Origin of the sequence: Neobacillus sp. 204, from assembly GCF_046562815.1 — a bacterium.
In the GTDB taxonomy this organism is placed as follows: Bacteria; Bacillota; Bacilli; order Bacillales; family Cytobacillaceae; genus Neobacillus.
Map to the genome: position 1 here is coordinate 115344 of NZ_JBJORY010000010.1, position 57671 is coordinate 173014.

Genomic DNA, 57671 nt, shown 5'->3' on the forward strand with positions numbered 1-57671 from the left:
GGCTCTTCCACGCCCAATACGCGAATACGGCCGATAATATTCGTATCCATACCTGTCCCGCTGTAATTTTTGCCGATTTCATCGACTACTAAAATATCCATTTCATCAACTGGCAAGCTTGGCATTAACCCAAAGGCTTTTACCAGCAACTCTCTTTCTCGTTCTTCAATCCGTTCAGGCTCAATTGCTTCAATGATGGCGGTTTCCTCATGGGCATTTTCAACAATTGCTATCCCAAACAATGTATTTGATTTCCGGATCACCACTTTTCCAACCTCAGGCATCATATCTCGGATTCCCTCAATACCGTATGTGTGCAATGCAAGTGCCTGTTTATGTTTTCCCATCCCAATCGAGGCCATTTTTAAAACGCCACTTTCAATATCTTTCTTAAAATCCGTATGCGGCTTAACACGTCCCATAATGATAATTCCATCAGCCTTATAAGCGTGTTGATCAATATAAACAGGAATACCGGCAGACGTTTCACCGATTTCAACAACATCCATGGAAGAACGAATTTCACAACCAGTTGTATCTTCCGTTACCCCTAATCCTTCGAGAACCTCGATTTGGCCTTCAGCTGTAGCTCCTCCATGGCTTCCCATTGCCGGAATAATAAACGGTGTCGCGCCTCTCTTTTTGATTTCATCCGCAACATTTTTTACAATAAGTGGAATATTTGCAATTCCCCGGCTTCCTACCGTGATCGCAATCTCCATTCCAGGCTTAATTTTTTCATCTGCTTTAACGAAATTAAATTGTTCTGAAATCGTCCTAGAAATATTTTTTATACTTTCCACTACAAATTTTTGTTTTATTTTTGCGAATTTCGGAAGAGACATCCTTACATGCTCCTTTCAGTTTAAAATTGCTTTTTTTATGTACGAATAACGATGCCTCCATTAAAAAGAGGTGTTGCATTTTTATTATTTACTAAGATTATTGAATATTGTCCATCGATTAGTTCTTATTAAAAGGATAGCAAGAGATCCATATAACAACCTCTTGCTGCCTTTTTTAATCCAGCGCCCAGCGACTAGTGTACGTCGCGCAAAGGAAGCTTACGCCTTTTGTTCTCTAAATCGTCTTGACTATTTTCTCAGGAGCTAATTCAATGGCCATTCTGATCGCTTCCTTGAGTGATAATTCATCCGCAATATTCTTCCCTGCTATATCAAATGCGGTTCCATGATCGACACTCGTACGAATAATCGGCAGCCCAACCGTGATATTGACGCCGGATTCAAGGCCTAATACCTTAATTGGCCCGTGCCCCTGATCATGATATTGTGCTACAACGATATCAAAGTCGCCTCGTCTGGCCCTAAAAAATAACGTATCTGCTGGAAGAGGCCCTTGAACATTAATTCCCTCTGCCTGCGCTTTTTTCACAGCGGGGATGATTTTTTCTTCTTCTTCCCCATTTCCAAAAAGTCCGTTTTCTCCGGCATGTGGGTTAATGCCGCACACTGCGATTCGAGGGGATTTAATCCCTGCTTTTTGTAATGTATCATGGGCGAGTTTAATAACAGTATATTGCCGGTCAACGTTAATTTTATTGACTGCATCGATAATTCCGACATGTGTTGTTACATGGATTACTCTTAACCCGGGAGCAGATAACATCATCGCGAAATCTTTTGTATTTGTTAACTCGGCTAATATTTCTGTATGGCCAGGATAAATATGACCGGCTTTATGAAGCGCTTCTTTATTTAACGGTGCTGTACAAATCCCCTGGATTTTTTCTTCATTTGCCAGGGCAATTGCCTTTTCTAAATAACGGAAAGCCGCATTCCCGGCTACTGAGGAAACCGCACCCCACGGTAAATCTTCAGAAACCAAATCTAAATCAATAACATCAATTGTCCCATATTTAAACTTAGATTCTTCAGGTTGTGTAATCCCATTTAACTCAAGTTGGATATTTGTTACTTCGAGTGCCTTTTTCAGAATTTTAAGGTCGCCAATTACAAACGGGCGGCATTTTCCATAGATGGTCTCATCATTTAATGATTTTACAATAACTTCAGGACCTACTCCTGATGGGTCCCCCATTGTAATTGCAATACTTGGTTTATTGGCATCCATTTTACATTCCTCCCGTAATCATTCCTCGTTTCGCTTATCCAGGTTCTGTTTTTACATGAAATAATGCAAAACTTCCTCTTTATAAAAGATTTAGCGAAGACGATCTAATTATCCTGCTACCTATGATATTTGGTTTCTTTTTGCATTTGTTAAGATTGATTTAGATTCATTCTTACTTGTAATAAATCTTCCCAAAATGAGCGTCATCACAGCCGATAAAACGAGTGAAGCAGCTAAAAAGTAAAAGCCAGCATGATAATTGCCTGTCATGTCTTTTAATACACCGAAAAATTTCGGTCCATTATATCCTCCCAAATTGCCAATTGCATTTTGCAAACCAAGTGCTGCACCGACAACACCAGCGGGAATAATAGCAGTTGGAATCGCCCATAATGGGCCGTAAGGTGCATAAACACCTATAGCTGTTATCGACAACAAAATCATTTGCAGAGCTGGAGACGACACAAATTGTCCCACAACCATACTAGTGGCTGCAATCAACAGGGGAATAGCGACATGTTGTACACGGTTCATCCGCTTATCTGACCAATATGAATTAAGCAGCATGCCAATTAAAGCACAAGTAAACGGAATTGCTGTCAGCCAGCCAAGCATGACGGGATCTTTTGTTAATGTTCCGACTACACTTGGCACCCAAAGTGTATACCCATAAAACCCGGTCATCCAAAGAAAATACATGATAACAAGGCCCCAAACCGTCTTGTTCTTGAAAGCCGCCATATATCCTTCTGATTGGACTTTTTTGTTTTGTTCTGTTGCTAATTCCGCTAATAAATTCTTTCTTTCCTCTTTTTTCATCCAATTTGCCTCTGATGGTTGATCTTTGACTATTGCATACCATACAAATGCCCAAATAATTGGAGGTAAGCCCTGGATGAACAGAATCGTCTCCCATTCAAAGTACTTAAGCAGTATGCCAGATAACGGAGACATCAACATTGCTGAAACCGGCAGACATGCCATCCAGAAAGCATTGGCGCGCGCACGTTCTTTAGTCGTAAACCAATTTGCCAATAAAACAAGAACAGCCGGCCATACCCCGCCTTCAGCTACCCCTAGCGCAAACCTGGCAGCTTTAAGCTGTCCCTCTGTCTCAACAAAACCTGCAGCTGTTGCACATATTCCCCATAGCAGCATAAGAATAAAAATGGTTTTTTTGGCTGACCATTTAGCTGCTAAAATCCCCCCGGGAATTTGGAAAATCAAATACCCAACAAAGAAAATCCCTGCAATATCCCCAGCAGCCGAAGCGTTAATGTTTAAATCCTCTTGAATGTAAGGCATTAAAATACCAACATTGATACGGTCGATATAAGCGAGCATGTACATGACAAATGCAACAGGAATTATTCTAAGCCATTTTGATTTTCCCATATAAATATCCCCCAATAATCATAAATTTTAATCGTTCCCATTTGTTCGTATGAATATAGATAACTTCAAGTCTATTAGAATACGCTTTCATTCGAGTGTAAAATCGATAATTCCCAACGGAGAATGGCAATCAGAGTTGTTCAATCATGATCGAATACCATTTATAACATGTTTGCAAAACAATAGTAACTTATTAAATTTAAAAAAGCGTTTTCATAAAATATTAATCAGGGCGGTGATAAACAGGATTGATTTGCTGCCGCCGATTCATTTCCATTTTAAGCATTGCAGCTGTGTCTCCAATAAATAGATTCCTGCTCATCATGAATTTCATTTAATGTTTGCAGTGCTTTAACCAGTGCTTGCTCGGTACCAAATGCCCCCGCTTTCGTCACAAGCGGCAAACCGTCAAATAAGCCGCCGAACAACTTTCCGTATGGCAGGCCGTCTTCCACTTCACCGATGACCCGTATTCCTTTGCCATTTAATACTTTACAGGTAGCACCAGCAATATCTCCTCCCGTTAAAACGGCACCGGAAATGTCCCTGCTTTCAATTAATAGACCGGCGATCAACCCCATGGACTGGGCAATTGTACTGCCAGTTTCCAAGTTTGTTAAACCAAGTGAATGCTGAATAGCCCTTACCCGATCAATTGCTTCACTGCTGCGATTAGTAGCTATGACTAAATCGCCTTTTTGTAGTAATTCCTGTCCTTCCTTGACAACACGTTTAATTTCTTGCGTTCGCATATGTTCGTCGAGAAATTTCTCTGGAGAAATAACGATTTCTTCAATATTCTTTTGCTCTTTTAACTCTTGAACCTGCAGATAGGTTACAGACGTAACACTGCCTGCTACGACGAGCACAGGAAGCCGATTGCTATTCTGTCCTTTGCGAAATGGTTCTTTACGCTGCTCGGTACTGCAAAGATGGTAGGCTATGCCCGCTGATCCTACCCAAAGTACATTTTCTTTCAGAAATTGGGCTGCTTTGACAATCGTCTTAAGATCTTCCTCTGTTGTTGCATCTATCACAACAATTTTGGAAACTTCCCCCGAAGTCAACTGGTTCATTATTTCAGCTAGGCGTCTTTTTCCTTTTCTTACATTTTCAATGGTGATTAACTCGACTTTCCGCTTACTTTGCTCCTGTACCAATTTTGGCAGGTAACTTTCATTTACCGGGCAAGTGGGGTCATTTGCAATTTCAGTTTCCTCTAGCGGCACACCATAAACATAATGTTTCCCACAAACTGTAATTCTCTCACTCTTCGGAAAAGCCGGAACCAAGAACGAGGTCTTAAACTGAAATACATCCATCACAGCATCAATTTCCGTGCCGACATTCCCTCTCATCGTTGAGTCTATCTTCTTTAACACTTTTGTAATGCCATGCTTTTTTAATTGCGCTGATAGAGTACAGACTGCCTCGTAAGCCTTTTGAGAACCTAATGCGCGGCTATCTGAATTTAATACTATGATATCGCCAGTTAAATGTGACGCCTGCAATTGCGTTTCGGAAAATAACACAGTCGTATCCAAACATTTTTTTGCAAATTGTACGCCAGTATCGTTCGCACCCGTTAAATCATCTGCTATAACAGCCAGTTTCACCATTCTTCTCACCTCCCTTTGATTTATTTTCTACTATTCTGATAGTACGTCTGCTCTAGCTACTCTTCTTAAGAAGTTGGGTTCTTTCTAATCGATCGCTTCATTTTGCAACAGCTCGTTGTTTCGTTCCTAAATAATTTAAAACGTTTACATTTATTATTATAATCAACATGGTTGCATTTAGCAATATTGTTTTATTAAAATTTCAAAAAATCTGTTAGTGGAAATTCTTTTTAAGTAAAACTGTTGCATTTTTAATCACACCCAAACTTCTTTTACAAATGTCTGTTAATTAGCAATGTTGCTGAACAGCATTTTGCTCGCTTTAACGGCACCTTGCAAAAGAAAAATGCGCAAGCTTCCTTTGAAGCCCATTTTTATACTTTCTTTTCTGCAAAAAAAGACGCAAGCTCTTATTTAAGCTTGCGCCACAGTGTTGAACGGTTAATACCTAAACGTTTAGCCGCTCTGGATTGGTTCATCTCTTCTGCCTCAAGGACCCTCGTAATCACCTGTTTTTCAATCTCTTCCAACGTTCCACTTAAATCGATAGTGGTAATTGCAGCATTGTTATTGTTTGGCTGCTGTTTTAATTGATTAAGTACCGTTTCAACTTCTTTCTTTTCAATATAATAAGACTGTGATTGCGGTACTAGTTGTTCAATCACCTGTTTAAGCTGTTCTACATTTCCAGGCCAATCATAATTGGCTAGTTCCTCGAGCGCATCCAGTCTGATCCCTACTACTTCATTTCCATATTTAGGATGCAATTCAGAAATAAATATATGCACCAGCTTCTCAATATCTTCGCCGCGCTCTCTCAACGGAGGTATATGGATCTTTAATTGTGCCAATAAATTATATAAATCCTGTTTAAATGTGCCATTTTTAACTCTTTCCTCAATGGTATCCTCTGAAGACACAACCCATTTTGGCGTTTTTACATCTTCCTTTTTGAGAAAATGATACAACTCTTTTTGGGTAAATGGGTTAAGTCTCTCGATGCTTTTTAGGTAAACTACATTATTGGCGTACTTTCGAAAAAAGCCCTCGCTGATTAGGTCCTTCAGCAGTTCCTCGCTCAATAGGTCACAATGCAATGTGATAAATGGTTCATCATTGCTTTTACGTTTTAAATAAAGGGACTGGGCAATTAATTCTTTTCCATTTCCCTCTTCTCCCATGATCCACACAGGTTCATTCATACCACTGTATTTATCAATTTGCTGCAAAATCTTCTGGAGGGGCTCGCTTTTTCCAGCAATAGGGGTATAAGAAACAGATGGGTTAAATTCCAGTGCACTACGATTCCCATTAATCTTCTTGTCCGATACTTCGGTTTTAAAGGCTTTTTCGAAATATAATATAACGGTATCCTCATATGGACATGTCGTTAATTTCCACAATGTATAATCGAAGTGAAGCGTGTTCGTTTGCTTTTCTCTTGTTAAAACCGTTTGTTGTACCATCCTTTTAACAACAGACGAGTTATACAGTTTTATCCAATTGAATTCTTTATTAAAACGCTCGTTTCCATAAATGATTTGCTCTTCACGTATGATTCCAATTGCCTGCTCACTGCAATCCAGAATCGATTGATAAATAGAAACATCCTGCTGGAGCTTCGAAAATAATCGAATTGCCCTTCTCGCTTCTTCCAGTGAATCCATAATTGCTTCTTTACCGGATGTGATCAGCACTCCAGTCAGGCCTAATTGTTTCGCTGCTTGAATCGTTACTACATCTCCTATGATCACTTCATATCCAAGTTTTTTTAAATTCGTTAATTTTTCCTCAACCTCGGTATCCTTCGTGATCGTATACGATTTAATATCCAAATCAAGAAGTTTGCATATCGTAGCTGCACCTTGAGAGATATTTGCAAACCCCACGATTGCTGCTTTTCCTGAAAATCCTTTTACAAGTGTTAGAATACGCAATACATCATAGCCAGACACCTGAATATCAATCACAGGTATTGACGCTTCCTCCTGAATCATAGAAGCAGTACCGCCACGGCTGATAATAATATGATAGCCCCTCTTTTCAGCATCCTTTGCGATGTTAGCCCCCTCGTATAAATTGCCTAATTCAATATGTAATTCAAAATCGTCCACTTCTTGATCAATTTCTTTCATCATTTCAAACAAACCCTCATAAGGGGCTATTACCAAAGCTTTAATCATTTCCCTTCACCTTCTGTTGCAAAAATCAACATAAACTCTTTTTTCAATCATAGCTCAACGTGTTTTTTAAGTAAAGATCTTAGTGTTCAGAATAGAATCCCTGTTACGATAAAGAAAAATCCCTCCAGGATTGAAGATAGAGGACTTCCCTTTACCTGCAGACCAAGAGGGATTTTTTATTCCCATTGGTTTGTGCCAATTTTTTCCCATACTTTTTGGTAAACTTCTTTTATGGGAACGTTATTTTCCTTGGCAATTTTACGGCAATCCTCGTATTCCGGGGCATATTGAACGATTTTCCCCTCGTGTAAGCCTTGTTTGACTGTTACTTCTCCCCATTGGGTTTGGATTTTATAAAATTTTCGGGCCAGGCGGTGGACGTATAACGGATAGTAGCGAATGCCAAGTGTAGTCGTTTCAGCAAATAATATTTTTTTCATCTCATTGATTTTCTTTTGTTCACATAATAACTGAAGCATAACTCCCGGGCGATTTTTCTTCATAAAAATAGGAGTATAAAACACATCATTGGCACCGGCTTCAAATAATTGCTCCATTACATATCCAAGCCACTCCCCCGGTATATCATCCAAATTTACTTCCATCTTGACCATATTATGATCGACATGTTCTTCAGTATGCGGAAATTGCTGCGGCATATAAGCTCCCACCTTCTGGATTAAGAAGTGCCCAATATGATACGTAAAACATTCGGATGTTCAGGGAAATCTTTAGTTCCTGCTCCATACCCGATTGAATTAACATTAAAGGACGGAATTGGGCCAAATTCCTCTGTGAGGGCTGACAGAATACCAGCGCCTGTCGGGGTTGTCAATTCTCCTTCTATCTCCGTTGCTTTAATTGGCAACCCTTTCAAAATTTCTAAAGTAGCCGGTGCTGGCACTGGGTACTTTCCGTGCGCAATCTTAATGTGACCATTCCCAACCGGAACAGCCGATGAGACAATTTTGGTTACCTTCAATTGATCGAGAAGAATGCATGTCCCAACAATATCTATGATGGAATCAACTGCACCCACTTCATGAAAATGGACTTTTTCAAATGGGATATTATGGATCTTCGCTTCTGCTCTTCCAATTTTTTCGAAAACAGCCAGCGCCATCGTCTGGACATTTTCATTAAATTCTGCATTTTTAATGATTGTGACAATATCGGAATAATGCCGGTGGTGATGATGGGCATGATGGTGATGTTCATGATGATGCTCATGTTGGTGATGGTGATGATGTTTGTAATGATGTTTGTCCTGATGATGATCTTGATGGTGGCTGTTATCGGTTTCATTTTCAGTCAGGATTACATCAAATTTCGTTGCAGAAATTCCTTTCTTAACAACCTTTTCCCAGTTCAGATTATATTCATCATTTAAATCAAGTTTTTTTAATTCTTTTTCGAGCAGATGAATATCGGCTCCTAAATCGATAAGCGCACCGATGGTCATATCCCCGCTTATTCCAGAAAAACAATCAAAATAGAGTGTTTTCATTTATTTTCATCCTCTTAATCTACTATATTTTTATGATGATTTTTATGGATTAATGTTGCATAATATCCTGCACCAAAGCCATTATCAATATTTACAACGCTGATTCCCGGAGAGCAGGCATTGAGCATCGATAATAAAGCCGAAAGACCCTGGAAATTCGCACCGTAACCAATACTTGTAGGTACAGCTACAATCGGATTGCTAATTAAACCGCCAACCACACTTGCAAGTGCCCCTTCCATTCCAGCAACTGCGACGGTCGCTGTTGCGTTCTCAATTTCATCAAGGTGATGAAAAAGCCGATGGATTCCGGCCACTCCTACATCGTAAATTCGTTTTACCGAAGCTCCAAACGCTTCAGCTGTAACTGCGGCTTCCTCTGCAACCGGCAAATCAGAGGTTCCTGCACACACAATGGCAATATAGCCTTTATATAAAACAGCCGGCTCAGTTTCGTGCTTCCAAAATAGCGTTCTTGCCACTGGATTGTAGGTAAGGCCGGGAACGGCAGCGATGACTTCAGCCGCTTTTAGCTCGTCTACTCTTGTAGCCAGAACACGATTAATATTCTTCTTTAAGGCGGTTATGATCGAAATGATTTGTTCCACGCTTTTCCCTTCACCAAACACCACTTCGGGAAACCCTGTACGTTTCTGTCTTTGATGATCTAATTTAGCAAAGCCCATGTCCTGAAATTGGACCAGCATCGTTTTTGCCTGTTCCACATCTATCGTTCTATCTCTCACTTGCTTTAATATCGCTTCAATATTCCTATTTTCCATTGATGACTCACCTTTAGTTCAGACTTGTTGTTAACACTTTATTCATGCTGCCGCTCATATAGCCTTGCAGATCAAGGGTAACATATTTATAGCCAAAACCATGAAGGTTTTCTATGATTTCGTTATGATGAGTTAAAACTAGCTGCATGTCTTTAGGTTCTACTTCAATCCTGGCAATCTCCTGATGAGTTCGTACACGCACTTGTCTGATTCCCAAACCTTTTAGATAAGCCTCTGACTTATCAATCTTTGTTAGTTTTTCTTGAGTAATTTTTTCGCCATAAGCAATTCGTGATGACAGACAGGCAAACGATGGTTTTTCCCATGTAGGCAAGTTTAACTGTTTTGACAATTCACGAATTTCTTCTTTATAAAGATTTGCCTCTTGCAGCGGTCCGCGGACTCCATGCTCTTTGGCAGCACGGACACCGGGGCGATGTTCACTCATATCATCAGCAATCAAACCATATACGACGTTTTTAAAACCCTTTTGCCGCATAATCGGAACGACTTCTTCAAACAATCCATTTTTACAGAAATAACAGCGATTCTGGTCATTTTCTGCATAACCGGGGATATTCAATTCAGAGGTTTCAATTACTTGGTGTGTTGCTCCAATTAATCCGGCCAGCATTTTCGCCTCTTCTAATTCACTAGTAGGGTATGTTTCAGAATCAGCTGTAACTGCCAGAACGTTTTCAGTTCCTAAAACATCTACCGCTACTTTTAAGAGAAGCGTACTATCGACACCGCCGGAAAATGCAACAACAACATTGTCCATTTCTTTTACTATTTGTTTAAGGCGTTCATATTTCTCTTTCATTCGTATTCCCCCCATTACAGCTGTATGTTCAATCTATACTGATATTAAAAATTTTATTGTTGCAAAATTAATCCATCGAGAAACAATTTCGCTCTAATTTAGTATATTAGTTATGCATTTTGCAACACAATTTTATTATAAGCGAATTTTCGGAAAAGTAAAAGAAAAAATAAAGCGATTACAAAAATAAATACTATTAATATAGGTTTATGTAATCTAACACAATACATTTTTATTTAAAGCCTTTATCATGTGTGGTCTAACTCTTTTAAATGAAAAAAAGAGCAGTTTCACCGATAGATGAAATCTGCCTTCAAGTTATAAGTTTTTTGCTAGGCCCGAAACCTCTCCGGGAATTTTTTCTTCTACATACGGAATGGTTAGTGGGCCTAATGGCAATACGGCAATTGACATCTCACTGCCATATTTCTCATATAACGTTCCCAAGGTTTTTTCAATATCGTGTGATGGTTGCAGCATGGCTCCTTGTACTTGTTCATCTGTCAATTCTGAAAAAACATATACATCCGCCCAAACCTGAGCCACAGCCTGCTTTTGAACTTGCCATTGATCAAACATTTTAAATTCCGGGTCATTAATCATTTCCAGCAAAGTTTCAGGAGTTTTGGCTAATCCAAAAATTTTTGAGTAATTTCCGTGATCCGGCAATCCGTCTGAGCACTCTGACGCTACAATAATAGCTCCACCTTCTTTAACAATTTTGTGTGCCGCACTCATCCCTTTTACGGCCTGATATAGATTTTGATCAAGTGGATAACCGGAGTTGGAAGTGATGACTATATCGAAACGTTTTTCGCATTGAATCATGGCATGTTCTTTAACAAAAGCACATCCTTTATCATGCGCCTCATATAATTCACCAGCAAATACTGAGGTTATTTCTTTTTCTCTATTTAATGTGACATTTAACATAAAGTTCGGTTTGCACATCCGATTTATTTCTCTTGTCATTTCCTGGACTGGATTATCTTCCATATTTCCCCACGTTGAACGCGGGTCCCCAATCATTCTTGCGTTATGAAACGTCATAATCGTTTCAATGCCAGCTATGCCAGGCATGATACCTTTAGGACCCCCTGAAAAGCCAGCAAAAAAGTGGGGTTCAATAAAACCGGTTACGATCCGGAAATCAGCCTCTACATAATCCTTATTTAAATACACATCGCATCCAAATTTACTTCTTCCCAGGTTTACAAGAGTCTCCTTATCATGGCACTGATTGTTAATGATCCGTATATTATCTACAACCCATTCTCCAAGCATTCGGACGAACTCTTCTCTTGTTTGGTCACGATGGGTTCCTGTACCATTGATAATAACAAAATTCCCCAGAGGAACATGAGAGAGTTCCTGAATGAGCAGCGGTACCAGCTTATGATTAGGGGTAGGCCTTGTGATATCACTAATAATAATAGCAACGGTATCCGTGGGCTTAACCATCTCCTTGAGCGGAGGTGTACCTATAGGACTGCTTAAAGCAGCTTTAATAGCTGTTTCGTCATTTTCCAGGCCTGGCAAATTATTTGGTTCTACAATAAAAGCTGAATCAGGCAAATTCAGTGACAGGCCGTTTTTTCCATACAATAAAGTTGTTTCCATGCAGTATCCCTCACTTACTAAGTTGGAGTTTATTAATATAGAAGTTTCTAATAATTATCCCAATTTTCCCCTATCCATATAAGGAAATGATTAACCCTAAGATCACTCACAGGGGTATATGTTTATTTTGCTGCGTGTATCGATTGTTCTTTTTTTACCCGAGGATTCTTCTCTTCTTTTTCAAATGTGCCATCAATGCCTCTTCTTCTTTGATATTTATCGACAAAAATGACGGCAATCGGACACAAAATAGCAGTTGTAAGAACGGCTATAGAGATTTGAGCAGTGGCCAGGACCGCTATACTTTCATATCCAGCAGCTTCAGCCTTGCTCATCATTCCAGAGCCAGCAGCAACCGCTGCAGCAGCGGCAATCGCAGCAGGTGTAGCAGCTGCGTTTCCTGCGGTGGATGCTTCAGCCACCGGTGCAATGAAACTTTTTTCTCTAAATAACTTAAACACCAAAATTCCGGTAAGACCTGTTAGTACAGTAGTTAAAATTCCAATTGTTAACCCCGCTGCAACTACCGCTGGATTAAAGAAATTGGCAAAGTTCATGCCAGCCCCTAAAGCAAAAGCAAAGAATGGTACAGGCAGGATTTCGCCAGCCTTTAAAAACGCGCGGATCTCGGGATCCAAGTTCCCTAAAATCATACCGATTGCGATTGGAAGCAGAACTGCAATAAAAGCGATAACCGGGAATTTTGCCCCAAGCAGCCCCAGGGACATTAAGGTAAAGAAAGGACCATCATTAAGGGAAAGGACTGCAACTGCACCTACATCAGAACGATTGCCATATTGGCTTGTCAGTGCAGCATACATCCCGCCGTTCCCATTAGTCATAGCCGCAATGATTGCCATAGTTGATAAACCAAACAGCCCATGCATAGGGTCAAAGAAGTATCCAAACAAAAGACCAATTGCTAATCCAGTTAAGTATTTTGAAGTAGTAAGCAACACACCTTTCTTAAGTGCGGTTCCTCCTACCCTTAAATTCATCTGGCTGCCGGCACAGAAAAGAAACATAGCAATCAACACCAAGGCTCCATTTTTAAAAAGGGCTTCAGAAAACCCGCCGATTCTTAAGAACTCATAATTTCCTTCTGGAGTCTGGGCAACCCCGAGGTATTTTAAAAAGTCCATGAGCATTGGTAAATGCATTTGGTCAAGGGTGTTTAAAAGGGCTCCTAACATTAAAGGAACAACCATTAAGCCTCCGGGAACTTTCTCAATCGTTTGTTTGATTCTCATTTATAGACCCACCTTCATCTGATTTTGTTTTCTATAATAAAAATAGGAACGGACAACTTGTTCTGTACCGTTTTCCAATAATTCTGCAGCACTTTCAATAGCCTCGTTCAACTGCATCGGTTTATTTATAATACTGTTCACGCTTACCACGCCATACTGATATAAAGCGTCAATTCCCTTTCCAATAGAGCCTGCCAGGATAACAGTTGGAATATTCCGTAATTTTGCCGCCTGAGCAACCCCCATTGGCGTTTTTCCCGAAGCGGTCTGAAAGTCAACCTGCCCTTCACCGGTAATGACAAGGTCTGCGTCAACAAGAGCTTGATGAAGCCCGGTATATTCAATAACGACATCAATCCCTCGCCTTATTTCCGCAGGGAAAAAAGCCTGAAACGCTCCACCAATCCCACCTGCAGCTCCCGCACCAACCAAATCATGCAAATGGATACCAGTAACCTTCTCAACTGCCTCTGCCCAATCCGCCAGACTCCTGTCTAACAGTTCTACATTTTCCGGAGTCGCTCCTTTTTGCGGGCCAAAAACATAGGATGCCCCATCCGGACCAATTAAAGGGTTTTGTACATCAGAAGCAATCAGGAATGTACAGGTTTGAATTCTGCTATCAAAGTTGCTTATATCTATGGAGTTTATTCTTGAAAGCTCTGCCCCTCCAAAAGATAATTCTTTTCCTTCTTTATCCAGAATCTTCAAACCTAAAGCCTGAAGCATACCTGCGCCGCCATCATTGGTAGCTGAACCTCCTACTGCAAGAATGAAAGATTTAAACCCATCATCTAGAGCCTGCTTAATAAGTTCTCCGGTACCAAATGTTGTGGCTTTCAAAGGATTAAGTTCTCCCAGAGGAACAAGCCACAGTCCCGAAGCCTTGGCCATTTCAATAACACAGGTCTTCCCATCTCCCAAAACCCCATACTCAGAGTTAACCTTTTTGCCTAAAGGACCGGTCACGCGTACTGGAACCCTTCTCCCTTTTGTCGCAGCCACCAGTGTGTCCAATGTCCCTTCTCCCCCGTCTCCAACAGGAAGCAACAATGTTTCTGCTTCAGGAAAAGCTTTTTTAATACCTTTTTCGATTGAAAATGCTGCTTCTACTGAACTAAGACTACCCTTAAAAGAATCTGGGGCTATAACAATTTTCATAGAATCCCTCCGAAAACGCTTTCAAATCTGTTTTTTTCTATTATACTAGTCTTGTAGGTTTTATTCATCGTGCGCAACAGACAAATATAACGCTATATTTTCCGTTTTTTTTGTATTGATTGACTAATCTTTGGAGGTAAATATGCTAACTAGAGAAATTGCGATTGATATAGTTAAGGAAACTTCTATGCGCTTAAATCGAAATATTAATATTATGAATGAAAAAGGAATTATTATCGCTTCAGGTGATTTGTCAAGGATTGACGATATTCATGAAGGAGCACTGGAGGTAATAAAGAAGGGCCGGTCACTGACCATTCACCCTGACAAGGAAGGCGTCTGGAAAGGGGCTCAGCGAGGAATTAATTTACCGATTATCTTTCAGGATAAAATCGTCGGAGTAATTGGAATAACAGGTAACCCCGATGAAATGCAGGAATTGGGCGGTATAGTCAAGATGACAACCGAGCTTATGATTAAGCAGCAGTTTATTGCTTCACAAACGGAGTGGCTGCAGCGGACAAGAGAAATGATTATTGAGGAATTATTAAAAGTGTCCCCATCCAACAGCCATATTGAACGGGGATTGAATTTACTTGAAATAAAACTTCAGCCTCCATTTGTCACCTTTATCATTCAAATGACTGAGCGTGCAATCTCCAATAACAGGCTGATCCATGAGTTGGAAGAAATAACAGGCAAGAACAGAGGACTTATTGGTTTTATCAATATCAACCGAATCTTAATTGCTGTATCAGAATGCATTCCATCAGAAGTAGACAGAATATTAGAGAAAGTTTGTCGCGTATTAAAAAAACTTAAGGTGAAATTTCGGCTTACCTACAGTATTCCTTTTCAGTCTTTAAGTAAGTTTTGCCAATCTTACACAGATTGTGATCTCGCTCTACAAATCAGTGATGAAAGTGAGGAACTGATCTCCTTTGCCGAAATTGAATCAAAAGCTCTTATTTTTAAAGTCGACAGAGCCGGCGCTGAGAGGTTTACAAACCGAATAATAAATCAAACACTAATTAAGTATACTGAAACGCTGGAAACCTTTTTTAATAAAAATCTGAATATTCAGCACACGGCTGATGAATTATTTATTCATCGGAATACACTAATATACCGGCTAAATAAAATAGAGGAAGAAACAGGCTACGATCCAAAATGCTTTAAAGACGCCTTAACTCTTCAGCTGGCAATTTGGACTTCAAAAAAGTTAAAAAGTGAGGAAGCTTATCTTTTATAACGACTAATCTAAAAAAGTACAATACCACATATGCTTTTTGAAATTACCTGCTTATGATTCAAAAAGAAAGAGGATCTCCAAAAATCCTAGTTTTTTTGAGCTCCTCTTTTCGACCACACACTTACCATTTTAATAGAAACAGTGCACAAAAAGGTGCACATACTTAATTTGTTTAATTCAACTAGATTAATCTAGATTTCTTTTAAAACGCTAAAACCCTTGATAAATATGACTTTATTGAATTCAATTCTTATTTAACGCCGTTTATTAAGAATTGAATCTGGCACCTTTGTTTTCTGTTCAATTCCAACAAATAGTCTATCCTTTTCTTGACTATAATACCCAACCTTCGTATAATTTAACTATATAAAATGAAGCACAAAATGGGGTACACCACCGAAAAGGTGTAGGTCCTATTTTGTGCTTTTTTTGTGGAAATTTAGAAAGGATGTGAAAAAATGAAAGTAAATGGCGCCTTTGTTGTATTGGAGGAAAGGCAATCTTTATTTGATTTTTTAACTATGCAAAAATTTGATTTGACAACAATTGCAGTAGAACGCAATGGAAAAATTATTCCAAAAGCTGCTTATAAGGAAGTTTTGCTTGAGAATGAAGACAATCTGGAAATTGTTAGATTTGTGGGAGGTGGTTGATCTATGAATATAACGATAAATGGAAAAGAGATTGAAATAGCTTGTCAGACTGCATTTGAAGTACGAGAACAAATTGGAAATCCAACGGACATTGTTATTTTAAATGGCTTTCAGATAGAAAAGGATTCCAAAATATCAGAGAATGACGGTAATAGACTGCTTTACCCGATTGAAATGTGTAATCTGGTGAGTTGATATATCCTTTAAAAATTTCCTCCGCTTTTTCGATAGGGTCATGATCAAAGGTTTCATTGCTTCTTTTACTTTCTAAGCCGGTACACTGTCTATTTATCTCCCAAACTCGATAATAAAAGGGGTTGGCAAAGGTCTTTTTTTCCCCTGTTTCTTCGTCTTCTTTCTCTTTACAAAGCCAATAGACAATGATATGAGAATTTTTCAGTTCCTCTTTTTTAATTCTTCCACCCGCTTCTAAAATCTGTTTTTTGGAAGCATATTCCCCCTGCTCTACTAGGAAAATATTGATTCCCCGGTAAGGTTTTTGTGTTTTCCAGTTGACTGCATTTGAATCGGTCTATGGCTGGCGCCACGGTACAACACCCTTTTCTAATTTTCGGATGATTTTTTTGTAATAATTTCATACACGCTTTTTGCCATCTTGTTTTTCCTCCTTTGATTTGCTAATGATTTTAGACTTTTGATGTTTGCCTAATGATTTCCTTTCCCTTTTGACTTGCGAAGCGAGTAAGTTCCCCAAAGGGGGATGATTTTTCCCCTTTTGCAAGTTGAACGAAAAACACGCATAGTCAATGGGTCAAGGGCGCTCTTTGCACAAAAGTTTTTTGCTGTTGTGATAACGCCTTTAAGCAAAAAGTTTTTTGCCCCTTGACCGATTGACTAGCCTTCTTAGCTTCTAGCCGGAAAGGTTCGGGTGTCCTACCGGCTGGAAGCTTAGAAGGCTTGCGTTGTTTTACGATTCGGAAGGCAAAAGGGAAAAATAAACAATAAAAGCAGCCGTTTCGGCTGCTCTCCTTTTGTCTTTTATTCTTTTGATCTTTCAATCTTTTGATTTTCCGGTTTTCCGGTTTTCGGCTCGTTCGGTATGGCGGCGTTTGCCGTACAGACCGTGGTTATCGGTCCATTTAATGCCGAAGCGACACGTACGGAATGATAGAAAGATGCTTTTCCTTTCTGATCAGACCGTAGTGCTGCCGCCCAAATCCATAAGGCTAGCACTTTCAATAAATCCATATCTGACCTTTTTTAATGGATTTCTATTATCCACTGGAACATCTCGATATGCTAAAGGAAACTTTTCTCTGTGCCGCCTTTCATCTCTGGCAGAATGATGCAGCAGTTGTCGTAGAAATTGAGTATGGAAATTAGTGTAAACTGATCAAAAAAAGATTGCCGACTAAGAAAGAAGGATATGTTAGAATATTGATATTATTGGAACAGGCGGAAGAGAGTATCGCTTGGTCTTCTTTAAATTTACTCATGATCTAGATATTTTTACGGATCAATATAAAAAGAGTCTTAAAGGAATATGAAAACTGATAAAATTGTTCCAACAAAATGATTGGAAAATAACAAATAATATCATCTTTATCGCCTTTTTGTTAAATGAAAGGATATATAATTAGTGACAAAAACATCTGTTTATAATTTATCCATTTTGATCTAAGTTTTAATAAGGATAACATTGAGGAATAAGTTATTTCACCTCTTTTTTTAATTCTAATAACAACATCAACAATAACATTATCTTTTTTATTGTTGTCATTATTATTGTTATCATTGACATATGTTTTTTTTAAATGGAGTTAATGAAAAGTGACAATAAAGTAATTTAATTTTATAACTGAATGAATTTTACAATTCTAATCACTTATTCCCCAAGCGTTTCAAGGCATGAAAAAAAGAGTACCCCCCAAATTCTTGTATATTGTAAGTGACGAAACAAGCACAATCAAGAATTGAAAAGAGCTTGACTCCCTATGCCTATCATACGACTCGGAAGCTTGTTTGACATACAGATCGCAATACCAGAGTCACTTGTTAGCTGCTTAAGCTATAAGGTTTTTTTAAGAGGGCCCATTTTATAGGTCATAGTTTTCAAGCTGATAGCTCAGTGACTGTTTTATCGTTAAAATTTTTAAACTATAATCCAAGTAATAGATTTTGAATTTAAAAAAGAGACAATCGCCCGAACGATTGTCTCTTTACTATTTTTAAGGATGAATCTTAATGATTTATCCTTATTAATTATTTACATGTACTTTTACACTTTTCTCGATCATGGAAAAGATGTTTGCATGGTTGTTTTTTGCAATTTCCACATAATCACTTGTAACTTTTAGCAAGTCGTTTCGACGCTCTCTTACATAGTGTACATAATTCTCACTATTTTCCACAAGGTTATTATCAAATCGATCCATTAGATCGAAGGATAATTTAATTGGAGTTAACCCTAGATTCTCTACACGATCAGATACATCTCGAAATTGGTCTGTAAGCTCTGGAAAATCAATCTGTAAGACATCATTTTTTTTATAAAGGGCGCTTACACTATCAACGATTTCACTGTTGGTCTTTTTAGATTCTTGATAAAGATTTAAAAAAGAATTTCTAAAGTCTTTATTGAACTTAATCGTTTCTTTTACAGTCTTTAGATAAGCTTCTTCTCCACTTTCTTGTAGTTCCTTTGCCCAATCTAACGATAGTGCGAATTGATTCCATATTGTGTCTACAAATGGTATGACTTGATAACCTTCTTCCTTAACTTCAGCAGCTTTCTTTACTTGCTCACTTTTTTTTGTCGTTGTACTCATTTTCATTCCTCCTCTGGTCATTGGTGCCTTTCTCTATTGGATCCTTCCTTTTAAATGAAGGGATATAGAGCTCTAGTAAATTAGAATACATTGTGAAGAATTGATCTAACATTGATTGGTAGATTTCTAATTGATTTGCATATCCCTTTAAGTATGTAACGCCTACCTCTGTGATTTTGTAACGTCGCTTTGCCGGACCATTTCCCGTAGTATCCCATTCAGATGAAACAAGGTTTTCCTTTTCAAGCTGACGAAGGAGCCGATATAAGTTTCCTTGATCAATCGTATGAAACCCAAATGTTTCAAGCTTTTGAAATAGCTCGTATCCATGAAGTGACATTCTACTAAGAATTAATAATATAAAAGGCAGAACAAAACTCTTTGATGGTTGAATGGTTTGATTGGCGCTATCTTTTGCCATAGGATTATCTCCTTAGTTCTTCTATATGTGTAATTTACACTTATGGGTTTATTATGTCAATCATTTTTATTATAAAATATTTAAAATATTTTTTATGTTATTCCGTTGGCACAAGAGACGGCTACTACTGATTCAACTGAACAAGCTTCGGAAACACCTTTAAAATGGGTCTAACCTAGGAACGTAAAATTTCCATATCGGTTAAACCCTCCCGATCCATTTAGTGCCGACGCGACACGTACGGAATGATGGGAAGTGTCTTTTGCTTCCTTTTCAGACCATAGTGATGCCGCCAATATTGAACTAGATCATCTTCTTTCTAAAAATAACCTCTCCTACCGATGTATACGAGACAAAATATAAATGTAAAAAGAGCCAAAATACGCAAGTAGTGCATAAAAACTTGCAAATTTTAGGCTCTTAAATTTTATTCCTAAATGTGTTAAAGCACTCGTTAGCTTAAGAACAATCCTTCACAATCTTTTCAAAGAAGATGATTATGCATCCTTATTGTGTAAATCAGGTCCCCAATATTCAATTGTCACATCTGAATATTCATCTTCACTCAAAATAAAACCAAAATTAAAATTCACCGAAACAATAACCAAGTCATCGTGCATTTCTAGCATCAGTTTTTGAACAAATCTTTTGCATTCTATTAGAGGTAACGTTATTGCAAGAGGAAAATCAAGATAAAGTTGATTACTACTTCTATAATAAAATCCAAAAGTTGATGGATAAAAGAGGATATTTTCATTTTCGTAAATCTTAAAATAATCAAATAAAAAATCAATCTTTAACTTTAGTGTTTCTTCGTCATATGGGATTTTAAAAACATCAATTTTATCTGTCTTAATTAGCTTATATACTTTTTTATGAACATCCTCAGAAACTTCAAAGTCTACAAACACTTTATCAGATATATCAATGGCGTGGTATTTCAGTAAGTCATCTACCAGTTGTTTCTTCGCTTGTTTTATTTTATTTTGTTTCAATAACATCTCTAACTTACTTTTTCTTGAATCAGACAATAATTCTCTCACCTGCCAAATTCTTGATAATCTGAGCTTAACATATTGCTACACTCTATCACATTTCTTATTTAAAATAGACGGTTTATGCTGATTCTCCTTCTTGTGCTAACCTGCTTCGTTAGTGCAGCAAGCATGAGCTCGCAAGTATGTATAAATATTAGTTTGTATACATTTTTTCTTGAGTATCGATTCATAAATATGCTGCCTAAACATATATTAAATAATTTCCGAAAACAGCCAAACGGTGATCTGCCTGATTAACCAAGGCAATCATGTATGCCTCTCCATTGTAAAAATGTACGTTTTAAACTGGAAAAAAGTGTCCCAATTTATCAAGCAAAAACTGTGTCATCTCTTTCAAGCGGTCACATTAGCGTAGTCTGGTTTAACTTTTACTGGCTCTGTATTAAATCTTTTTAATAAATTTCTTAATAAAAAAAGCAACCCCTTTATGAGATTGCCGTTCCGTCAAATAATTTACATGGTAATTTTTCAATTAAAAATGGTCGATTTACTAACCAAAAAACGTTCGAATCAGTAAATATACATTCAGACAAATGATGACGATTGCTACAATCCAAGCAAGAATTTTAAGCCAAATTGGATTGACGAACTCACCCATTTTCTTCCTATCGCTAGTGAATTTAATAAGAGGCACAACCGCAAACGAAAGTTGTAAAGACAATATAACTTGACTCAATATAAGAAGTTGAGTGGTTCCGCTTTCGCCATAAAGAGCAGTTACTATAACAGCAGGTACAATAGCAATTAATCGGGTAATAAGTCTTCTAAGCCAAGCTGGGAGGCGAATATTCAAAAAGCCTTCCATGACAATTTGACCAGCCAATGTCCCTGTTAATGTTGAGTTTTGACCAGAAGCAAGCAACGCAACCCCAAATAAAATACTTCCAATTGTCGTTCCTAGAATCGGAGTAAGTAAATGATAAGCATCATTAATATCTGCCACTTCCGTCAATCCTGCTTTATGGAATGTGGCAGAGGAAAGGATCAAGATAGCAGCATTTATAAATAATGCAAAGAACAGTGCAATGGTTGAATCCCATGTGGCATATTTAATAGCCTGGCGTTTCCCCAAACTGGTTTGTTGATACTTTCGAGTCTGAACGATTGATGAATGAAGGTACAAGTTGTGTGGCATGACTGTTGCACCTAAAATACCAATGGCAATATAAAGCATCGTTGGGTTACTAATAATCTCTGTGCTTGGAACAAAGCCTTTTAATATGCCACCTACATCAGGCTTAGAAAGGAACATTTCAGTTGCAAAACAACCTCCAATCGTAACAATTAAGACAATAACCAACGTTTCAATAAAGCGAAATCCTTTATTTTGTAGCAGCAATACCACTAGTACATCTAAAGCCGTAATAATAACACCATATATCAACGGAATTCCAAACAAAAGATTTAATGCAATTGCCGAACCGATCACTTCCGCTAAATCACAAGCAGCTATCGCTAGTTCACATAAAATCCACAAACCCATTGCGACTGGCTTACTGTAATGGTCACGGCACGCTTGAGCTAAATCCCTTCCCGTCACGATCCCTAGCTTCCCAGCGAGTGCTTGTAGTAGAATTGCCATCAAATTAGACAATAATATAACAGAAAGTAACGTATATCCGAATAGGGATCCTCCTGCAATATCTGTTGCCCAGTTACCTGGGTCCATATAACCGACCGCCACTAAGTAACCTGGTCCTGCAAAAGCAAGGAATTTTTTTATCCAAGAACCAGTCTTTGGAATACGAACACTTCTATACACTTCTGGTAAAGTCGATTGTGTTCTTTTATTTTTCCAACCTTCTTCCACCGAAATAGGCAGTTCTTTTACATCCTCACTCATTTTTTCATCACCTCATTATTGGTATACACTAAATATGTTGTACCAAGGAAACTTTTTGAGTAAAAAAATCTCATTTGTTAAATAAATTATATTAAGGAGCAAAGAAGTAGTTTCTAAATATAATTTATTTTACAAATTTTTTTAGTCAAAGGAAACTTTTATGGGAAATTAAATGAAAAGAATCTTAAAATCCTCTTGTTACCATACAAAAATTCAGATTAAAGGAATAGCCATAATAATAATGACAATTAAAGAAATTCTCTCTCCTTTTAAGAATCCCCAATATGAAATCTGTAATTCTTTTAATCCGACATTTCTTCTGCCCCTTTTAGAACTAAAATTAAGTTATTATTAAGATTTTTCCACAAAAATTTGCAATTCTCTTTAGTTAAAAGTAAGCCTTATATACTGTGCTGTTTATTAAAATGGTTCTTACTTAAAGATTCTGCCGTTTGTACTGTTTTCATCCCCAACGACCATAGGAAAATCATTAATGGAATTATAAATACCCATAATTCTTCATTTAACATTAAATAATTAAATATTCCATGTAATACAGAAGGAATTAATAACGATAAAACCATCCAGAATATTTTCGTTCCTGGGGTAAATTTCTCTTTACTCATATAAAAACCCATAATAACCCCAAATAAAGCATGGCTAGATACAGGTAACAAAGCTCGGTTAAAAGCGATTTCTACCCCATTTGACATCAAATATATAATATTCTCAGCAGTTGCGAAACCCAAAGAAACTGAGGTTCCATAAACAACCCCATCAAAAGGCTCATCAAATTCGGCACTTCGATACGCAATAAAATAAAGAACAAACCATTTAGAAAATTCCTCAAATATTCCATAAGAAAATAAAACCGTTCCAATATCAGTTCTGATAAAATTTTCTGTTTCAAATATATTCAACAAATGCGATTGGAAAGATTAGAATTGCACCGAAAATAAATGTACGAATCACCATCTGTATTTGGCAATTAAAAAATGCTGTTTTGGCAGTATGTTTTTTGAATATAAAAAACCGAGAATATGCAAGTAATGAATAAAAAACTGCATATTTTCGGCTCATTGATAATTTAGGATATTGAGCAAAAGCACCTGTTAGTTGAAGAACATCGTTCATTTACCAATCAAAAACAGTCTTTCCCCTTCATACAATTGATACTGTTCAAAAGATGTTGAATCAGCAAATAAGTCTAAATACAATTCTTTATTAAATTCGATTACCAAATCTTCCGTTGGTTCAAAGTGATAAATACTCGTAATTGGAATCTCTAATAAATGCTTTTTTAAAGTGGATAGAAAACCGATTCCTCGTTGTTCCGTAGAACCTACTAAAATGCCGTCCCTATTTCTTAATCTCCAAGGACATTCCACATTTAAACTCCCCTGTTCAAACTTCACATTAATGAGCTCTTTACCTACTGGAATAATGTCAGTAACTTTTTTACCAATAAAAGTTGAGAAATCAATGTCACTTTGTTTTATAGAAATACCCAAATTAACACCTAATTTCACTGTATTTTAATGCCATTATAATCGAATACCTTCTTCAACTAAACTGCTTCGTTAGTTCAACAAGGAGTTCAACAAAAAAGGCCGTAATCCTCCTGGATCAAATACAGCCTTTAATTGAATATTAAATTAGCTTTTTCCATCAAATCCTAATACACCTCCCTATCATTTTCTTCAAAGTGTGAAAATTGTCGAACTTTACTTAAATACTTTTTTTCTTCTATATTGTAAAATTATTACAGTGGTTTAGGTTTCCAATAACTGGAGGTTCGTAATGAGAAAAGTGAAAGTATTGATTCTGACGGTTGTGTTCCTTTTAACTATGGCCCTGCCAGCAATGGCGCAAAGCAATTCCCCTGTATACAAAGGCTCTTTTCAAGGTACTTCATTCTATGGGTCAGAAGGTACTGTCGATACCTCTGTAGACCTTTCTACTAACTTTGAAGGTAAGGATTCTTACATCCTTTATTACCAAACCTACGATTATGAAAAAGACGAATACTATTATGGCAGCGCCGTAGTACCAGCAACCAAAGCGGTTATTGACATTAACAAAGGTACGGCCAAAGTGAATCAGACAGTAGAAGTATATAAAGTTGATTTTACTTGCGATGAAGAAGGAAATTGCACAGGTGATGAAACTCCTGCTGGTACTAAATCTATCAATCTTACCTGGACATTCAATCCAAAGAGTTATTCTACCTCAAAATACTCTGAGAAAAATGTCCAGATCGATTTCGACGAGTACATCAAACTTTCTAAGGGTACTTTCAAAGATTACAATAATGTCTCGGTTTCCGGAACCGTCGATGGTAAGGGGACTGATAGTTTTGAGTATTACGGTGGTAATGTATCCACTGGTTCTTCTTTCGCAATAATTAAGTAAACATTCCGCTAACAAAATCCAAAAAAACCTAAACCCTAATTGAATATGTACATAAAAGGCCGGTTAGCATTAACCGACCTTTTTTTGTCGCTAGGCTTATGGTTGCCATAGCCTTCTTCTTCATTCCTTTCGCCTTCTGGAAACTTGACTTCATCTCAACGAATGATGGCTTCAAATTTAGCGACGATTTCCGAAAGAATGAGGTCAAGACAGCCTGGCCTTTGAATTTCATATCCTTGCCACCCTTCTCATGGATTTCGCCTGTTTCTCTTTCAAATTTAGTTAATTAGTATTTATTTATTTTTTATATAATGTCATTATTCCTTCTTCGAGTAACCTGCTCCGTTACTTTAAGTACAAAATTTCACAATCTCTTCTAAACTTTAACCTAAATATCTAGGCGTTGTTCAACAATATGCCCCATATATACAGTATCAAATCAAAAAATGTTGAAAGAATGCACCTTTAATCTTTGATTACATGTAGTCATAGATACGGGATTTAAGGACTTGAATTTAGCCCTCTTTGGGTAACAATTGATCATGCGATTAAGCAATCTCTTAAACAGGCAACTAGTCTTTCTTTCATCCCTACCGCGCTTTCGCTTACTGTCCTTAAAGTTTAGTCTGGAAGAAGTACACTTCCACACTAAACTTCAAGGTTGCAACTTTCCCCTATTATTCATGTCTATTTTTTATATCTTTGAATACATTGAATACTATAAAAAATAACTGTATATAATGTGTTAGCAAAGATAGAAATTCGATCATTTTTAAATCATTACATACGTTGAATACGGTAGAAATTCATACTGTATATAATAGCCCGTTTGTTGAATAAGAAAATACCCCTTAATTGATAAAAGCCTTTGCTTTCAATGAGGCCTAGTCACAGTGTTGCTGTTATAGACCGCAAAGTAGCATTTAAGTGGAGAGATGATATGGGGAAACCTGAGCAGTGTATGCTTCTTATGTTGTTTCTAGGGTTCATTTCTGAATAGCTCTGTATAAAGAACCTTGTGAAATACCAGTGCCTTCTATAATTTCCTTTACAGAGTATTCCTTACTGTCATACATTCGTAGGGCCAATGTTACTTTATCCTTATCGACCTCCGGTCTACCGAAATTCTTTCCTCGTTTTTTACTAGCTTCTAATCCCTCCTTTACTCGTTCTGCAATAAGGTTTCTCTCAAGTTCAGCAATAACGCACATCATTTGAAACATAGCCTTTCCTGTTGATGTTCGTGTGTCCATATTCTCTTTTAAGTAAATAAATTGTACTCCTATAGTGGTAAAAAGAAATGACAACCTGCGTCTTTTTACCGTTAGCATTCGAAATGCAGCGCTCAATGTTTAAGGATCGAGAACGCCAGCGAAAGTCGTTAATTGACGAAAATAAAGCTGAGGTATTTAACCAGCGGATATGTTATGCAATAGAGTCTAACTTAGCTGTAAAGTTAACAGTATGGGCGATGGATTCACCAAGGATGTATCTTGCCACGTTCATTATGTTGATCCTATTGATTATAAAGGCAGGGCTATATAAATGTAGAAGTCGATTTTGTATTCAGATTATTAAAATTATTTCGAATAATCTGTAGTTATTTGTATTTTTTTGTAGGTTGGGTTATAAGATCAATTATATCTTCTTAAATGGTAGAATTGGAAACGCTTCCAAATGAGGATAATGCCTAACACTTCCTACAACTAAATCCTAAGAAAGAGAGGCTGAACCGATAGACTTTATATGCATTGAAAGTCCCTTTTGAAACTCAAACTGTTTATGAGATTTAAGCATTTTCTAAGTTTTTATATTAAAAGATTAAAAGGTGGGATTGAAATGAAGAAAATTAAATTCATTAGCTTATTTTTAATTCTTACGCTTCTTTTAGCGGCTTGTGGAACGAAAGATAAATCGACTAGCGGAGCGGGAAATGACTCAAAAGTATACAAAATCGGTGTGGATACAACTTACCCTCCGTTTGAATTTAAGGATAGGAATGAATATAAAGGAATTGATATTGAATTAATTAATGCAATTGCCAAAAATCAAGGCTTTAAAATCGATCTTTCTCCTATGGACTTTGGCGGAATTATACCTGCCATGCAAGCTAATCAGCTTGACGTAGCGATTGCAGGCATGAGCATTACGGATGAAAGAAAGAAGATCGTTGATTTCTCAACACCATATTTTAATGCAGGATTAACAGTTGTTGTCAAAAAGGATAATACAACGATTAAATCCGTTGATGACCTAAAAGGAAAAACGGTTGCAGTTAAAAAAGGAACGACTGGTTCAAAATATGCATTGGATAATGCTAATAAACTAGGAATTAAAGTGGTTCAATTTAATGATAGCCCTGCGATGTTCCAGGAAGTGGCAAATGGAAATGCTGATGCATTAATCGAAGATTATCCTGTAATCTCCTATGCAATTGCCCAAAAAGATCTTGGTTTAAAAATCGTGGGTGACCGTTTGAATGGGGACAAATACGGTATTGCCGTGTTAAAAGGACAAAACAAAGATTTATTAGTAAAAATAAATAAAGGTCTTGCAGAACTGCAAAAAGATGGAACATACGATAAGATTTTAAAAAAATATATTGGTAAATAAGATTTTTAATCAATACTAGGCGCGCGCATTTACGTGCCTGCTTACTTGGAAGGAGATGAATTAAGTGAAAATAATAGCTGTGGCATTGCCAATTTTACTTCAAGGACTTCAAGTGACCCTTTATATATTTGTAATAGCGATTATACTTGGTTTTTTAATCGGTTTAGTAGTTGCCTTATTGCGACTTGCACCTTTCAAGATCTTAAACTGGATTGCCAAGGTTTATGTTGATGCCATTCGTGGAACGCCGTTTATTGTCCAATTGTTTTTTATCTATTTTGGTGTTAACTCATTACACTTGATTTCCCTAAATAGTACGGTTGCCGGGATTATTACCGTCGCCATCAATGCAGGGGCCTATTTTGCTGAGATTATCAGAGCCGGCATCCAATCCATTGATAAAGGACAAACTGAGGCTGCAAGATCAATCGGATTTACCGGTGCACAAACCATGAGGTATGTGGTGCTTCCACAAGCATTTAGAAGAATGCTCCCTACTATTACGAACCAATCAATCATTAGCTTGAAAGATACTTCACTTTTATCCGTCATTGGTATAGCGGATTTAACACAGCAAGGTCAGATTCAAGCTTCGGCTACTTTTGAAGCATTTAAGATTTGGCTGGCTGTTGGTGTTATTTACTTTATCATCATTTACTTGTTAACCATTCTTGCTAATATCGTCGAAAGGAGAATTCAGCTTCGATGAGTATTATAACTGTAAAAAACTTGAGTAAATCTTTTGGAAAAGTAGAGGTTTTAAGAGATATCAATGCAGTAGTGCAAGAAAAAGAAGTCATTTGTGTAATTGGTCCATCTGGATCAGGGAAGAGTACATTCCTTCGCTGTTTAAATCGCTTGGAGGAAATCTCAGGCGGCGAGGTAACCATTAACGGTAATGATATTACCGATCCAAAAATTAATTTAAACAAAGTTAGACAAGAAGTAGGTATGGTTTTTCAACAGTTTAATCTATTTCCTCATAAAACAGTGTTAGAGAACATTACTCTAGGTCCTATAAAAATTCGCGGTACTGAGAAATCAGAAGCCGAAAAAATAGCGCTAGAACTGCTTAATAAAGTGGGACTAATAGAAAAAGCTAGTAGCTATCCAGGCGAATTATCCGGAGGACAGAAACAGCGGGTTGCGATTGCAAGGGCACTTGCAATGAATCCAAAAATTATGTTATTTGACGAGCCAACTTCCGCACTTGACCCTGAAATGGTAGGAGATGTTTTAGAGGTAATGAAACAGCTGGCTAAAGAAGGTATGACCATGGTAGTTGTTACACATGAAATGGGCTTTGCCAGGGAAGTGGGGGACCGAGTGATCTTTATGGACGGCGGTTATATTGTCGAAGAAAATGAACCGAATGCATTGTTCGGTAACCCGCAGCACGAACGGACCAAAGCTTTCTTAAGTAAAGTGTTATAGATTTTATTTTTCGATTTTATTCCCCATTAAAAAAGAGCACCTGTCTTAGGCACTCATTGAGTATTATTCTAAACCAAGATTGAATTGTATAAATAATATTGCACATTAATTAATTTTGAATAAAAAATCACTCTTGCTTACATCATATTAATGGTGTCGAAAAACACTAAACCTTAAAATATTTAAGTATCTGAAAAAGCTATCCACACCATTGGGTAGTTTTTTCATTTGAAACAATTATTTTAGGGTAAAAGTTTAATTAATTTCTCACCATGTATCCCCCAAAAAAGAGGAATAAGGAGTACTTCCCTAAAAGTAAACAATAAAATTATTAGTATTCCCTACAAAGTAAGAATGTGGAAGTTATAAAGGTAAATCCTAATATTAACTAGTACCTAAGATTTAGAATGAATTACATCTGGGGATGATATTTACAACCTAAAACAACTTCCAAAATGATTATCATAAAATAACTAATTAATTATTTTGCTAGATAATCAGAATAAAACAAGGGATACTGTTATTTTGTCAGTATCCCTTGTTTATAACATCGGTATTTTCTCTTTAAATTTCCGCCAGATCATTTGTTTGATTGGGGGATTTTCTCTTATTCAGGAAGTAAAAACTTAGTCACTAAAATATTCCGCTTCTATCCTTCTATCCTACAAATAATCTACTCCTAGTTTAATTATGAAAAAATTGGGGTTTAATTTTAATCCCCTTTGATTCCCTATTATCAAATAGGGAACTAGTTCCTAGTCGATCTTTTGGATTATTCCTTTATTTTGATGTATTGTAGATAAATAGGAGATTTTTAGGTTTTATTTTTCAAGGGGGGAATTGACTTGATTAGAAAGCTTACGGACCAAGATCATCATCAGGTTCTCGCTTTTTTAAGTGAGGAACCATCTATTAATCTATTTATTATTGGGGATATTGAGGCCTTCGGTTATTCTTCTGAATCACAAGAACTTTGGGCCGAGTTTGACGAACAGGACATGATTAAAGCCGTCCTACTTCGATTCCATCAATCTTTTATTCCTTATGCAAAAGGAGAATTCGATACGAGTGGTTTTGTATCGATTATGAAAAACTACAGCCAGCCCATTCTCCTCTCCGGAAAATCAGATATTGTAGCGAAATTTGAAGTTTATGATGAGCTACATCTTGGTAAGAAGCAAGTGACTTATTTTGCTGAATGCAGTACCGCTGAATGCCTATCCCCCAATGATGTCGCCTATAAAAAGGCTAGTATCGATGATGTCGATCAAATCATAGGACTCCGCCATTCCATTGAGGAATTCTCCGTAAGAAGTGACGCCCGGGACGTATTAGTACAATCAATGGAGGCTCATACATCAAGAACCTACTTTACAGAGGACAATGGTGTCATGACTGCTTGTGCCTCAACCGCAGCGGAAAATTCAATGTCGGCAATGATTGTAGGTGTCTGCACTAGGAAGGAATATCGCCGGCAAGGTCTCGCCACTTCTATTATGCAAAAGGTTGTTCAAGATGTCCTAAATGAAGGGAAAACCCTTTGCCTATTTTATGACAACCCTGAAGCTGGCAGAATTTATAAACGACTCGGCTTTAAGGATATTGGCATGTGGACCATGCATCGCTGATTTGTAGATGAATGTTTGTTTTTGCAAACTTCATTATCTGCATACATTATTAACGACCGGGCTCGCTTCTTCTTGGCAAGCTCGGTCGCTTAGACGCTCTATTGGCGACCCTTCTCACTTCTTTTTGCGGAGTTCGGTCGATTAAACGCTTTAAATCTTTATTAAAGAAAATAACCGAATGTGTTTACATACGGCTATTTTCAAAAACAATGTTTTAATAAAAGCAAGCTGACGAATCACTGTTCTATTAGGTTTGATACAGAAACACTTTGTTTATTGTTTGGTTCTTCAAGAGGATGGATTGTGGCTGTACCGTTATTTTGGTCTACATGCTCAATATAAATCTGTGTTCCATTATACTTTACATTAGCCATAGCTGGTGAACTAGCAATTTCCTGTGCTCTTTGTGCATCCATGTTCATGACCTCCTTTTAGTAAATAACAATTAAAGTATTTGTTCAGAATTCCTTGTTTATACCCTTGTTTAAAAAAAAGAGAAGCCTTCATTTTGGACTGTCCGATAGGTTTGTAAACAAAATGAAAAGTACACTAATTGAAAAAACTACAAAAATATTTTTTTAAATATTTTCACTTATTTCTTTTATTTTTCTAAAACCTATGTTATTTTTTAAAAGTAAACAACATATTTTATACTGTTTCAATAGTTCTACTAGGGGGGTCCGATAGCTCGGACTGAGAGAAGAATGCGTTAAATTCTTTGACCCTTTGAACCTGATCTGGATTATACCAGCGTAGGGAAGTAGTTTCAAAGGCGTACTAATTATTTTTCTGCGCCACTACTTTTTGACGAAAAATCAGGTTCTGTGTAAACAGAGCCTTTTTTTATTGTCTTTCATTTATAAGTCTGCCCCTGAGGTGCTTGTAATGGAACTTATGCAGTAACTCCTAGATCGCAAAATCTACTATTTATTAGGAGGAAGTTACATGCAAAATCAAACTGAAGTGAACATTGAGTTAAAATCGCAATTTACAGGAAGTAAAAAAGTGTATATCGAAGGATCAAGGTCTGATATTAGGGTTCCAATGAGAGAAATTCAGCTGGGGCGCACCGTAACATCATTTGGTGAAGAAGACAATGCCCCTGTTCGCGTATATGATACGAGCGGTCTATATACAGATTCCAATTATCATGTCGATATCAGAAAGGGACTTCCGCAGATCCGCAAGAAATGGATTCTCGAGCGTAATGATGTTGAGGCCTATCAGGGAAGAGAAATAAAACCTAAAGATAACGGATATCTCGAAGATGATGAACGAGCGAATCTCGAATGGTTTCCAAACATTAATAAAAGACCTCTTCGTGCAAAAGCAGGGCAAACGGTCACGCAAATGCATTACGCCAAAAAAGGCATAATCACCCCTGAAATGGAGTTCATAGCGATTCGAGAAAATGCCGATCCTGAGTTTGTTCGTAGTGAGGTTGCCAATGGGAGAGCGATTATTCCGGCAAATATAAATCACCCGGAAGCCGAACCTATGATCATTGGCCGAAATTTTCATGTCAAAATTAATGCAAACATTGGCAACTCAGCGGTCACTTCATCAATAGAGCAAGAGGTTGAAAAAATGACATGGGCGACCCGTTGGGGGGCAGATAACATCATGGATCTATCAACCGGAAAGAATATACATACAACTAGGGAATGGATCATCCGTAACTCACCAGTTCCAGTTGGTACAGTGCCAATATATCAAGCACTCGAAAAGGTAAATGGAGTAGCCGAAAATTTAACCTGGGAGGTTTACCGGGATACATTGATAGAACAGGCCGAACAAGGGGTCGATTATTTTACCATCCACGCTGGCGTCCTGCTGCGGTATATTCCGATGACGGCAAAACGGACAACAGGGATTGTCTCCCGCGGCGGCTCAATTATGGCACAGTGGTGCTTGGCCCACCACCAAGAAAGTTTCCTTTATACCCACTTTGAAGAAATTTGTGAAATTTTGAAGCACTATGACATTTCTGTTTCACTTGGAGATGGTTTACGTCCTGGAAGCATAGCCGATGCGAATGATGAAGCGCAATTTGCAGAACTGGAAACGTTAGGTGAATTAACGCAGATCGCCTGGCAGCATGATGTCCAAGTGATGATTGAAGGCCCTGGCCATGTACCAATGCATCTAATTAAAGAAAATGTTGATAAGCAAATGGAAATCTGTAAAGAAGCTCCATTCTATACCTTAGGACCATTAACAACCGATATTGCTCCAGGATATGATCATATTACTTCTGCAATTGGTGCTGCGATGATCGGCTGGTTCGGAACAGCCATGCTTTGCTATGTGACACCAAAAGAACATCTTGGTTTACCGAATAAAGAGGATGTCCGCGATGGTGTTATTGCTTATAAAATTGCTGCTCATGCTGCTGATTTAGCCAAGGGCCACCCGGATGCACAAATAAGGGATAATGCTTTATCAAAAGCTCGTTTTGAATTTAGATGGGAAGACCAATTTAATTTATCATTGGATCCAGAACGTGCAAGGGAGTACCATGATGAAACACTTCCTGCTGAGGGAGCAAAAACGGCTCATTTTTGTTCCATGTGCGGCCCGAAATTTTGTTCCATGCGAATTTCCCATGACATTCGGGGGATGGCAAAAGAGGGGACCAATAGCGTGGAATTAGCGATTGATGAAGAAATGAAGAAAAAAGCGGAGGAATTTGTCACTGATGGATCAAGAATTTATCGATAATAATGACTCCGATAACATAAAAAGATTAAAGGAAGAAATAGTTGTTTTGCAACAAAAGATCCATCACTTAAATGGGAAAATTCATTCCATTCAGTGTGGCTGTAAGCATATATTTTTGGAAACCCCAGGTATGAGGAAATGTCAAAAGTGTAGTTTAACCGAAAGTACGTATTATTAGAGCCTATGAACCCATCCGGAATTTGTCAGATTCCGGATGGGTTCACTTTTTTCTCCATGTTTAGTCGCCCATTTGCGGCGTTTTCTTTTTGGGCTCCTGTCTTTTTTAGGATTCAAGAATTTCCCTTATATTTTTTAAATCTTTCCTGTTTGCTCGTTTCATCATGGGGGCCATAAACGGGGCAAAGACTTTTGAAAAACCAGTTGGATTCCCTTTGTTCCTTAAGGTCATTCGGGTGTGATGACTGTCTATAGCTTCCCAGGTATAGATCGTCTCCATTGGAAACGGTCCCTGTGCGGTTTTCATCACTAGCTTATTTTCTGGAATATATTCTGTTATTTCATAAATATAGGCAAGTTCTCTCCCAAGAAATTGTGCTTTAAAGGCAACTCTAGAACCCAACTTCAATGGTTTTTTCGTTTGCCATTCCACCGATTGAATATTTACATACCATTCTGGGGCATTGTCTGGATTCGTCGCATACTTTGCAACCTGATCCACAGGGCAGTCGATAATTATTTCAGTAAAAACATCTACCAATATGATTAACCTCCACTACCTTCAACTTTTAAGACTTATTTTTTCTACATAATTTTTAAGTAACGTGCCGAGTAAATATTTCCATCCTTCAGTATGTGATGGTTCCCAGTCCTCTTGAAGGATTCCTGAAGCAGTATGAGAAAGTTGCAGCAAAGTAGCCCCGTCTTTTTCTACTAATCGGTACGTATAAGAACTATTTACCGCTCCTTGCATCCCTAAGTGACCATGGAGACGAATTTCTTCTGGTGCATTCACATAATAAACGTTCCCCCAGACAGCCCCTTCATTTTCACGCCATCTTTCAATGAATTGCCCGCCCGGAACAGGCTCAAACGTAAAGTGAGATGGTACCCCTTTTGGAGCGATACGAAATTCCCACCAGTCCCCTGCTTGTTCCGTTAAGGCTTTAAACACCTGTTCACGCGGAGCGTTGATTTCTACTTCTTGCTCGATACGAAATGCGCTGCTTTGTGCTTGATCGGTTGTTTTCATGTCTGACTCTCCTCCTGTTTTTTCAATGACTGATCGTAAATTTAATAGTGAATTGGCGGTAGTTTGCATGTATTGCCCTACCCAACGATTATGCATTTCCTGAAGTGGAATGGCATTGAGGAAATTTCGTCGATATTTTCCTTCCCGTCTAACCACTACCAACTTCCCTTCCTCCAAAATCGTTAAGTGCTTCATAATTGCATATCTGGTCACTTCAGGAAAATATTCATTTAGTTCACCAGTTGTCTTAGCTGATTGCTTCAAAATATCCAATATCCTTCTTCGAATTGGATGACCTAAAGCTTTAAATAAAGTGGAAAGTTCGTCTTCCATTGCAACGATCCTTTCGTGAGAAACGTAAATTCTGGTCACAATATGTGAATAGATTGTTTCATTTATCATGTGACCTTATGGTAACATGTATTTCTCAAAAGAGCAATTAGGTGAATTTTCCCATGCTTAGGACCTCTACTCTTAGTGGAATGAAGGCTAAGGATTTTATTCCTCATCCTTTTGTCTGTCCATTTTAAATCTAGAGAATGGATGTGGATGGTATAAAAGTGGTATAGTTAGATAATACAGTTAATTTTAATTTTTAGAATTTCCGCTAAAACAAAGCCTACTTTTATAGTAGAGAATCGACAAGAGGTGTGCCATGAAACAAGAAATTGGATTTATTCAAAGAGAAGTTTTAAAGGAAAAGCCTGATTTTGCTTCACTTGGTTTTGGGAAGTATTTTAGCGATTACATGTTTGTTATGGATTATCATCATGAAGTCGGCTGGTGTGATCCGCGAATTACTCCTTACGAGCCAATAACACTTGATCCTTCTGCGATGGTTTTCCACTATGGACAAGCAATCTTTGAAGGAATGAAAGCCTATAAGACAGCAGATGGAAGTATCCAGCTCTTCCGTCCAGAAAAAAATATGAGACGCTTGAATGAATCCTGCGATCGACTCTGTATCCCGCAAATTGATGAGGATTTTTTATTAAAAGCCATTAAACAATTACTTTTAACGGAAAAAGATTGGATTCCTGAGGGTGAAGGGACTTCACTTTACATTCGACCGTTTATTTTCTCAACAGAGCCCTATCTTGGCGTCCGACCTGCAAAACAATATAAATTGCTTGTCATCCTTTCTCCATCGGGAGCCTATTATGGCGATCAATTGAGCCCAGTAAAAATATATGTGGAAGAGCATTATGTCCGAGCAGTGATTGGTGGAGTTGGCCATGTTAAGACAGCTGGAAATTACGCGGCTAGTCTAAAGGCACAAGAAAAGGCAGAAGAAAATGGTTTTGCTCAAATCCTCTGGCTTGATGCTAAAGAGAATAAATACGTCGAAGAAGTTGGCAGCATGAACATCTTCTTCAAAATTAACGGTGAAGTTGTCACACCAAGGTTAAATGGAAGCATACTACCTGGTGTTACACGTGATTCCGTCATTGAACTATTAAAGTATTGGAATATCCCTGTACGAGAAGAGAAAATTTCAATTGAAGAGGTTTTTGCAGCCCATGAACGCGGGGAACTGGAGGAAGTCTTTGGGGCAGGCACGGCTGCCGTCATTTCTCCTGTTGGTAAATTAAATTGGAATGATCAAGCAATTGCCATCAATGATCGTCAAATCGGTGAGCTCTCTCAACGTATTTATGATGAAATGACTGGAATCCAACTTGGTAAAAAAGAAGATCCATTTAACTGGACAGTGAAGGTTGCCCAGGTGGAGGTTTAAAATGAAATACCGGGCTAACTGCCCGGTATTTTTTGTCTACTGAATTTTACCTCTTTACAGACGCTACTCGCTTCCTTTAGTTACCGCCGTATTGTTTTTCCGACCTTCATGGGCATTAGTGGCATTCAATAGTTACCGCTGAATCCATTTTTCCCTCTTCACGGGCACCATACGATTCCTATGATATTACCGCTGAATCCATTTTGGCGAACAGTGCCAGTCACTATTCGCTACTGATTCTGCATTTTTACCTGTTCCTTTTTTCCATATTATTCATCTAGGTTATTTTAAATATTCGGAGAGATTTTATCCTGGGTGACGACAGGATTCTCTGTTTCATCTTTTCTCCGGGCTTCAAAAAGGTATAAAAAAAACCGAGGGAAATCCCTCAGTTTTTAAAAAAAAATAATAAATTATTCTTTTGTAGCAGTTTCAACTGTTGTTTCTTCTGTTACTGCTTCTTCAGAAACTTCTGCTCCGGCTTTAACAGCGGATTGGTCTGCTGCGTGTTCTACTGCATTTTCGTTAGCATTTACCCTAGCTTGAGCTTCTGCTTTGTTGCTTGCAGATTTGTCTACTTCTGTAGTTTCTTCAGTTGTTGCTTCAGTTGTTTCATCTCCAGCTTCTTCAGTCACTACTTCTGTTGCTTCTTCGCCAGCTTCTTCAGTCACTGCTTCTGTTGTTTCTTCAGTAGCTTCTTCAGTTACTGCTTCTGTTGTTTCTTCAGTAGCTTCTTCAGTCACTGCTTCTGTTGTTTCTTCAGTAGCTTCTTCAGTCACTGCTTCTGTTGTTTCTTCAGTAGCTTCTTCAGTTACCGCTTCTGTGTTTTCTTCAGTAGCTTCTTCAGTTACAGTCGAAGCTTCTGCTGCTTCATTGGCAATTACTACTGCAGAATGTTCTGATGCATGTTCTAAAGCATTTTCACTTGCATTAGTCGCTTGAGATTTTGCTTTGTTAGCAATAGAAGGATTTACTTTTTTAGCTTTTTTAGCTTTTTTAGCTTTTTTAGCTTTTTTAGCTTTTTTTTCTTTTTCAGCTTTTTCTGTTACAGTACCAGCTGTTGCTTCTTCAGCATCCTCAGTTACAACCTCTGTTGCTTCTTCGCCAGCTTCTTCAGTTACTGCTTCTGTTGCTTCTTCGCCAGCATCTTCAGTTACTGCTTCTGTTGCTTCTTCGCCAGCATCTTCAGTTACCGCTTCTGTTGCTTCTTCTCCAGCTTCTTCAGTTACAACTTCAGTTGCTTCTTCGCCAGCCTCTTCAGTTACTGTTTCTGTTGCTTCTTCTCCAGCTTCTTCAGTTACAACTTCAGTTGCTTCTTCTCCAGCTTCTTCAGTTACTGCTTCTGCCTTTGCTGCTTCATTGGCGATAACTACAGCAGAGTGTTCTGATGCATGCTCTAAAGCATTTTCACTTGCATTAGTCGCATGAGATTTTTCTTTGTTGGCGATAGAAGGGTTAACCTTAGCTTCTTTCTCATCGTCTTCTTCAGTTACCGCTTCAGCTTCTTCATCATCTTTTGTTTTTACTACTGCATCAGTTTTAATAACGGCTTGCTTAGAATCTGAATCTTGCTCATTAGCATCTTCTTCATCTTCTGTTTTTACAGCTGAATCTGAATCTACTTCTGCAGCTTTTTCATCACCTTTAACTTCAGCTTCGTCGTCTGTTTTTACAGCTTCGTCATCAGTCTTTACAGCTTCGTCATCAGTCTTTACAGCTTCGTCATCAGTCTTTACAGCTTCGTCATCAGTCTTTACAGCTTCCTCTTTTTCAACATCCGTTGATACAGAAGTTGCTTCTTGATTTTCAACAGTTGCTTCTGCTGCTTGTTCTTGAACAACAGCTTCATCAGTTACTTGATCTTCAGTTTTTACACCCTTGCCAAAAACAGCAGAGTTTGGATTTGCATGATCCCTTGCCACGTCGCTGGCATGATAAATCGCTTGAGATTTGCTCGCTTTTTTTTCCGTTTTAGGCTTTACCGTTTCCTTCACTTCAGCTTTAGGCCGAACCTTCACAGCTGGCTTCACTGGGGCAGCCGGTTTTACCTTAACGCTAGATTCACTTTTTACATGAACGGCGTGCTCAGCCTTTTCCTTACCAAGGCCTGCCGCTTCCGTAAAATGTCCTCCTGCAAATACTCCAAAAGTCAATGCTCCAGCAACTACTAAAGATTTCATAACATAATTAGGGTTTAAATAATGTTTCATTTTTTAATTTCGCTCCTTTTATTATCATGTTCCGTGGCTATTAGCTCTGGTTAACAGTTTTAATAAAGGAGCTTCCCTGAGGCGGTGGTGCCGGCGGCGCATTCACCCATTGGTTACTCATTAATGCATAGCGGGAAAGGTAAAGCTGGACAAAAGTCATTTCATAGTATTTATTCCATTCAAACCACTTATCCAACGTGCTTATCGTACTCAACCCAAGGCTGGAACGATCATTTGATGAACCGCCTGAACAATTAGAACGTTGAGTTTGATTCGAAGCCCGGTCTGCAATTGGATTATCTTCTTTATCAGCAGGGAGCTTGTCCTTGCTTTCGGGTTTTGTAGCCTTGGGCTCATAACGTTCCATCTTTTTGGGAATGGATACCCGTGAATCTTCTCTGTGTGAATCAAATCGCTTCAATGACTCTTTACTATTAATCTCTTTATGATAAGAAGGATTTAGCTCATTTTTAGAAGTCTGCTTATCCTTGTTCAACCCCTGGTTACTTTCCTGTGCATCTGCTTTTTTCATTTGGCCGGGAGCCTCAACCGCTTTCTCTGTCTTTTTTAGAACAGATTGGCTGTTCCCTACTGCTAGATTTGGCAGACTTTTCGGCGCTGCAGCCCGTTTTTCGGATGCCGCTTGTTGAGGAGCTTGACTTGATGCATGCTGTTTGACTGCGCCCTGATTTTTACTCACGGGTTCAGGTAACACTGCAGTTTTCTTGGCGTTTTTTGCTTTTGCCGGAACGCTGGGTTGTACGACCGCTTTTTCAGCTTTTACTAATCTATCAGCTTGTACCGAGGCAGTTTGTGACTGTCCGCGAACCTCATTTTTTTCCGCAAAGGCATTGTCCGGTAAAAGCAGAGCCGCACCGACCATTAGACCTGAAATAAGAAAATGGCGGAAGTGCAATTTCTCACCCCCTTTCAACGAATCATTAGTTTCATGACACCATTCGACTCATTGAAACATTTTTTGACCGTTTTCTACTCTTCCCGTTAGAAATGAATCTTTTCACCTACTGCCATGTGATACATATTGCTTGTTTTTCGAAAACCTTTAATATTTTTGAACTATATCACCACCAAAAACATAATGGCTTTGTTGTGGCAATGCATACGATGAATGGAAAATGATAATTTATTACAGTGGAAGATACACAGCTTCCCTGCCTGAATATTTCTCCTGCTGAAATTCAATATCTTGAGAGGAAGAGTCCAATTATTGCGGCCATATATTCGTTTTTCTTTCCTGAATTATGGCAATTGTACAACCATCGGTTTGGAATTGCATTTTTGGTGGTGGATTTACGTTGGGCATGTTAATAACCCAACGCGACAAAATAATAGTTAAATATAAAAAGCCAATCTTCATTGTAGAAGATCGGCTTTATTTTACAATTCATGAAAGAATCAAGCTCCAGACAATCTCAAATTCCTGATCAATCGTAGGTGAAGCCCATTCTTTTACGTGGGCTGGATGATGAAATCGAGCAGTTGCCATAAAGATCCCACTTGCAACGGCTACTGCATCGGTCGATTTAAATTCCTGGTTAGCAATTCCCTCTTTAATAATCGGTATGATTTGACCAACCAATTCGCTAATATGGGCATTTACCACATCAACAGATTCTTCCACGAGTGTTGTATACATTGTAAATAACTCAGGGTCCTCCTGTATCTGGGAATGTTTGATCTGAATCAATGTCTTCAGCCATAAATGTAACCGCTCAGTTGCAGAACACTTCTGTTTAAGGCGAAAAGTGCCAGTCACTGTTCGCTTATTTTTTTTAAAAGAGTGAAATTACTCTTTAAAGTGTTGAAAAATATCTTTATTACACAAAATACCCAAGAGAGGAGACGTGACATGGAATTTTTTCTACTCACACTTTTACTACTCGCCATCATCGGATTATCTAGTTTCATCCATCATTTCATGCCATACATACCAGTGCCGCTGGTTCAAATTGCACTAGGGGTTTTGCTTGCGGCACTTCCAATAGGAATTCATATCCCTATGGAACCGGAATTGTTCTTCGTGTTATTTATCGCCCCGTTACTTTTTCATGATGGAAAAAATGTTTCACGGCACGCGTTATGGAAACTACGAAAACCGATTCTCCTGCTGGCACTCGGTCTTGTGTTTGTTACCGTATTTGCGATTGGATACTTAATTTATTGGATGATTCCGTCGATTCCATTACCTGCCGCTTTTGCTTTGGCCTCGATTCTTTCTCCTACCGATGTCGTGGCTGTGAGTGCCATTTCGAGCCGATTGAAGATACCTCAAACGATCATGCATGTCCTTGAAGGAGAGGGGCTAATGAACGATGCCTCTGGATTGGTTGCATTTAAATTCGCGGTGGCCGCAACGGTGACGGGCGTTTTTTCATTGGCAGAGGCAAGCGGGAGTTTTTTAGTCATTTCGATTGGCGGCTTGGCCGGTGGTGCTATTCTTTCTATCCTAATCATTCAACTGAAAATTCTTATTCGCCGGCTTGGGATGGAGGATGTGACAATTCACATGCTGATTCAACTTCTCACCCCATTCGTGATTTTCTACCTAGTGGAACATATGCATCTTTCTGGTATTTTATCTGTGGTAGCAGCAGGTATTGTTCATACCATCTACCGGGAACGTGATCAATCCCCTGCGATGCAATTGCAAGTCGTTTCCCAAAGTACGTGGACAGTACTTATTTATATTTTGAACGGATTGGTGTTTTTACTATTAGGCTTGCAAATCCCAAGTGTCATCAATGAAATCTTCAAAGACCCGCTGTTTAATAATTGGGAAGTAAGCAAATATATTTTCATCCTATCTGCTGCACTTCTCCTTCTTCGTTTCTTATGGATTAGTGCGGCCTGGCAGTGGAACTGGCTCAAAAAACAAATAAAGATGCCTTCCTTGAGAGCTATTGGTATCATTACGATTTCTGGTGTAAGAGGAGCCGTTACACTAGCTGGAGCATTTACGATTCCCTATGTATTGGCCGATGGAGGTCCCTTTCCTCAGCGTTCCTTAATCATTTTTATTGCCGCTGGGGTTATCTTAGTCACTCTTTTAACAGCCAGTATCTTCCTACCGATCCTTGCCAGGCCGGAAAAAGGAAACACAAATGAACTACGGAATGAAATGGAACGAGATGCGAAACTCCGGATGATAGACGCAGCGATTCGTTCGATTCGTGAATTAATGAATGATGAAAATCGTGGAGCAGCGGTCTCCGTTATTTCATCATACAATCAAATCCGCAATCGACTGAACACTGGAAGTGCTGAAATCTCCGAGCAGTTAAAATTACTGGAAACTGAGATTCGAATGAAAGCCCTGGATGCCGAAGCTAACTATATTGAAAAATTAAAATTCGAGGAAAAAATTGACCGCGAAACCATTTATATGTCTGAAGAACATATTCAGCGCATGAGGCTCGCTGTTACCAATCGGATGCACTTTCGAAGATTATTTGTTTGGACTCTGGCTAAAAGAAGTTTATTAAAAGTATTACAGATCTTTGTTCCAAAAGGCCAAGAACGGCTTAAAAACCGGCAGGCCCAAACGAAGAAAATGATTCATTTGAAATTGAATATGGCTAAAGCCGCCATTAAGTATTTGAATAATCAGATGACCCCTGAAAATGAACATGTTTATTTAGTTATTATTGGAGAATATAGCGAAATGATTACGAAATTCAAATTAGCTAAAAAAGGGGCCGATTCTACCCATTACAGGCATTTACAAAGAGAGCTGCGCGTAAAGGCATTCCAGGCTGAGCGGGATGAAATTCAAAATTTGTACGAAGAAGGGGAAATCACCACCGAAATCATCCGGAAAATTCGCAAGCAAATCAATATTCGTGAAGCCTATTGGATGGAAGAGAGTAGTCTGCATTCTCATTAACTATGAGGCGAGAAACATTCTCCTGCCGCTCTGTATATGAACTATGGCTTTTTATGAAAGAGAGACATAGTTTATTTTCTCCTGTACATCCTAAAAAGAAGGACTTTGTGTACGAGGAGGGAAAAACTTGAACATCGATGATATCATCGTAGCACGAGAAAAGATGAAGGGAATTGTCCATACCACTCCCCTCGATTACTCGAAAACGTTTAGTCAGCTGGCCCATAATGAAATTTTTTTAAAGCTAGAAAATCTTCAAAAGACAGGCTCCTTTAAAGTAAGGGGCTCTTACAATAAGCTTAATTCGCTATCAAAGGAAGAACTAAAAAACGGCGTTGTCGCCGCATCGGCAGGAAATCATGCTCAAGGAGTAGCGTATTCGAGCCATATGCTAGGTGTCCCTTGTACCATTGTAATGCCTAAAGGAGCACCACTTAGTAAGATCCTTGCTACAAAGCAATATGGGGCCGAAGTGGTCTTAGAAGGGGAAGTATTTGATGATGCTCTTGCCTATGCATTAAAACTAAAGGAGCAAATGGATGCTACCTTCATTCATGCTTTTGATGATGAGGCAATTATGACAGGGCAAGGAACAGTCGGATTAGAAATTCTCGATCAGCTTCCCGATGTAGAAGCAGTTATATGTCCAATTGGCGGCGGCGGACTTATTGCTGGAGTCTCTATGGCAATAAAGGAAAAAAATCCTCATATTTCTGTTTATGGTGTCCAGGCACTTGCTTGCCCAAGTATGAAGCAGTCCTTATTTGAGCATAAACCTGTTATGGTTGATTCCACACCCACGATGGCTGACGGGATTGCAGTTAAAAAACCAGGGCTAAGACCTTTTGATATTGTCCAAAAATACGTGGATGATGTCTTTTGTGTAGATGAAATGGAAATCGCAAGAACCATGCTTATGTTGTTGGAAAGAAATAAACTATTAGTAGAGGGTTCAGGTGCGGTCTCACTTGCTTCCTTGCTTTATGAAAAATTGAATATAAAAGAGAAAAAAGTAGTTGCTGTGTTAAGCGGCGGAAACGTCGATATGAATTTTATCTCAAGAATTATTGAACGGGGCTTAGTTGAGTCTGGCAGATACGCTAATTTTACGATTACCTTAAAAGATAAACCTGGTGAACTTCAACGGGTCCTAGGCTCCATTACCGATTTAGATGCAAACGTTCAATCGGTTAATCTCCATCGAATTGGTAAGGATATTTATCCTGGCTATGCGCAAATTGAGATATCCGTCGAGACAAAAAATCACGATCATATTGAGCTGTTGCATAAAGTTCTCACCGAGAAAAACTATCATGTTGAAATGGGACATTTCTAAGAGCTAGGCAACAACCTAGCTCTTTTTTCATTCTTAAATACTATAACTTTTTAACAAATTCTGATTTTAAACTCATCGCGCCAAAGCCATCGATTTTGCAATCTATATTATGATCGCCTTCCACTAATCGGATGTTTTTGACTTTTGTACCTGCTTTTAAAACTGAAGAACTTCCTTTTACTTTTAAGTCCTTGATGACAGTAATAGAGTCCCCATCGTTTAAGACATTTCCATTAGAATCTTTAACAGCTTTTTGTTCTTCCTGTTCTGCTTCTGATTCTAAATTCCATTCATGTGCACATTCTGGGCAAACAAAAAGACTTCCATCCTCGTAAGTGTATTCAGAATTACACTTTGGACAATTTGGCAAATTAGACATATGATTAATTCCTCCATTCATCCCTGTTATTCTAATACATCCGAGGGGGCTAGTCTAGGTGGTGTTAAATGGATTGAGTGCCTGACACCATTCTATTCCTATTCTAAATTGCTATGTCGTCCGAACGCTAGTGTGTGGTCTACTTCATTGAGCTTGCTGAATAGCAAGCAAAGGGTATCAAATAGAATATGAGCACATTGGTCGAATAACGAACCAAGCGGCTGGATCGTCTCTAACTCATTCTCGCGCCGATATTTTGTCGCTGCCGGTACGTGAAGAATCTCGGTTGCCGCACTTGCTAATGTGGACTCTGGATTAGTAGTAACAGCCATTACCGCACAGCCCAGTGACTTCGTTTTTTCAGCTGTCCAAACCACATTTTTCGTTGTACCTGAACCCGAAATGGCTACTAAAAGGTCACCTTCTGCAATCGATGGCGTGATGGTTTCCCCTACAACAAAGACCGTAGCACCAAAATGCATTAAGCGCATGGCAAATGATTTTGCCATTAAACCGGAACGCCCCTCCCCGATGACAAAAATCCGCTTCGCTTTTTGCAATTGAACCGCTAACTCCTGAAGCTGAGCCTCATCCACTTGACTAAGGACTGTTTCTACTTCATTTAATATAGTAGGAATCACTAACATGTTTTAATCCCCTCCGTTTGTAGAATAACTTGTTTAAAGTGTGCCGCCGCTGCTGATGGATTTTCTGCCTTCGTAATCGCTGAGCCAATGATGACCACAGCTGGGTTCAGTGACTCGATAAGGTTCCCAATCGAATCAAGCTTAATCCCTCCTGCAGCTGCCACTTGAAATGCTGAGAAATCACTTGGTCTTGTTCCTTGATTTTGACTGCCTAATTCCTCTTGTTGGTCCTTACTTACATGCTCGCAAAAAATGGCGTCTGTGTATTTCTGTAATGCCTTTTTTTGTTCATTCAATGTATTTAACAAGTCAATCATGACCTTTTTCTGATAACGATTGGCTACCTCCATACAAGTATCAATGGTCACGAGGGGAGAAACACCCATAACGGTCGCTACATCTGCCCCCGCATCAAAACACAGTTCAAATTCATAACGGGCATTATCTATCGTTTTAATATCTGCAACAATTTGTTTATGAGGAAAAGCATGTTTCATTTCTTTAATACTCGCAACACCAAATTCTTTAATTAGCGAAGTCCCAACCTCAATCCAATCGATGGAATCCTCCACATTTTTAGTTAATTCGATCGCTTCAGCTATATCCATTCGATCCAAAGCCAGTTGTATTTTCATCATCAAACTCCTTTTTATGGACTTGGGTGATAAATCGGTTTACTAAATCGGTTTATGAACTGATTATACTTCATTTATAAGCGTTCTTCAATGGACAAAATGTGCCCGAACCTTTCCTGGTGTCAGGCACTAACGAATTGTTTACAACATCCTGCTTGGAAAAACAAACACTTCAGGGTGTATGTTTTCTTTATTAATCTGTTCAAATAACAGTTCGGCCGCCTTTTTTCCCATGTCTGTTGCCGGCTGAATAATAAAGGAAATGGGTGCCTCTAGCAAATGGGCAAATGGGATATTATCAAATACAATCAATTCCAGCTCATTCCCAAGCTTGATTCCTTTTTCCTTTAGAAATTCAAGCACCGCCAGTAAGACACGGTCATTACCTGCAAAGAGTGTTGTTGGTTTAACCTCTAATGAAAAGAGTTGTTCAAGTTTGCTTTTCATTTCGGGAATGCTTGCTTCGATGATGAAATCTGGATTTACCTCTAAATCGGCATCGGTTAATGCCTTCTTATATCCTGCTAATCGGTCGATACGGGTACTTACCGTTAAAGGCTGCACCACAAAAGCAATATTCTGGTGTCCTTTTTCAATGAAATGTTGCACGGCTTTGTAAGTAGCATCAGTATTATTGGTTATAATTGAAAACACATCAAGATTCTCCACTTTTCTATCTACAAACACAGCCGGATAACCCTGCTTCACCATGCTTTTGTATAAATCATTATTTTGCCCTGTCGGAAAAATAATCAGACCATCGATTTGCTTTGCTCTTAACATTTCAATATATTTCTTTTCCTTTTCAGGGTCATCATCGGCGTTACAGACAATAGCATGCAAATCATGTTTATGACAAAAATCCTCAATGGCACGGCTGACTTCGGTTGAAAAATAATGGGTAATATTCGCGACAATGATTCCAACCATAGAGGTCCGCTTTTGCTTTAGACTTCTTGCGATAAAATTGGGCTGATAGCCAAGCTCTTCAATGGCTTCTTCAATCTTATGTTTCGTCTTTTCCCCCATATATTCAAAACGCTTATTTAAGTATTGAGAAACGGTACTTTTCGATACACCGGCCGCTTTAGCTACGTCGGCCATTGTTACTTTTTCCATGCCTATCTTCCTCTTTCCTCTTACTTCACTGACTTCATTTTAGCCGCAAAGCTGCTAATTTTCCACCACCTAAATAAGTAACAGCTTTGGAAAAAAATCCAAAGCTGTTACCCCAACCTTTTTTAAGCACTCACATTTACATTAGATGGTTCGCTTTTATCCTTCTTGGCTGCTTTTACTGCCATGATCGTTAAGATCGCTGAAAGGAATAGAGAGCCTGCCATGAAGATATAAGAAGCACTGAATCCACCTGTAGAATCATTTAAGTATCCTACGATATAAGAACCAACAAATGAGCCTAACGCACCCATACTGTTAATAAGAGCCATTGCGCCTCCTGCTACATTACGCGGCAGGATTTCAGGAATGATTGCAAAGAATGGACCATATGGAGCATACATCGCACCACCGGCAATCACCAGTAAGACAAATGAAATCCAGAAATGCTCTGTACCAATTGCATAAGAGGCATAAAACGCGACGGCACCAATTAATAGAAACGGCCAAACAAATGCGTTTCGGTTTAATGTTTTATCAGAGAAATAAGAAGCCACTAACATAAGGATAATCGCTAAAATATACGGTACAGAAGATAACCAGCCTGTTTTTACAATATCCATATTTGGCGCGGCTTTAATAATCGATGGAAGCCACATTACAAATCCATATACACCAATGCTCCAAAGGAAGTATTGCGCACTTAACAAAATAACTGGTTTTGACTTAAAGGCCTCACCGTAATTTTTAACCGGCTTGATCCCTTCTTGTTCTTTTGCTAATTGTTGTTCGAAATCATTCTTTTCTTGCTCAGTTAACCATTTTGCTTCTCTTGGTTTGTCATTGACAACTTTCCACCAAATAAATGCCCAAATCACGGCAGGAAGACCTTCAGCAATAAACATCCATCTCCAGCCCACAGAGTTAACTAAATAACCAGAAACAATTGACATCCATAATACCGTTGCTGGGTTTCCTAGAATTAAGAACGTATTCGCACGAGAACGTTCTGCTTTCGTAAACCAGTTACTTAAAAGCACTAGCATGGATGGCATTACGGCACTTTCCACAACCCCAAGGGCAAAGCGAATCACAAATAATAATTTAATATTTGATATCATACCAGTAAAAGAAGCTAATAACCCCCATGCAATCAATGACCAGAAAATTAGTACCTTCGCACTTTTTTTCTCGGCAAATGCAGCACCAGGCACTTGGAAAAAGAAATATCCTAAGAAGAATAGAGAACCAAGTAGAGATGAAGTACCTGCTGTAATGTGAAGATCCTCGGCCAATCCTGAAGCAGCACCGAATCCATAGTTGGCACGGTCAAGATAAGCAAGACTATACGTAATAAAAGCAATTGGAATAAGACGCAGCCATCGTTGTTTCGCAATCGTTTGTTTCATGTTATTTCACTCCCTCTAATTGATTTTCTATATATTTTTCTAACTCTGCTTTGGTTGGATAGCCATCATTATCACCAGGTGATTGAACCGCTAACGCACCAATCGCATTGCCTCTTAAAACCGCATCATGAACATCGAGACCTTCTAATAATCCACTGATCACGCCAACCGCAAAGCCATCACCAGCACCAACGGTATCAACCACTCTTTCCACATGGAAACCGCGAACGGTACCTTCTTCTGTTGCTGATTTATAAAAAGCTCCCTCAGCCCCGAGCTTAATAACTACCAGCTGGGCGCCCTTTTCCAAGTAAAAGGAAGCGATTTCACGCGGTTCCTTAAAACCTGTTAGGATTTCACCCTCAGCAATTCCCGGTAAAACATAATCTGCCTGGAAAGCTGTTTCATTGATTTCCTTTACCATTTCTTCTTGTGATACCCAAAGAGTAGGTCTTAAATTCGGGTCAAAGGAAACCTTCTTGCCATTCTTTTTCATAACCGATAAAGCGTGTTTTGCAAAGGCTCTTGCACTTTCCGAGAGGGCAAGTGGAATCCCCGTCATATGCAAATGCTTTGCACGTTGAAAATACTCTTCATTGAAATCGTCGCTAGTTAGATGGCTTGCCGCCGAGCCTTTCCGAAAATATTGAACTTCTGGGTCGCCTTCTACCACCATTGATTTTAATTGAAAACCAGTCGGATACTTTTGGTCAATCAAAACATGGTTAATGTCAACGTTTTCATTTTTGAGCCTTTCGATGACAAACCTTCCAAACGCATCGTTTCCGACCTTACTAGCCCAACCAGAGCGCAGCCCAAGTCTTGCAAGGCCAATGGCTACATTGGTTTCTGCACCGGCAAGTTCACGGGTAAATTGACTGACTTCATGTAAGGAACCTGGATGATTGGCCATAAACATCGCCATTGCTTCTCCAAAAGTAATTGTATCTAATTGTTGCATGATAAAGCCTCACTTTCCGATATCATCTGAATAAACTCTTTCGTTTTCTCCTTTGGTTCAATAGGAAACTCCAGTGCCCTCATCATTTCAGCCGGAAAACGATTCATTACCTTCTCCCAACTGTGACTTCCGTCTTTTTTTAATGGTACAGTGATGAACTCTCCATTATCATCTTCTACCTGTTTTAAATGTAGATAATGAACATATGGTACAAGTGTGCTTACTGCATCGTCCACATCCTGGCCAGAATAGTACCAGTTACCGACATCAAATGTCATTTGAACTGGTGTATCCTGTTCGGAGGCGCTTTCAAAAAAGGATGTTAATTGATTGATATTCCCACCATGAAGCGTTTGGTCATTTTCTACAAATAATTGGATTCCCTGATGCTGATACAAGAAGGTATTCAGTTCGTTAAGATTGGATTTGCCTTTTTGAAAATGCCCAAGAGATACTTTAATCCATTTAGCTCCCAGCTCTTTTCCTTCTTGAAAGATCTCGTTTAATTCCTTTTCGTTTAACCCGTGATCCTTTTTCCATAATTCGATCGGAGCCGAGTACACGGTAAATAGTTGATATTGTTCAATTTCTTGTCTAATTCTATTAAGTCGTGGATCTTGTTCCGATAATAATTCACGGCGAATCTCTATTCCAAATGCGCCAGACTCGGCAATGAGCTTAATAAATGATACTTGCCCTTTCTTTAACACTTCAAATCTATCAAATGCGTTTATCGGGACAATTACATTTTGCATAACCATGACCCCTTTATAAGTATGTGTTCATAAACCGTTTTAGTAAATCGGTTTAGTAAATCGATTTATTCATATTATAAACCCAATGAAAGCGCTTTTGCAATAAAAAGTTTTTTATTTTTAGATAATCGTTTATGGTGCCTATCACCTTAACTGCCGTCCCAAGTAAACCCGACAGCATGGATTCCAAAAAAAAGACCCCGTATAGGGGTTAGAGACCAAAGCTTTTCAACTTCGACTTGTCAATTGATTTTTCCTGTTTCATTTCTAACTTTTCATGATCTTTCCGAATTACTCCGCCACCCTGTTCCATATCTCGTTGGATCAGGCGTTTGATATATGTGGCAAATTGAGTGAACTGGTTACAATGTTCTAGAAGTTCTCTTTCGAAGGGGTCATCAAGGTTGAAAGGGACTGACTTGACTGTTCGGTTCAGTTTATTCATCAGTAAAGACCGCTTTCCCCAGAGTATAAAATCCGAAAGCATTGGCATATTGCGGACTGTATGTTTTGGCTCCGTTTGTCCGGTAGTGGACAGGTTTGATTAGTTGGATATTTTTAAAATACTCTTTCATATAGGGGAGAAGATATTCAGCAATTCCCCCGCAAAGATAGGTAGGTTCGGCCAAGTGCCACTTGCCTCGCAGTTCCGCCAGGATGGCTACGGCCATTTGGTTTTCTGTCATTTCCCTGTGTGTTTCTGCCCCGAAAGCAAGAGTCCCGCTTTTCCTGTCAATAAAGTAGCCATCTTCCACTCTTAAATAATTGAAGGTACTACTTCCAGTGTCGATGATGTTCGCAATCTCCTCCGGCCTGTCTGCCATGCTGAAGTATGCCCCGGAACCTTCAGGCGCGACTTTTACTTCCTCAATGTCAAACGTTTTCTTTACATTGTTCACCGTGATGGTGTGGACCCCTAACAGCATGTTCTCAATCTTTTCCCTGTCTTTTTTTACCATTCCATGGATTGGCTGCCCAACCACTACACAGTTCCCTTTCGTTTTTCCATACTGATGAACTGCCACCAGTACCCTGATCTTTGTTTCTTCGTGCGCTTTCGAAATATCTCTCGGCTCTCTTATTGCATGACATTCCCGCCAGGCGATATTCCCTACGAACAGTTTCTCTTCGCCGTACTCGACGATGTAGTCGCCGATTCCCATTTGATTGCCCAAATGAAGATGGCGGTATGGGCCAATTGTTGACCTGAACTTAAACACCTCGTCCTTCGTTCTTCCTTTCACCTCGTAGGCACCAGCATCGATCGCTAAAATCCATTTGTCATTCATTTTTCCTTCCCCTTTTAACAATATTGTGACAGTGCACATATGTCATACATCTAACTTTTTTTAAGCCTATTATATGAGTTAAGTACCACATGTGACACACACCTGTCATACAATACTATTCATTGGAAAAAAGAATAATTCTTAGAACAAATAAATTTATTTTTGAGGTACGGTAGGACTAATATCTCTTTAAGGAATTAATAAGATTTTCCCTGTGCTCTTTCGGCTTTCTAGATAACGGTGTGCTTCTTGTCCATCGCGCAGTGCGAAGGAAGTCGGTTCAGATACTCTTATCTTTCCTTCCTCCATCCACCGGAATAGTTCTGAAGAACGAGTTATTCGCTCTTCCCGAGATGTAAGCACATTCCATAAGTCTCCTCCCGTCAAGGTTTTTGATGTATCCATTAACATTCTTGGATCAACCAAGGCAGGGTCTCCACCTGCCATCCCGTAAAAGACAACCGTTCCCCCGGTACGAATAGCCGCAAAACTGTCTTGAAGCGTAGAACCTACTGATTCATAGACAACATCGACCCCTTTGCCATTTGTCGCACTGAGAACTTGATTCTTCCAGTCATCCTTGTATAAGAAAACTTTATCCGCTCCCGCCTCTTCTGCCGCAGCCGCTTTTTCCTCGGAAGAAGTTAAACCAATTGCAGTCCCGCCAAGTAATTTCACCATTTGAACAAGGAGCTGCCCAACGCCGCCCGCTGCTGCATGAACTAGGACGATATCATTCTTTTTCACAGCATAACTATCCCTTGTTAAATAATGAGCCGTCAATCCTTGTAACAGCACAGAAGCACCTTCCGCAAAGGAGATGGTTTCAGGGAGAGGGATTGCTTTCTCGACAGGAACGGCAACTAACTCTGCATTGGCGTACGGTACATCGGCAAAAGCAATCCGGTCCCCAACAATGATTCCTTGTACATTTACTCCGACCTTTGCGACGATTCCTGCCCCTTCATACCCTAGGATATAGGGAGGCTCTCCCGAAAGATGATAGTTCCCTTTTCTTCTATATACATCAGCAAAGTTCAAACCAATGGCTTTCATGCTTACCAATATTTCATCCGGACCAATGGATGGTTCTATGATTTCGGTATACTCCAGGACCTCTGGTCCGCCAAACGTATTAAACACAAGTGCTTTCACATGAATAACCTCATTTTATGTTAATTTTTGCATTACATTTTTATTAAATAGAATTGTTCTAGGGATTGCAACTTACTGGTCCTATTACGAGTAAGGACTGTAAAATCCTACTTGATATTGGTCTGAGGTTCGCGTAGTTTCTTTTTTTATCTTAAAATAGAAATGAACCATCTACTCTTTGAGATGAAAAGGAGACCTATATGGATAGGAATAAATTTTCGGCGATTGCCCATCGTAATCATGCCTTTAGTAACCCCATCAGTGAATCAAAGATCATGAAGATGCTTGAAATTGTCTCTCCTAATGCAGCTGATAAAGTGATCGATATCGGTGCAGGAAAGTGCGAACTATTGATTCGGTTGGTGGAAAAGTACCAAGTATCTGCAATAGCAGTCGAGTTATATGAAGGGGCTATTAAGGAAGCAAAGCGGAAGGCAAGCAACAGAATTCCTGATGGCAGCATTGAGTTTATCGTGGATGATGCTACCTCGGCGGTCGAAAAGTATGAAGATGCTGACTATGATTTTGGAGTTTGTATCGGCTCAACTCATGCATTAGGCGGAATACAACCTACCCTCCAGACGTTGAAGCGACTAGTAAAGAAAAATGGCTACATTCTGATTGGTGAAGGCTATTGGAAGCAGACTCCTAGTCCTGCCTATTTAGAGGCGCTTGGAGGGGCCGACGAGTCAGAGTGTAAAAGCCATGCGGATACGGTTAAGACTGGTGAAGAATTAGGGTTAATCCCGCTTTGGTCGTATGTGGCTAACGATGATGACTGGGATGAATACGAATGGCTGTATTCCATGTCAGTCGAAAATTATTGTCTTGAGAATCCAGATGACCCCGATTGTGATGCCATGCTGGAGCGGATTCGAACATGGCGCCGGACATATTTGACCTGGGGCAGGGATACGTTAGGTTTCGGGTTGTACTTGTATCGAAATAACAAATAAACAAAATTCATGGGTTTGGTAATTGTTATACCAAGCCTTCCAGCCAATCTAATCAATCGTTTGATTAGTTTTTTTAAAAATAGAATTCCCCCCCTTAAGAAAGCCTTCAATACCAAGGCTTCATCCACATGTAATCAAACGTTTGATTAGTATTTTTTTAAAATACCTTAACCCTGGAAAGCCTTATACACCAAGGCTGCAGCCAGTTTTAATCAAACGTTTGATTAGTTTTTTCAGGTAAACCCCACTTATCCTCTGAATGACTTCATTACTGTGTATCCCGCCTACTTTTAATCAATCGTTTAATTAGTGCTCTCAATAAGTCTAACGAAGCCCTATATGACTTCATTTCCAAGGCCCCATCCCCCTTTTTAATCAATCGTTTGATTAGTTTTTCTAGAAACAACCCATTCTCTCAGAAATCCATATATACCAATGTCCCAGCCCTTTTCAATCAAACGTTTGATTAGTATCATCTCGATATTTACCATTAGACATTCTATGAAGACTTCTGATACACTAATATAGTTACCCAAGGTAATTATTACTCTAGCTAACTATTTTAATTAAATCGGGGTGATTTAAATAAAAACTTCGCAAAAATTCTTTCACCAATTATTGTTATTGTACCGCCCATTTGAAAATAAGTTGAATTTTCATTTGGCTGAACATCAACTGCACAGAGCGCAATGGTCTATTTTTCACTACTTAACTAATTATGGTTCTGCCACACTTGTGGAGCTATCACATTATTTATATGTGGAAAAGCCCACTATAACCCGGACCATTAACCGGTTAGAAGAACTGGGGTATGTCGAGCAGGTACCTAGTAAGGATAAACGTGAAAAGAGAACCCAGCTGACAGAACTAGGAAGAAAAATATATACGGAGGTTCGTGTCACGATTAATCAATTTGAAGTGGATATATTAAAAGGAATCACCGAGCATGAACAGCTTGAGGCCATCCGGATTATGGGAGAAATTCGAGATAATATTATTAAGTAAGGGGTTAAAAAACGTGAATCAACCAAGAGCTAAACTTTGGACCAAGGATTTTACAATTGTTTCCGGGGTCAATTTTTTCATAACGTTAGTCTTTTATTTATTAATTGTCATCATCGGCGTTTATGCCGTAGATGAATTTAATGCGTCGACAAGTCAAGCAGGGCTTGTAACAGGGATTTTTATTGTCGGATCATTAATTGGCCGGTTGTTAATTGGCAGATTTATTGAATCAATTGGCCGCAAGAAAACGTTATTCATTGGTATCATCTTTTTTATTTTGACGCTTCTTTTATATTTTGTGAATTTCGGGATTACCTTCTTGCTTATTACCCGGTTACTTCATGGGATTGCAGCAGGAATGGTTGGCACAGCAACGGGAACAATTGTGGCCCAGATTATCCCTGCTACGCGGAAAGCCGAAGGAATTGGCTATTTCAGCATGAGTGCCACACTGGCTACAGCAATTGGCCCTTTCATTGGACTATACATGACCCAGCATACAGACTTCCAAATGATCTTTATTTTCTCGCTTGTATTAGGGGTAATTAGTTTGATCACAGCGTTCTTCGTGAATGTGCCACAATTGGAAGTCTCCGCCAAACCAACTGAAACAAAAGGATTTAAGCTTTCAAATTATATTGAGCCAAAAGCACTTCCAATCGCGGTTATTACTTTAGTAGTAGCCTTTTGTTATTCTAGCGTTCTTTCTTTTATTAATTTTTATGCGATAGAAATCGACCTAGTTAGTACAGCAAGTTTCTTTTTCTTAGTCTATTCCATCGCCGTATTGTTATCTCGCCCCGTTACCGGCCGCTTAATGGACCTGAAAGGGGCCAACTATGTTATGTATCCTAGCTTTATTGCCTTAGCTGCCGGTTTGTTTCTACTTAGTTCAGCAAGTGTCAGCATCACTTTATTAGCATCCGGTGTTCTGATCGGCCTTGGTTTCGGTAACATGCAATCAAGTACTCAGGCAGTCGCCGTAAGAGTAACCCCTCCCCATCGGATGGGATTAGCAACATCAACCTTCTTTATTTTTCTTGATGCTGGGCTTGGATTCGGTCCATACATCCTTGGATTCATTATTCCACTAACAGGCTATAGTACTCTTTATGTGATCTTAGGTGTTGTTGCTTTAGCAACGATTGTTCTTTATTACTTCCTGCACGGGAAGAAAGAACTTCCAAGCAGGACAATGGTAAATGAACCAACACCGGGCACTCATTGATTTCTATAGCCAGCCTTCCGACGGCAGACATAAAACCAGTTTCAAGCAAATATGATTAACATATGAATCCTAATTAAAGGAGCCGGTGGCTATGATACTTTTTAATAAAATTGCATTATCCTTTGTCGTATTCTTTTCCTTTAGTGTGATCATAAATACTTATTTAGGTGAAAAGGAACGGGTTCAATCTGATGTTATTTACTTTGTTATGAACGGGTTTGCTTATATTGTTTCTGCATTAGAGGTAGAGAAAGAAAAACAGCTTTTAGAAACGGCAGAAATTTGACGGTGATTTCAAATATAGGTCCATTTTCCCTTGAAACAAAAGAAATATTCTGATATATTTACAATCAATTATATATTTTCTTACTTCAATACTTTGAAGTGAGGATAGAGGCGCAAAGACCATTAGTACACAATAAGAGGATAATGAGATCCAGTGATGATTGTGAAAAGGGGAATTTGCCGAAGCTTCAATGATTCTCATTTATCATGAAGCTGGTTCTGCTATTGAATAAATACAGAACTGTCATATAGGAAACTATATGGAGGGCTATCTTACGCACGGGAACTTATTTTTTTATGTTTCTACTGCAACAGCGAACCCTCGTTGTTGCTTTTTTGCGTTGAATTTTGAATGGCCTTACCCACCTCTAAATTTTTAAAAAAATTTATTAAAAGGGTGAGAAAAGATGAAATTTGGCCAAGTTTTAACCGCTATGGTTACGCCATTCGATCAAAATGGTGAGGTAGATTTTAACGCAACAAGAAGACTAGTAGATTATTTAATTGATAATGGGACGGATGCACTTGTCGTTGCTGGTACAACAGGAGAATCGCCAACCTTAACGACAGATGAAAAAATCGCACTATTTAAATTTGTTGTTGGTGCCGCTAAAGGAAGAGTTCCAGTCATTGCTGGCACTGGCTCAAATAACACGCGAGCTTCGATCAGTTTAACAAAGCAGGCTGAGGAAGCAGGTGTGGATGGGATTATGCTTGTTGCTCCTTATTATAACAAACCATCCCAAGAAGGTATGTATCAACACTTCAAAGCGATTGCTGAAGCCACATCATTACCGATTATGCTTTATAATGTCCCTGGACGAAGTGTGGTCAATCTGGCGGCAGAGACCATTGTTCGCCTGTCACAAATCAAGAATATTGTCGCCGTAAAAGAAGCAAGCGGCAACCTGGATGCCATGGCGTCTATAATTAGCCAAGCCCCAAGTGATTTTACTCTTTATAGTGGTGATGACGGCTTAACATTGCCGGTTTTAGCCATTGGCGGAGCCGGGGTTGTATCCGTTGCTTCCCATGTCATTGGGAATGAAATGCAAGAAATGATCAATCACTTTAAAAACGGCCGGGTCCAAGAAGCAGCTACTTCCCATCGCCGCCTTCTTCCGCTTATGAAGGCATTATTTGCTGCCCCTAATCCAGCACCAGTCAAATCAGCTTTGAACATGAGCGGGGTACAAGTTGGCGGACTTCGATTGCCATTGCTCCCTTTAAGTCATGAAGAAGAAAAAGCATTGCAAGTTGTTCTACCTGCAGCCAAAATCGAAACGTTGATTTAAAGTGATTACTAATTAATCAAAGGCTGCCAACTACCATAAGCATGGGTGTTGGCAGCCTTTTGTTGTCTATATAGCTAAAAGTTTTCACTCTTCTTTTTCAATAAAGTCCGTCCTAAAGGGCATACTATTCTTATTTACTTGGAATAGGGAGGATTATCACTTGCAAACAACTGAACAGCAATTATCCATATTCGCTTTAGGCGGCATCAATGAAATCGGTAAGAACATGTATGTGGTTCAATACGCAGACGATCTTTTTATCATTGACTGCGGCGGTAAGTTTCCTGATGAAAGTTTATTAGGAATTGATTTAATTATCCCAGATATTACCTATCTAGAAGAAAACCAGGAGAAGATTCGCGCTTTAATTGTGACACACGGGCATGAAGATCATATCGGCGGGATCCCTTATATTTTAAGAAAATTGAACATCCCGATCTACGCAACCCGTTTTACACTGGGTCTCATCGAATTAAAAATAGACGAGCACCGGTTGAAGGGTAACACGAAGCTCTTGACGATTGACACTAATTCCAAGCTTGAGTTTGGAGAAACGACTATTTCCTTTTTCAGAGTAAGTCACAGTATCCCGGACTGTCTCGGCATTGTGTTTCATACTCCGGAGGGGAATGTGGTTCATACCGGAGACTTCAAATTTGATTTAACACCTGTGAATAATCAGCATTCAGATATTCATAAGATGGCCGATATTGGTCAGCAAGGTGTCTTAGTCTTAATATCAGAAAGTACCAACGCAGAGCGTAAGGGGTTAACACCATCCGAGCAAATGATTGGTGGCAATTTGGATGAGGCCTTTATGAAAGCTGACGGGAAAATCTTTATCTCCACCTTTGCTTCTAATGTGAATCGTGTTCAACAGGTGGTTGCTGCTGCAATAAA

56 protein-coding genes, 2 pseudogenes and 2 riboswitches (2 of these 60 cut by a window edge) are annotated in these 57671 nt (G+C 38.9%); of the genes and pseudogenes, 19 read left to right on the forward strand and 39 right to left on the reverse strand.

Features of this window, described 5'->3' with window-relative positions; translation table 11 throughout:
* The 12 genes from ACJ004_RS20585 to ACJ004_RS20640 form a co-directional block, all read right to left on the reverse strand.
* Window positions 1–845: the 5' portion of a nickel pincer cofactor-dependent isomerase, group 22 gene (locus tag ACJ004_RS20585; RefSeq protein WP_410895007.1), read on the reverse strand. The gene continues 406 nt to the left of window position 1, outside the view; the window shows 845 of its 1251 coding nt (coding positions 1–845); its start codon is at window positions 843–845; the stop codon falls past the left edge of the window.
* A gap of 235 nt (window positions 846–1080) precedes the next feature.
* Window positions 1081–2094: a 4-hydroxythreonine-4-phosphate dehydrogenase PdxA gene (gene pdxA, locus ACJ004_RS20590; protein WP_410895008.1), complete on the reverse strand. Its 1014-nt coding sequence runs from the start codon at window positions 2092–2094 to the stop codon at window positions 1081–1083.
* A 120-nt stretch (window positions 2095–2214) separates the two neighbouring features.
* On the reverse strand, window positions 2215–3489 hold the full coding sequence (locus ACJ004_RS20595) for an MFS transporter (RefSeq protein ID WP_410895009.1): 1275 nt from the start codon (window positions 3487–3489) through the stop codon (window positions 2215–2217).
* A gap of 278 nt (window positions 3490–3767) precedes the next feature.
* Complete coding sequence (locus ACJ004_RS20600) at window positions 3768–5108, reverse strand: four-carbon acid sugar kinase family protein (RefSeq protein ID WP_410895010.1); 1341 nt, start codon at window positions 5106–5108, stop codon at window positions 3768–3770.
* Between the two features lie 410 nt (window positions 5109–5518).
* On the reverse strand, window positions 5519–7291 hold the full coding sequence (locus ACJ004_RS20605; protein ID WP_410895011.1) for a PrpR N-terminal domain-containing protein: 1773 nt from the start codon (window positions 7289–7291) through the stop codon (window positions 5519–5521).
* A gap of 176 nt (window positions 7292–7467) precedes the next feature.
* Window positions 7468–7950 (reverse strand): nickel pincer cofactor biosynthesis protein LarC2, encoded by a 483-nt coding sequence (larC2, locus tag ACJ004_RS20610; protein WP_410895012.1) that lies wholly within the window; start codon window positions 7948–7950, stop codon window positions 7468–7470.
* 20 nt (window positions 7951–7970) lie between these two features.
* The gene (gene larC / locus ACJ004_RS20615; RefSeq protein ID WP_410895013.1) at window positions 7971–8798 is read right to left on the reverse strand and encodes a nickel pincer cofactor biosynthesis protein LarC; all 828 of its coding nucleotides are present in this window, start codon (window positions 8796–8798) and stop codon (window positions 7971–7973) included.
* A gap of 14 nt (window positions 8799–8812) precedes the next feature.
* Window positions 8813–9580, reverse strand: coding sequence for a nickel pincer cofactor biosynthesis protein LarB (gene larB, locus ACJ004_RS20620; RefSeq protein WP_410895014.1), 768 nt, complete (start codon window positions 9578–9580; stop codon window positions 8813–8815).
* 13 nt (window positions 9581–9593) lie between these two features.
* On the reverse strand, window positions 9594–10403 hold the full coding sequence (gene larE, locus ACJ004_RS20625) for an ATP-dependent sacrificial sulfur transferase LarE (RefSeq protein WP_410895015.1): 810 nt from the start codon (window positions 10401–10403) through the stop codon (window positions 9594–9596).
* Window positions 10404–10721: 318 nt separating this feature from the next.
* Window positions 10722–12023 (reverse strand): nickel-dependent lactate racemase, encoded by a 1302-nt coding sequence (larA, locus tag ACJ004_RS20630; RefSeq protein WP_410895016.1) that lies wholly within the window; start codon window positions 12021–12023, stop codon window positions 10722–10724.
* Window positions 12024–12145: 122 nt separating this feature from the next.
* Complete coding sequence (locus ACJ004_RS20635) at window positions 12146–13273, reverse strand: 2-keto-3-deoxygluconate permease (RefSeq protein ID WP_410895017.1); 1128 nt, start codon at window positions 13271–13273, stop codon at window positions 12146–12148.
* Window positions 13274–14434 (reverse strand): glycerate kinase, encoded by a 1161-nt coding sequence (locus ACJ004_RS20640; protein WP_410895018.1) that lies wholly within the window; start codon window positions 14432–14434, stop codon window positions 13274–13276.
* 142 nt (window positions 14435–14576) lie between these two features.
* On the opposite strand from ACJ004_RS20640, the gene ACJ004_RS20645 reads away from it, so the two are divergent.
* The 3 genes from ACJ004_RS20645 to ACJ004_RS20655 all read left to right on the forward strand — a co-directional run bounded on the left by ACJ004_RS20645 (window position 14577) and on the right by ACJ004_RS20655 (window position 16534).
* Window positions 14577–15686: a CdaR family transcriptional regulator gene (locus ACJ004_RS20645; protein WP_410895019.1), complete on the forward strand. Its 1110-nt coding sequence runs from the start codon at window positions 14577–14579 to the stop codon at window positions 15684–15686.
* A gap of 458 nt (window positions 15687–16144) precedes the next feature.
* Window positions 16145–16339: a sulfur carrier protein ThiS gene (gene thiS / locus ACJ004_RS20650; protein ID WP_410895020.1), complete on the forward strand. Its 195-nt coding sequence runs from the start codon at window positions 16145–16147 to the stop codon at window positions 16337–16339.
* Between the two features lie 3 nt (window positions 16340–16342).
* Complete coding sequence (locus ACJ004_RS20655) at window positions 16343–16534, forward strand: ThiS-like ubiquitin domain-containing protein (RefSeq protein ID WP_410895021.1); 192 nt, start codon at window positions 16343–16345, stop codon at window positions 16532–16534.
* Window positions 16535–16661: 127 nt separating this feature from the next.
* On the opposite strand, the pseudogene ACJ004_RS20660 reads toward ACJ004_RS20655, so the two are convergent.
* The 10 genes and pseudogenes from ACJ004_RS20660 to ACJ004_RS20705 all read right to left on the reverse strand — a co-directional run.
* Window positions 16662–16847: pseudogene (locus tag ACJ004_RS20660) on the reverse strand (ArdC-like ssDNA-binding domain-containing protein); the annotation flags it as partial.
* 491 nt (window positions 16848–17338) lie between these two features.
* Complete coding sequence (locus ACJ004_RS20665) at window positions 17339–17548, reverse strand: hypothetical protein (RefSeq protein ID WP_410895022.1); 210 nt, start codon at window positions 17546–17548, stop codon at window positions 17339–17341.
* A gap of 1010 nt (window positions 17549–18558) precedes the next feature.
* Window positions 18559–19128, reverse strand: coding sequence for a hypothetical protein (locus ACJ004_RS20670; RefSeq protein ID WP_410895023.1), 570 nt, complete (start codon window positions 19126–19128; stop codon window positions 18559–18561).
* A complete protein-coding gene (gene phaQ, locus ACJ004_RS20675; RefSeq protein ID WP_410895024.1) occupies window positions 19103–19549 on the reverse strand; it encodes a poly-beta-hydroxybutyrate-responsive repressor in 447 nt (148 codons plus the stop codon). Before phaQ ends, ACJ004_RS20670 begins: the two co-directional genes overlap by 26 nt.
* Before the next feature lie 170 nt (window positions 19550–19719).
* On the reverse strand, window positions 19720–19845 hold the full coding sequence (locus tag ACJ004_RS20680) for a hypothetical protein (RefSeq protein WP_410895025.1): 126 nt from the start codon (window positions 19843–19845) through the stop codon (window positions 19720–19722).
* A gap of 201 nt (window positions 19846–20046) precedes the next feature.
* Window positions 20047–20580 (reverse strand): hypothetical protein, encoded by a 534-nt coding sequence (locus ACJ004_RS20685; protein ID WP_410895026.1) that lies wholly within the window; start codon window positions 20578–20580, stop codon window positions 20047–20049.
* 517 nt (window positions 20581–21097) lie between these two features.
* Window positions 21098–22450: an Nramp family divalent metal transporter gene (locus ACJ004_RS20690; protein WP_410895027.1), complete on the reverse strand. Its 1353-nt coding sequence runs from the start codon at window positions 22448–22450 to the stop codon at window positions 21098–21100.
* A gap of 401 nt (window positions 22451–22851) precedes the next feature.
* Entirely contained in the window at window positions 22852–23370 is a 519-nt protein-coding gene (locus tag ACJ004_RS20695) for a PrsW family glutamic-type intramembrane protease (protein ID WP_410895028.1), read from the reverse strand.
* The gene (locus tag ACJ004_RS20700) at window positions 23357–23584 is read right to left on the reverse strand and encodes a hypothetical protein (RefSeq protein WP_410895029.1); all 228 of its coding nucleotides are present in this window, start codon (window positions 23582–23584) and stop codon (window positions 23357–23359) included. Before ACJ004_RS20700 ends, ACJ004_RS20695 begins: the two co-directional genes overlap by 14 nt.
* Window positions 23581–23979 carry a hypothetical protein gene (locus tag ACJ004_RS20705; protein ID WP_410895030.1) on the reverse strand — a complete coding sequence of 133 codons (399 nt, stop codon included), beginning with the start codon at window positions 23977–23979 and terminating at the stop codon, window positions 23581–23583. Before ACJ004_RS20705 ends, ACJ004_RS20700 begins: the two co-directional genes overlap by 4 nt.
* Before the next feature lie 304 nt (window positions 23980–24283).
* On the opposite strand from ACJ004_RS20705, the gene ACJ004_RS20710 reads away from it, so the two are divergent.
* A complete protein-coding gene (locus tag ACJ004_RS20710; protein ID WP_410895031.1) occupies window positions 24284–24862 on the forward strand; it encodes a hypothetical protein in 579 nt (192 codons plus the stop codon).
* A 986-nt stretch (window positions 24863–25848) separates the two neighbouring features.
* Here ACJ004_RS20710 and ACJ004_RS20715 read toward each other — a convergent pair.
* Window positions 25849–26148: pseudogene (locus ACJ004_RS20715) on the reverse strand (recombinase family protein); the annotation flags it as partial.
* Between the two features lie 14 nt (window positions 26149–26162).
* Here ACJ004_RS20715 and ACJ004_RS20720 point away from each other — a divergent pair.
* The 5 genes from ACJ004_RS20720 (at window position 26163) to ACJ004_RS20740 (ending at window position 30537) form a co-directional block, all read left to right on the forward strand.
* A complete protein-coding gene (locus ACJ004_RS20720; RefSeq protein ID WP_410895032.1) occupies window positions 26163–26462 on the forward strand; it encodes a YolD-like family protein in 300 nt (99 codons plus the stop codon).
* A gap of 239 nt (window positions 26463–26701) precedes the next feature.
* Complete coding sequence (locus tag ACJ004_RS20725) at window positions 26702–27475, forward strand: transporter substrate-binding domain-containing protein (protein ID WP_410895033.1); 774 nt, start codon at window positions 26702–26704, stop codon at window positions 27473–27475.
* A 64-nt stretch (window positions 27476–27539) separates the two neighbouring features.
* Complete coding sequence (locus tag ACJ004_RS20730) at window positions 27540–28184, forward strand: amino acid ABC transporter permease (protein ID WP_410895034.1); 645 nt, start codon at window positions 27540–27542, stop codon at window positions 28182–28184.
* Window positions 28181–28909: an amino acid ABC transporter ATP-binding protein gene (locus ACJ004_RS20735; RefSeq protein ID WP_410895035.1), complete on the forward strand. Its 729-nt coding sequence runs from the start codon at window positions 28181–28183 to the stop codon at window positions 28907–28909. Before ACJ004_RS20730 ends, ACJ004_RS20735 begins: the two co-directional genes overlap by 4 nt.
* 845 nt (window positions 28910–29754) lie before the next feature.
* Window positions 29755–30537 (forward strand): GNAT family N-acetyltransferase, encoded by a 783-nt coding sequence (locus tag ACJ004_RS20740; RefSeq protein WP_410895036.1) that lies wholly within the window; start codon window positions 29755–29757, stop codon window positions 30535–30537.
* Between the two features lie 236 nt (window positions 30538–30773).
* Here ACJ004_RS20740 and ACJ004_RS20745 read toward each other — a convergent pair whose 3' ends face one another.
* A complete protein-coding gene (locus tag ACJ004_RS20745; protein WP_410895037.1) occupies window positions 30774–30953 on the reverse strand; it encodes a small acid-soluble spore protein H in 180 nt (59 codons plus the stop codon).
* Between the two features lie 246 nt (window positions 30954–31199).
* Window positions 31200–31313: riboswitch (TPP riboswitch) on the forward strand.
* 169 nt (window positions 31314–31482) lie between these two features.
* Between ACJ004_RS20745 and thiC the strand changes: the two genes are divergently transcribed.
* Window positions 31483–33258: a phosphomethylpyrimidine synthase ThiC gene (thiC, locus tag ACJ004_RS20750; protein ID WP_410895038.1), complete on the forward strand. Its 1776-nt coding sequence runs from the start codon at window positions 31483–31485 to the stop codon at window positions 33256–33258.
* A gap of 283 nt (window positions 33259–33541) precedes the next feature.
* Here the strand turns inward: thiC and ACJ004_RS20755 are convergent, their stop codons facing one another.
* Window positions 33542–33976 (reverse strand): SRPBCC family protein, encoded by a 435-nt coding sequence (locus ACJ004_RS20755; protein WP_410895039.1) that lies wholly within the window; start codon window positions 33974–33976, stop codon window positions 33542–33544.
* A 21-nt stretch (window positions 33977–33997) separates the two neighbouring features.
* Window positions 33998–34840, reverse strand: coding sequence for an SRPBCC domain-containing protein (locus tag ACJ004_RS20760; protein ID WP_410895040.1), 843 nt, complete (start codon window positions 34838–34840; stop codon window positions 33998–34000).
* A gap of 283 nt (window positions 34841–35123) precedes the next feature.
* Between ACJ004_RS20760 and ACJ004_RS20765 the strand changes: the two genes are divergently transcribed.
* Entirely contained in the window at window positions 35124–36206 is a 1083-nt protein-coding gene (locus tag ACJ004_RS20765; protein WP_410895041.1) for a branched-chain amino acid aminotransferase, read from the forward strand.
* A gap of 413 nt (window positions 36207–36619) precedes the next feature.
* On the opposite strand, the gene ACJ004_RS20770 is transcribed toward ACJ004_RS20765, so the two are convergent.
* The 3 genes from ACJ004_RS20770 to ACJ004_RS20780 all read right to left on the reverse strand — a co-directional run bounded on the left by ACJ004_RS20770 (window position 36620) and on the right by ACJ004_RS20780 (window position 40193).
* The gene (locus ACJ004_RS20770; protein WP_410895042.1) at window positions 36620–38416 is read right to left on the reverse strand and encodes a hypothetical protein; all 1797 of its coding nucleotides are present in this window, start codon (window positions 38414–38416) and stop codon (window positions 36620–36622) included.
* Between the two features lie 40 nt (window positions 38417–38456).
* Window positions 38457–39332 carry a hypothetical protein gene (locus ACJ004_RS20775; RefSeq protein WP_410895043.1) on the reverse strand — a complete coding sequence of 292 codons (876 nt, stop codon included), beginning with the start codon at window positions 39330–39332 and terminating at the stop codon, window positions 38457–38459.
* Window positions 39333–39821: 489 nt separating this feature from the next.
* Window positions 39822–40193 (reverse strand): hypothetical protein, encoded by a 372-nt coding sequence (locus ACJ004_RS20780; protein ID WP_410895044.1) that lies wholly within the window; start codon window positions 40191–40193, stop codon window positions 39822–39824.
* A gap of 93 nt (window positions 40194–40286) precedes the next feature.
* Here ACJ004_RS20780 and ACJ004_RS20785 point away from each other — a divergent pair, with 93 nt between their 5' ends.
* Window positions 40287–42320: a Na+/H+ antiporter gene (locus tag ACJ004_RS20785; protein ID WP_410895045.1), complete on the forward strand. Its 2034-nt coding sequence runs from the start codon at window positions 40287–40289 to the stop codon at window positions 42318–42320.
* A gap of 163 nt (window positions 42321–42483) precedes the next feature.
* Window positions 42484–43656 carry a threonine ammonia-lyase gene (ilvA, locus tag ACJ004_RS20790; protein ID WP_410895076.1) on the forward strand — a complete coding sequence of 391 codons (1173 nt, stop codon included), beginning with the start codon at window positions 42484–42486 and terminating at the stop codon, window positions 43654–43656.
* Between the two features lie 40 nt (window positions 43657–43696).
* Here ilvA and ACJ004_RS20795 read toward each other — a convergent pair whose 3' ends face one another.
* The 10 genes from ACJ004_RS20795 to ACJ004_RS20840 form a co-directional block, all read right to left on the reverse strand.
* Entirely contained in the window at window positions 43697–44035 is a 339-nt protein-coding gene (locus tag ACJ004_RS20795; protein ID WP_410895046.1) for a zinc ribbon domain-containing protein YjdM, read from the reverse strand.
* A gap of 98 nt (window positions 44036–44133) precedes the next feature.
* Window positions 44134–44682, reverse strand: coding sequence for a 6-phospho-3-hexuloisomerase (gene hxlB / locus ACJ004_RS20800; RefSeq protein ID WP_410895047.1), 549 nt, complete (start codon window positions 44680–44682; stop codon window positions 44134–44136).
* The gene (gene hxlA / locus ACJ004_RS20805; protein ID WP_410895048.1) at window positions 44676–45317 is read right to left on the reverse strand and encodes a 3-hexulose-6-phosphate synthase; all 642 of its coding nucleotides are present in this window, start codon (window positions 45315–45317) and stop codon (window positions 44676–44678) included. The genes hxlB and hxlA overlap by 7 nt, the downstream gene beginning before the upstream one ends.
* Before the next feature lie 141 nt (window positions 45318–45458).
* Window positions 45459–46436: a LacI family DNA-binding transcriptional regulator gene (locus tag ACJ004_RS20810; RefSeq protein ID WP_410895049.1), complete on the reverse strand. Its 978-nt coding sequence runs from the start codon at window positions 46434–46436 to the stop codon at window positions 45459–45461.
* 122 nt (window positions 46437–46558) lie between these two features.
* Window positions 46559–47842 carry an MFS transporter gene (locus ACJ004_RS20815; protein WP_410895050.1) on the reverse strand — a complete coding sequence of 428 codons (1284 nt, stop codon included), beginning with the start codon at window positions 47840–47842 and terminating at the stop codon, window positions 46559–46561.
* 1 nt (window position 47843) lies between these two features.
* Window positions 47844–48803 (reverse strand): sugar kinase, encoded by a 960-nt coding sequence (locus ACJ004_RS20820; protein ID WP_410895051.1) that lies wholly within the window; start codon window positions 48801–48803, stop codon window positions 47844–47846.
* Window positions 48791–49558, reverse strand: a complete 768-nt coding sequence (locus ACJ004_RS20825; RefSeq protein ID WP_410895052.1) for a sugar phosphate isomerase/epimerase family protein — start codon at window positions 49556–49558, stop codon at window positions 48791–48793. The genes ACJ004_RS20820 and ACJ004_RS20825 overlap by 13 nt, the downstream gene beginning before the upstream one ends.
* Window positions 49559–49769: 211 nt before the next feature.
* Window positions 49770–50003: a hypothetical protein gene (locus ACJ004_RS20830; RefSeq protein ID WP_410895053.1), complete on the reverse strand. Its 234-nt coding sequence runs from the start codon at window positions 50001–50003 to the stop codon at window positions 49770–49772.
* Window positions 49996–50847 (reverse strand): ParM/StbA family protein, encoded by an 852-nt coding sequence (locus tag ACJ004_RS20835; RefSeq protein WP_410895054.1) that lies wholly within the window; start codon window positions 50845–50847, stop codon window positions 49996–49998. Before ACJ004_RS20835 ends, ACJ004_RS20830 begins: the two co-directional genes overlap by 8 nt.
* 189 nt (window positions 50848–51036) lie before the next feature.
* Window positions 51037–52002: a quinone oxidoreductase family protein gene (locus ACJ004_RS20840; protein ID WP_410895055.1), complete on the reverse strand. Its 966-nt coding sequence runs from the start codon at window positions 52000–52002 to the stop codon at window positions 51037–51039.
* A 200-nt stretch (window positions 52003–52202) separates the two neighbouring features.
* Between ACJ004_RS20840 and ACJ004_RS20845 the strand changes: the two genes are divergently transcribed.
* The 6 genes from ACJ004_RS20845 to ACJ004_RS20870 form a co-directional block, all read left to right on the forward strand.
* A complete protein-coding gene (locus tag ACJ004_RS20845) occupies window positions 52203–52958 on the forward strand; it encodes a class I SAM-dependent methyltransferase (protein WP_410895056.1) in 756 nt (251 codons plus the stop codon).
* Between the two features lie 585 nt (window positions 52959–53543).
* Window positions 53544–53963, forward strand: a complete 420-nt coding sequence (locus ACJ004_RS20850; RefSeq protein WP_410895077.1) for a MarR family winged helix-turn-helix transcriptional regulator — start codon at window positions 53544–53546, stop codon at window positions 53961–53963.
* Window positions 53964–53976: 13 nt separating this feature from the next.
* A complete protein-coding gene (locus tag ACJ004_RS20855; protein ID WP_410895057.1) occupies window positions 53977–55191 on the forward strand; it encodes an MFS transporter in 1215 nt (404 codons plus the stop codon).
* A 91-nt stretch (window positions 55192–55282) separates the two neighbouring features.
* Window positions 55283–55477 (forward strand): hypothetical protein, encoded by a 195-nt coding sequence (locus tag ACJ004_RS20860; protein WP_410895058.1) that lies wholly within the window; start codon window positions 55283–55285, stop codon window positions 55475–55477.
* Between the two features lie 97 nt (window positions 55478–55574).
* Window positions 55575–55755, forward strand: a riboswitch (Lysine riboswitch).
* A gap of 128 nt (window positions 55756–55883) precedes the next feature.
* Entirely contained in the window at window positions 55884–56771 is an 888-nt protein-coding gene (gene dapA / locus ACJ004_RS20865; protein WP_410895059.1) for a 4-hydroxy-tetrahydrodipicolinate synthase, read from the forward strand.
* Window positions 56772–56997: 226 nt separating this feature from the next.
* Window positions 56998–57671 carry the beginning of a ribonuclease J gene (locus ACJ004_RS20870; RefSeq protein ID WP_410895078.1) on the forward strand. 934 nt of this gene lie beyond the right edge of the window, so the window shows 674 of its 1608 coding nt (coding positions 1–674); the start codon lies at window positions 56998–57000; the stop codon falls past the right edge of the window.

What these genes read in the sequence shown, in the direction of transcription:
- ACJ004_RS20635 (WP_410895017.1), bottom strand. Translation starts at nt 13,273, where the DNA reads ATGAGAATCAAACAAACGATTGAGAAAGTTCCCGGAGGCTTAATGGTT.
- larE (WP_410895015.1), bottom strand. Translation starts at nt 10,403, where the DNA reads ATGAAAGAGAAATATGAACGCCTTAAACAAATAGTAAAAGAAATGGAC.
- ACJ004_RS20830 (WP_410895053.1), bottom strand. Translation starts at nt 50,003, where the DNA reads ATGAATAAACTGAACCGAACAGTCAAGTCAGTCCCTTTCAACCTTGAT.
- ACJ004_RS20735 (WP_410895035.1), top strand. Translation starts at nt 28,181, where the DNA reads ATGAGTATTATAACTGTAAAAAACTTGAGTAAATCTTTTGGAAAAGTA.
- ACJ004_RS20720 (WP_410895032.1), top strand. Translation starts at nt 26,163, where the DNA reads ATGACAACCTGCGTCTTTTTACCGTTAGCATTCGAAATGCAGCGCTCA.
- larA (WP_410895016.1), bottom strand. Translation starts at nt 12,023, where the DNA reads ATGGAAACAACTTTATTGTATGGAAAAAACGGCCTGTCACTGAATTTG.
- phaQ (WP_410895024.1), bottom strand. Translation starts at nt 19,549, where the DNA reads ATGGCAAAAGATAGCGCCAATCAAACCATTCAACCATCAAAGAGTTTT.
- ACJ004_RS20765 (WP_410895041.1), top strand. Translation starts at nt 35,124, where the DNA reads ATGAAACAAGAAATTGGATTTATTCAAAGAGAAGTTTTAAAGGAAAAG.
- hxlB (WP_410895047.1), bottom strand. Translation starts at nt 44,682, where the DNA reads ATGTTAGTGATTCCTACTATATTAAATGAAGTAGAAACAGTCCTTAGT.
- ACJ004_RS20605 (WP_410895011.1), bottom strand. Translation starts at nt 7,291, where the DNA reads ATGATTAAAGCTTTGGTAATAGCCCCTTATGAGGGTTTGTTTGAAATG.
- larB (WP_410895014.1), bottom strand. Translation starts at nt 9,580, where the DNA reads ATGGAAAATAGGAATATTGAAGCGATATTAAAGCAAGTGAGAGATAGA.
- ACJ004_RS20825 (WP_410895052.1), bottom strand. Translation starts at nt 49,558, where the DNA reads ATGCAAAATGTAATTGTCCCGATAAACGCATTTGATAGATTTGAAGTG.
- larC2 (WP_410895012.1), bottom strand. Translation starts at nt 7,950, where the DNA reads ATGCCGCAGCAATTTCCGCATACTGAAGAACATGTCGATCATAATATG.
- ACJ004_RS20860 (WP_410895058.1), top strand. Translation starts at nt 55,283, where the DNA reads ATGATACTTTTTAATAAAATTGCATTATCCTTTGTCGTATTCTTTTCC.
- ACJ004_RS20645 (WP_410895019.1), top strand. Translation starts at nt 14,577, where the DNA reads ATGCTAACTAGAGAAATTGCGATTGATATAGTTAAGGAAACTTCTATG.
- ACJ004_RS20655 (WP_410895021.1), top strand. Translation starts at nt 16,343, where the DNA reads ATGAATATAACGATAAATGGAAAAGAGATTGAAATAGCTTGTCAGACT.
- thiC (WP_410895038.1), top strand. Translation starts at nt 31,483, where the DNA reads ATGCAAAATCAAACTGAAGTGAACATTGAGTTAAAATCGCAATTTACA.
- ACJ004_RS20640 (WP_410895018.1), bottom strand. Translation starts at nt 14,434, where the DNA reads ATGAAAATTGTTATAGCCCCAGATTCTTTTAAGGGTAGTCTTAGTTCA.
- ACJ004_RS20690 (WP_410895027.1), bottom strand. Translation starts at nt 22,450, where the DNA reads ATGAGTGAGGATGTAAAAGAACTGCCTATTTCGGTGGAAGAAGGTTGG.
- ACJ004_RS20795 (WP_410895046.1), bottom strand. Translation starts at nt 44,035, where the DNA reads ATGTCTAATTTGCCAAATTGTCCAAAGTGTAATTCTGAATACACTTAC.
- ACJ004_RS20745 (WP_410895037.1), bottom strand. Translation starts at nt 30,953, where the DNA reads ATGGATGCACAAAGAGCACAGGAAATTGCTAGTTCACCAGCTATGGCT.
- hxlA (WP_410895048.1), bottom strand. Translation starts at nt 45,317, where the DNA reads ATGAAAATACAACTGGCTTTGGATCGAATGGATATAGCTGAAGCGATC.
- larC (WP_410895013.1), bottom strand. Translation starts at nt 8,798, where the DNA reads ATGAAAACACTCTATTTTGATTGTTTTTCTGGAATAAGCGGGGATATG.
- ACJ004_RS20595 (WP_410895009.1), bottom strand. Translation starts at nt 3,489, where the DNA reads ATGGGAAAATCAAAATGGCTTAGAATAATTCCTGTTGCATTTGTCATG.
- dapA (WP_410895059.1), top strand. Translation starts at nt 55,884, where the DNA reads ATGAAATTTGGCCAAGTTTTAACCGCTATGGTTACGCCATTCGATCAA.
- ACJ004_RS20820 (WP_410895051.1), bottom strand. Translation starts at nt 48,803, where the DNA reads ATGCAACAATTAGATACAATTACTTTTGGAGAAGCAATGGCGATGTTT.
- ilvA (WP_410895076.1), top strand. Translation starts at nt 42,484, where the DNA reads ATGAAGGGAATTGTCCATACCACTCCCCTCGATTACTCGAAAACGTTT.
- ACJ004_RS20770 (WP_410895042.1), bottom strand. Translation starts at nt 38,416, where the DNA reads ATGAAACATTATTTAAACCCTAATTATGTTATGAAATCTTTAGTAGTT.
- ACJ004_RS20845 (WP_410895056.1), top strand. Translation starts at nt 52,203, where the DNA reads ATGGATAGGAATAAATTTTCGGCGATTGCCCATCGTAATCATGCCTTT.
- thiS (WP_410895020.1), top strand. Translation starts at nt 16,145, where the DNA reads ATGAAAGTAAATGGCGCCTTTGTTGTATTGGAGGAAAGGCAATCTTTA.
- ACJ004_RS20835 (WP_410895054.1), bottom strand. Translation starts at nt 50,847, where the DNA reads ATGAATGACAAATGGATTTTAGCGATCGATGCTGGTGCCTACGAGGTG.
- pdxA (WP_410895008.1), bottom strand. Translation starts at nt 2,094, where the DNA reads ATGGATGCCAATAAACCAAGTATTGCAATTACAATGGGGGACCCATCA.
- ACJ004_RS20700 (WP_410895029.1), bottom strand. Translation starts at nt 23,584, where the DNA reads ATGAACGATGTTCTTCAACTAACAGGTGCTTTTGCTCAATATCCTAAA.
- ACJ004_RS20665 (WP_410895022.1), bottom strand. Translation starts at nt 17,548, where the DNA reads ATGGATTTATTGAAAGTGCTAGCCTTATGGATTTGGGCGGCAGCACTA.
- ACJ004_RS20785 (WP_410895045.1), top strand. Translation starts at nt 40,287, where the DNA reads ATGGAATTTTTTCTACTCACACTTTTACTACTCGCCATCATCGGATTA.
- ACJ004_RS20600 (WP_410895010.1), bottom strand. Translation starts at nt 5,108, where the DNA reads ATGGTGAAACTGGCTGTTATAGCAGATGATTTAACGGGTGCGAACGAT.
- ACJ004_RS20670 (WP_410895023.1), bottom strand. Translation starts at nt 19,128, where the DNA reads ATGAGTACAACGACAAAAAAAAGTGAGCAAGTAAAGAAAGCTGCTGAA.
- ACJ004_RS20725 (WP_410895033.1), top strand. Translation starts at nt 26,702, where the DNA reads ATGAAGAAAATTAAATTCATTAGCTTATTTTTAATTCTTACGCTTCTT.
- ACJ004_RS20810 (WP_410895049.1), bottom strand. Translation starts at nt 46,436, where the DNA reads ATGGAAAAAGTAACAATGGCCGACGTAGCTAAAGCGGCCGGTGTATCG.
- ACJ004_RS20815 (WP_410895050.1), bottom strand. Translation starts at nt 47,842, where the DNA reads ATGAAACAAACGATTGCGAAACAACGATGGCTGCGTCTTATTCCAATT.